This window comes from Acinetobacter sp. YH12094, assembly GCF_013419295.1.
GTDB classification, from domain to species: domain Bacteria; phylum Pseudomonadota; class Gammaproteobacteria; order Pseudomonadales; family Moraxellaceae; genus Acinetobacter; species Acinetobacter amyesii.
In genome coordinates this window covers 1-57,671 of the sequence record NZ_VPAK01000008.1, presented here as the reverse complement: position 1 = coordinate 57,671, position 57,671 = coordinate 1, and the positions used below count along the sequence as shown (strand labels likewise).

Genomic DNA, 57,671 nt, shown 5'->3' with positions numbered 1-57,671 from the left:
ATCAGCGCATACGCTTGCGCAGCTTTCTTTAAGGCTAAAACACCACGCGTAGAAAGACCATGTCTCCCTTTACGTGTTTCAGCAGCAAGATCCAAAATGTAATCCATCAAACGATCACTCAGATATATCTGCTCGACAAAGCCTTGTAGTTGTAAAATTTCTGATTCATTAAAGATATGTGCTAATGCCGCAATCAGATCATGGCGTGAAGTTTGTTGGAGCAATAATTTCTCTGCCTGACGCGATGGATAACCTAAAGACAAACGCATTAAAAACCGGTCCAACTGGGACTCAGGTAAGGCATAAGTACCACTTTGAAATAAAGGGTTTTGTGTCGCAATCACCCAAAATGGTTGAGGCAAAGCATATCGCACACCATCAACCGTCACATACCCCTCTTCCATCGCTTCCAATAAAGCACTTTGGGTCTTTGGACTACAACGGTTGATTTCATCTGCCAATAAAATTTGGGTAAAAATCGGCCCAGATTTAAACTCAAAATGATGTTCTTTTTGATTAAACATATTTACCCCAATCACATCGCTGGCCAGCATGTCATTGGTAAATTGAATCCGTTGAAACTTTAATCCCGCCAAATGTGACAAGGCGCTAGATAATGTCGTTTTTCCTAAACCAGGTAAGTCTTCAAATAGCACATGCCCGCCTGCCAATAGACAAGCTAAAGCCAATTTGGTTTGCTGATTTTTATCCAAAATAATTTGGTTAATTTGTTCGAGGAATATATTTATTTTCGGGTAAAAAGGCGCAAGGCTCTGCTCACTTAAAAGCGTTGATGTATTATTTTGTTGGCTTTTCTCTGATCCCCAAAACACCTTTTATTCCCCAATAAAAAAGTTAAATGAATGACTAACATACAGGGTTTTATTTAAAAATACAGTGTTTATCTCCAAGCCATACCCAGTTCATTACTTTTAATACATACGCTTGATATTTATTGAGTATACAAAAGGGTTGTTTTCGCTTCGACTGATCACAAATCAGCAATAAAAAAAGCGTCCCGAAGAACGCTTTTTTCTTAGATTTTTGGCTCGAGTCACTGCATTAGCAAGGACACTTCTTCATGTCACCACCAGCTGATGGATAACGTGCATCTACACAGTGACGATAAAATGTTTTTGCATCCATCGCTTCCAAATCAGGATGATGTTTTGCCATATGTTCCAAATAATTTTGGTAATCTGGCACACCCACCATCAGGCGGAAGCTTTGCTGTAAACGTTGCCATAACGTCGCAATACGTGACCAATTTTTCGGGTTCAGAATTAAATCCTTCTGCGACAGAATGGTCATTTTAATGATTTTATAAATCACCGTTTTTCCACTTTTTGCAAACTTCAGGTTCATTCATATTCCCCTATTAATGTGCTGAATTTGACGGATTAATTTCAGCTGGGTCACGGTAAATCGCTTCTGCTTCATTCACCGATGGATTTGGATTTGCCAAGGCACGACGCACCACACCAATCGCTGCAAATAACATCACAAATGCCACGATCATAAAGAATGCACAAAGACCGGCATTGATTTGATTCGACAATGCAACCGTATGCATTTCAGCCATGGTTTTCGCAGGTGCCAACAATTCATTTTTCGCAATTGCTGCATTAAAACGATCTGCTTGAGCCAAGAAACCAATTTTTGGATTTTCGTGGAAAATCTTCTGCCAACCAGCGGTCATTGAAGTAATAAACAAGAATAATGTTGGGATAATTGTCACCCAAACATACTTTTGTTTTTTCATCTTGAATAAAATCACTGTACCCAAGATCAATGCCATCGCAGCAAGAATTTGGTTACCAATACCAAATAGCGGCCATAAGCTATTAATACCGCCGAGTGGATCCACCACACCTTGGTAAACGAAGAAGCCCCAACCTGCAACAGCCACCGCTGTACCTAACAGATTTCCGAAGAAGTTATGTGAGTTTTTTACCGCAGGAATCACGATACCCACAGTATCTTGCACCATGAAACGACATGCACGTGTACCCGCATCAACTGCCGTTAAAATGAAGAGTGCTTCGAATAAAATCGCAAAGTGATACCAGAACGCCATCATTGAACGGTTATTGAAAATTTCCGTAATAATGTGAGCCATACCAATCGCAAATGTTGGCGCACCCCCTGTACGAGAAAGAATCGAGTTTTCACCCACTTCTTGTGCAAGTAAGGTCAATGCTTCAGGTGTTACCACGAAGCCTAATGTACGAACTGCTTCTGCAGCGGACTCAACCGTTGTACCAATCACAGCTGCTGGCGCATTAATCGCAAAATACACACCAGGCTCAAGAATCGTTGCACAGACCAAAGCCATGATCGCAACAAAAGATTCCATCAACATGCCGCCATAACCGATCATGCGAATATCTTTTTCATTATTCACAAGTTTCGGTGTCGTTCCTGAAGAAACGAGCGCATGGAAACCTGAAATTGCACCACAGGCAATGGTAATAAACAAGAATGGGAACATTGAGCCTGCAAATACAGGACCTGTACCATCAATAAAATGCGTCACCGCTGGCATTTTCATTTCAGGTAAAGCAAACATAATCCCGATTGCTAAACCTGCAATAACACCAATTTTCAAGAAGGTCGATAGGTAATCACGTGGTGCAAGCAGTAACCATACGGGTAACACAGATGCTACGAAACCATAACCGATCAGCCACCAAGTCAGTTCAGTACCTGAAAGTGTAAAGAATGGCCCCCAGTACGGATGCTGTGCAATGTCACCACCATAGATAATCCCTGCCATCATCAGCACAAAACCAATGATCGACACTTCTGCAATTTTACCCGGACGGATAAATCGCATATAGATACCCATGAAAATCGCAATCGGCACCGTTGCAGCGATACTGAAAACACCCCACGGACTGTTGGTCAACGCTTTTACAACAACCAATGCAAGTACCGCAAGAATGATGATCATCACACCAAGTGCGCCAAGCATCACGATGATTCCGGCAAAAGAACCCAGTTCTTGTTTTGCCATTTCACCGAGTGAACGACCATCACGACGCGTTGAGATGAATAAGACTAAAAAGTCTTGAACCGCACCGGCGAGAACAACACCCACCAAGAGCCAAATTGTTCCCGGCAAATAACCCATTTGCGCAGCAAGGATCGGTCCGACTAAAGGACCTGCACCTGCAATCGCAGCAAAGTGGTGACCAAATAGAACGCTTTTATTGGTCGGCACATAATCCAAACCGTCAGCTAAGCGATGGGCAGGCGTTAAACGTCGCTCATTCAGTTCAAAGACTTTATTGGCAATAAATAAACTATAAAAACGATATGCAATGCTATACACACAGATTGCTGCAAGGATCAGCCAAACTGCATTGACATGCTCGCCTCGACTGAGTGCTAGTATGCCGAATGAAACGGCACCTAGAATGGCTACAAACAGCCAGATAATCTTTGAAGCCATTCCTGACTTCGGTTGAATGGTTTCCATCTCAATCCCTCATAAATGTTGAAATAAATCAGCTTGATTTTTCTTGTTCGAGGTACTGCTGTTTCTTCCCTTGAAACTCTACTCCTGTTATGGGCTTTTTCATCTAATACTTTGGCATAAAAATTTAAACCAATAGGTATAAAAAAAGGGATGAATCACTTCATCCCTTTCGATAATAGTCTATTTTTAAACCATTATGCACGTTCTAAATAGTCACCAGTACGGGTGTCTACACGAACGCTTTCTTCTTGCTGTACGAATAATGGAACACGTACAACTGCACCAGTTTCAAGCTTAGCCGGTTTACCGCCACCGCCTGAAGTATCACCACGTACACCTGGATCAGTTTCGACGATTTTTAATACAACGAAGTTTGGCGCGCTCACAGTTAAAGGAACACCATTCCATAACATGATTGTGCAAAGTTCATTTGAGTCATCTTTCAACCATTTAGCCGCGTCGCCCATAGCAACTTTATCAGCAGCGATTTGTTCGAAAGATTCTGGATCCATGAAGTTCCACATTTCACCGTCGTTATACAAGTAGTTCATTTCAACTTCTTGGATGTCAGCAGCTTCTAGTGAATCACCAGATTTGAAAGTTTTTTCTAAAACTTTACCAGTTTTAAGGTTACGTAATTTTACGCGGTTAAAAGCTTGGCCTTTACCTGGTTTTACGTATTCGTTTTCCATGATTGAACATGGGTTACCGTCAAGCATGACCTTAAGGCCTGACTTGAAATCATTCGTAGAATAATAGGCCATGACTGGCTCACTCCAAACTTACTAACTTTAATCTATAGATGCTATGGGCTGTAACATGTCATTTAGCAAGTACTGACTGTAACATTGGCTGCCACATGCACATTAATGTGATATTGCGTATTCTAAATGACCAATGCACCATGTCGCAACGAAAAAATCCCCATTAAAGGGGTCAAGCTGCTTAACTTACACTCAGACATTAAAGAACTTTGTTTATACAATGCCCACAAACAGGTAAAATTGCTGTTTACTGAAACTTAATAAATGTTTCGTAGGCTTCATCAGGTGTAAGCTTTTTCGGAATTATTTCAGCTTACACTTCAAAGTTCGACGCATTAATTTCAGCAATATTCCCCCACTCACCTTTCTGCATTTTTTAAACAATCGGCATGATAAACTATTTATTTCAAGAGCAAAACTGGCAAACTCAATTGAGTGATTTGATTACAAATCCTCAAGAATTACTCGATGTATTAGAACTTTCGCATGATCAGTTATTATCGGGTGCTCAGTTCGCAGCAGATGAGTTTCGCCTACGCGTGCCGCGCGCTTTTGTCGAAAAAATGCAAAAAGGTAATCCGCTCGATCCGCTTTTACTCCAAGTCCTACCGCATCATTTGGAACTTGAAGAGCACGCCGGTTTTGTTACCGACCCATTAGGTGAAGAGCAGGCTAACCAACAGCCAGGGGTATTACATAAGTACAAGTCTCGTTTTTTACTGACTTTAACCGGTGCCTGCGCGGTCCATTGCCGTTATTGTTTCCGCCGTCATTTTCCATACCAAGAAAACCTGCCTAAAAATGACGACTGGCCAAACATTAAACAATATATTGAACAACAACCCGATATTAATGAAGTGATTTTAAGTGGTGGAGACCCGCTCACACTATCAAATCGTAAACTTCAAGTGTGGATTGAACGTTTATCGACTTTGCCACAAATTAAATTTTTGAGAATTCATTCACGAGTTCCTATCGTAATCCCCAACCGTGTCGATGAAGAGCTGGTTTCTATTTTAAAAAACAGTAGGCTACGCATTATTCTAGTGGTACACTCAAATCATCCATCAGAGCTAGATGACTTCACGTGCAGCCAGCTTCAACAGCTTGTCAAACAAGGAATCACCGTGCTGAACCAAGCAGTCTTATTAAAAGGGGTTAATGATTCTGCAGAAGTATTGGTCGATTTGAGTTACCGCTTATTCGACGCAGGTGTAATGCCATATTATTTGCATGTTCTGGATAAAGTAAAAGGTGCTCATCATTTTGATACACCAGCTCAGGATATTGATTTAATTTATAAAAAAGTTTTAGAGAACCTACCTGGTTATTTGGTTCCTAAACTTGTACGGGAAATAGCGGGCGAAAAAAACAAGACACCGCTTTTTGGGGCTTCAACTTTTTGAGTTAAATAATAAAGATGACCACGCATACTTCAGATACGTTTCAACATCCGACTGAATTAAAGCTGGATAAATTAAGCTTTTGTCCGACCAATGCTAAAGGTCTGCAAGAGTGGTTAAACGGTATTTCAATTTTACAATTAGGTACTTCATCTAAAGCTTTATTCAATGCCTTACTTGAAATCTCCGAGCTGAAATGCCAAGAGATGTTACGTTTTGATTTGGTTCAAATTTTACATCCAACTATGGAAAGTGTGCTCACAAGCTTAGAAAAACACTTTACCAATCAAAGCCTCATTACCACGGATCGTAATGACCAAATCATTGAATTGGCGATGCTTTTACGCAGTCACTTTGCCAAAATCTATATTGATATTGCCAAACGATGTAATCAGCAGCTTAATCAACAAAAGTTTTCGATTTTTTCATTTGGCCATAAAAAAAGCTTACAAACCGCTCGAATTGCATCAATCTACTATGCGTTGCAACAACTGACACTGTTGTTGTATCAACAACATATGTTGTATGCCACCCCGACTACGGGGCAATGGATTGCAGCACATCAACTGATTGAATGCGCCATCGAACACAATTTCTACCAAAGTAATGTCAATCAGTTACTGGGTACTCAACATCAAATTGCAAATATTGCTCAAGCTTATGCACAATTAATCTTATTAGATATTTTCAATAATCATCAGATTCGCCCTGCTGAAATCCAAGGCTTGTATTTATGTAGCTTTGACTGGGCAAAATTGGTTCAAATCCTACCGAAAGAAACCACGCTTTCACGCTATGTTGTAGACACGAAAAAAGATCACCCACCGATTTATAACTCAAAACAAGATCGGTCTTATCAAGCCAATGTATACATTTCAACGCAAAACTTGCTCGATCATTTGACCGAAACGCAAACTAGAAATGCCAATTATTTATCTAAAAATGAAAAGTTATTTTTAACTCCAGCGCTATATTTCCATATTCATAATATTTTGACCAACAACACTGAACGTCGTCATGAACGTTATGAATATTCTGCGCAAATTAATATTTGCTTTAGCTTAATGGTGGCGCATTTCTATCTCTCTAAAGGTAAAAACTTCCACGAAACTTTAGATTTGGAAGGCAATTATCAATTCCACAATGAAGCCTCTTTTGTCAATTCGCATGATTCAAATATGCCAACAGGCATGACTAATGCGAAAGCGCTAGATCGTGAAGCAAAACAGATTCATACCGCTGACGTATTAGATATTAGTGTGAATGGTTATCGCATTAAATGGACTGGCCCTACCCCTGCTAATTTAAAAACCGGCGAATTTATTTTGATCCAAGAAAATGCTCAAAGCCAATGGCGTGGCGGTGTTGTTCGTTGGATCAAACAATCGACTGAAAAAAGTTTGGAATTGGGTCTCGAAGTACTGGCTCAAGATTTGTATCCATGTTCAGCCCATATTCGTACCGACCGCAATACAACAAATCATCAACCTGCTTTATTGGTACAGACCACACAACTTGATCAAGTGTCTACGACCTTAATTTTACCTGGGGCAAATCTCTTCCGAGAGAAACAAACGATCCACCTTCGCTTAGGCAAAGAAGACATCAAAGTCTATCTCACCAAAGCGCAGTTGGTGACGCAAAGCTTTATTCGCTTTGAATATGAATTATTGAATGAAGAGCAAGAAAATGTCGTTAAAGACTATATTGCGAAACAGAGCAATGAGATCAAAAATAACGACTTATGGGAAGCATTAAAGTGAGAAATCCATTACTATCCAAAAAGCTAAAACGTACGGAAACTCGATTACTCATTATTGATGATAATCAAATACGTTTTAACCAGATACGTGATTTATTGACAGACAGCGAACATCAAGTTCATGCCATATTACTTGATGATTTACAAAATTTCGAAAAACAGCTGAATCTCAATTGGGACTTGATCATTTTTGGACGTGCTTATGATTTAAAATATGAACAAGCTTTAAGTTTAGTTCAACTATCGAGCCAACCCAATTTACCGATTATTTTACTTAAACCCGAAGACTATCAAGCAGAAAAATATGCAAGTTTAGTCAAAAAAGGGATTTATGACATTGTCGATATTGCTGAACCTGAGAGTTTCTATTTTGGTTTAATCCGTGCTTTATCCTTTAGTCGCCTACAACAATCGCAGCAACATTTAATGGAAGAGCTCGAAACAGCTCAAATCCAAACCCAGTCTTTAGTTGAAGATAGTCGTAAAGCGGTTGCCGTGATTCAAGAAGGCATTCACATTCAAGCCAATGCTGAATATCTCACTTTGTTTGGTCTAAAAAATGAAGATGATGTAATTGGTCTGCCTTTACTCGATCTATTACAACCTACTGACCTCAACGACTTTAAACAACGCTTTAAAAAAATTAGCCAAGGGCAGCTCGATTTAGGACGTTTTGATCTCGTTTCACAAAATATCGCAGTGGCTGGGCAAAACCCACTAAAACTCGAATTTATTGCCGCAGCTGAAGAAGATGCTTTACAGCTCGCAATTGAAATTGGCAGTCAAAGCAGCAATGCTGTAAGCAATGCTCCAGTTGAAGCTAGCCCACAAAAACCAAAAGCATTTCAACAACTCAACCGTACGATTGCTCAGCAACCTGCTAATGTAAATGCATTAGTTCTATTTACATTGGCTTCTTGTTCTGATGCGATTTTTCAAAAAGATTGGAATACTTATAAGAGCTATTTCACCAATATTAAAGACTTCTTGAAAGATCAGACTCATGCTCCATTATTTAGTTTAGATAATGGTGCAATCGTTGCCTTATTCCAAGCGGATAATCAGCTCAAACTTGAGTCTAAATTGATTGGTCTTAATACCCTGAGCAAACCTCAATTACTCAGTGTAAACAATGAAACTTATCCATTAAATTTACGCATAGGATACAGTGTTTTAGACAGCGATATTCGTGATGAAGCACATTTTGATACCTTTATTGCGAAAGCCTTTAATACTGCGCTACCAACCAACCAACAAGCACCTGAAATCGATTTAACGATTCCATTAGAAATTGATATACCAAGTTTGGATTTCGATACACCAGAAGCACAAATTGCGCCGATTGTCGTTAGTGAAGCTCCTGTTATCAAGGCCCTTCGCAACTGCTTAGAACGCGGTGAAATTCATCTTAAATATCAGCAACTGTATGATAAAGAAGATTCTCATCTTTATACTTATGAAGTAACCAGCGGCTTTATTTTTGAAAATAAATGGAAAGATATCGCCCAACTACGTGAATTGGCTGAAGACTCAGAGCTATCCATTAAATTGGATCGTTGGATCTTGGTTGAATCGTGTAAACAGCTACACAACTTCATCACTCAGTTCCCTGAAGCTAAATTAATCGTTAACCTGAACAAGGAAGTGCTATATAACGACCGCACCTTCCCTGAGTTTATTTCGAAACTGATTACGATTATTCGTAGTAAATTGAAAAATCCACTGATTTTACAATTTGCAGAAGAAGACATTCAGCTCAATATCGATGCCGCTCAAAAAGCATTTGTAGAACTTCGTAAAAATGGTGCCGAACTGGCTTTACGCAATTTTGGTCATTCGATGTTTAGTGAATCATTATTACGTCAAATGGATGTTCACTGCTTAACATTAGATTCAAGTTTAACCAAAATGCTTGCAAACGATAAGTCGTGCCAAGAGCTCCAAGAAAAAATTACCACTTATCATGAAATCAAAACTGTTGAAATCATGCTACGTGAATTAAATGACATGACCCTATTTGCCAATGCTTGGAATGTAGAAGCTCGTTTTATTCAAGGTGATTATTTCCAGAAGAAACTCGACCATCTCATCGATGTTCAGGACCAATAAGGTTCTGAACATCGCCGATTTAAGGTTTATCTTTTTATCGGCACAAAAAAAACGGGCATAAAGCCCGTTTTTTCGTTTTGGATATTAACGTTTGATAGAACGTGACATACCAGCAAAACGTTGTTTGAATTTGTCGATACGACCGCCAGTGTCAACGCTTTTCTGTTTACCAGTGTAGAATGGGTGGCAAGCAGAACATACGTCTAGGTAAATAGTTTCTTTACCAAGAGCTGAACGAGTTTCAATTATGTTACCGCATGAACATGTAGCAACTAAAGTTTCATATTTTGGGTGAATATCGGCGCGCATCGTCGATTACTCCTAAGATTTAAGAAGGTTTAGCTGTCATCGCAATTGATCACTCTTGCATCACTACAAGGAAGGCTTAAAAAAGCAGACCAACACCATAACAGACCATTCTTTTGGCCCACCGAGACGGATACCGTCAGAGCTAAGCACAACAAGTTGAGGCAAATTATAGCTGATTTTTTAATGTTAATAAATAGATATTCAAGGCTGAATCGCTCTACTCTTTAGGTTGAGCTTGGTCTAAATATTTCTGATATTGTAATTCGACTGTACGCTGAAATTGGGCTTGATCAAAATGCTTTAATTTTTCAATAAATGCAGGACAAAACGTCGCTGCATTTACTGACTGTAATGATCTGCTCATGCCCTCTAACACACCTTGAAGCTGCTGTTTAAATTGTGCATCGACGGGCTGATAACATCTTTTGCTTTTAATGGCTCTACACCATTAAAACGGATAGCCTGAACTGCAGCAATTAATTTAAGTTTTGCAGCTTAATAAGCCTGATCTAATTCCTTATTCATCTATGGTTGTCGATCACGACAAAATCCAACATGGGCTGCAGGCTGATGAGGGACATTTTTTCAATGACATCACGGTTACTATTTAGAGATAAATCCTATTGGGCATGAACGACTGTGTTCATACCCAAGAATAAAATGAAGAAGCCTTTTTTAATTTTCATGATTTTTTTCATCTATATAAGCTATTTAAAAAGGACGTACTCATCTCACCCTATTCTTGCCCACGGCTTTGTTTTGCCCAAAGGTTGGCAATCACACCACAGACCATCAACTGAATTTGGTGAAAGATCATAATCGGTAAAACTATCATCCCCATCGGCTGCCCAATAAATAAAATTTGTGCCATGGGCACGCCGCTCGCCAAGGTTTTTTTAGAACCACAAAAGAAAATCGTCTTTTGATCAGCTCGGCTAAAGCCCAACCAACGTGGTACATATAGCGCCAATAACATAATGATCGTTAACAAGACAGAGCACGCCAAAATCAACAGGAATAAGGTCATACCACTCACTTGATGCCATAGCCCTGCCACCACTGCACTACTGAATGCACCATAGACCACCATCAAAATTGAGCCCTGATCAAATACCTTCACGATTTTTGACATTTTCTTCATATAAGGAAACACCCAAGGACGGAGGAGCTGCCCTAAAATGAAGGGAATGAGTAATAACAGGGTAATTTGAATAATAGATGCAGTCGGATCGTAGTTATGTTGTGACTGGCCGAGAATAAAATATGCCACCATCACTGGGGTAATAAACATCCCAATAATATTTGAAAATGATGCACTACAGACTGCGCCAGCAACATTACCCTGTGCTACCGAAGTAAATGCAATAGAAGACTGTACTGTCGAGGGTAAAAAGCACATAAACAAAAAGCCCCAATACAACTCTTGCCCTAACATCGGCACGAGAATTGGTTTCGCCATTAAACCCAATAATGGAAATAATGCAAAGGTAAAACCAAAAACTAAAGCATGTAACTTCCAGTGCATTATGCCTTCAACCACAGCCTCACGAGATAACTTTGCACCATGTAGAAAAAATAAAATGGCAATTGCAGCCGTTGTAATATAGCCAAAGATTTCTGCAGCTTGCCCACTAACAGGCAAAAACGTCGCAAGTATGACCATTACAAAAAGTAGAATGGTAAAACGATCCAAAGCCAACATTTTCAGCATAACAACATCCTGTACAAATTTCCCTTTAAAGCTCATCGGCACAAAAATGCCCAATAAGCTAAATTTACCATTGAGTAAATTTCATCTTACTGGGCCATATAAATAAAGCCAGCTTTTCTCCGATATATTCATTATTTTAAACGTTGATAGTGAGCTCAACGCAAAAAAATTTATAAATAAGAATATTCAGCATTACAGATGACTTTATATTAATGATTGCACATTAATTATTTCGTGCATTTGAGTCTTGTTGGATCAACTCAATTTTATAGCCATCGGGATCTTCAACAAAGGCAATGACGGTCACACCACCTTTCATTGGTCCTGCTTCACGTACCACGTTTCCGCCACGTGCTTTAATTTCTTCACAAGCCTTGTAGGCATCATCTACTGCAATAGCAATATGGCCATAAGCGTTACCCAATTCATAACTCTCCGTATCCCAGTTATGCGTTAACTCGAGTACGGTATGATTTTCTTCATCACCATAGCCCACAAATGCCAAAGTAAAACGACCTTCTTCATAATCACGCTTACGAAGCAAAGTCATACCGAGTACTTCAGTATAGAACGCCAATGAACGCTCTAAATTGCCTACACGTAACATGGTATGCAGCATGCGCATAATCGAGTTTCCTAAATCTATCATTATGTTTGAATACTATAGGGATTTAACATGCAAAGTTCAATTTAAGTCTAGAGCACATATACCGCCTTATTTCAAATATCCTTGTCCAAAACCGTAGACCTGCTTAGGCTATTCAACAGCTTAGAATAAAAAAGCCCACTCAAACTGAATAGGCTTTTTTTAAGTTAAATTGAATTATGAACTGGATTTCTGTTCATGTTCTCTCAATAGTTTGGCGACCCAAACCACTAAAATTAAAATCGGAATACCAATTAGAGTTGTCATCAAGAAAAAGTTTGGATAACCGATATTGGTCACAATCGTACCTGAGTAACCGCCTAAAATTTTAGGGGTTAAGGTCATTAAGGAACTGAAGATAGCATATTGAACAGCTGTGAAAGAAACACTGGTTAAGCTCGATAAAAATGCAATAAATGCCGCACCAGCAAGACCAGAAGCCAAGTTATCAACAATAATCGCAAAATACAGCCACAGCGAACTATAAGGCTTAATGACCTTACCTTCGATGTCCACATTCTGTTCAGCACTTGCTAAGTTAATCGGTTGAATATCAACACCAAGCACACCCGCCATATTGGCCGATGTATTCACTTGATATGCTAAATCGACACTCTTTTTCACCACATCATTTTCTAGTAGTTGAGCCGTTAATGTTTTTTGCTTTGCTGTTTCGAGCGCTTGACCTGGAATTGCAGCACTAAAAACACCAGTTTTATCAAGCTTCGCGTCGAATGGTTTAGCATCCAAAATAATTTGAATTTTTTGACTTTCTTTTAACTCGCCTGCCAAGTATTGTCCACGGACCACGATACTATTTGCAGTCTCTTGAGCTGAAATCGTGTTATCTGAAGTCACTGGCAGCAACATCATTGCTGAGTTTGAAAAAGCATTATTCAAATACGGCAAACTCACCTGTACTGGATGTTGATTCTTAGACTGATAATCCGCACTGACCTGAATATTTTGATCAGCCGCCAAGACTGCTTTTGGAATTTGAACTGCCCAAGCTCCCGTGTCATCCGGCGTCGCTGTATAGTGCTGCCCTGCTACATTTACAGTGACATCGCTCAATGGCTGACCTGATTTGACTAGGCCGATAAAAATCAAGTTTGTTGAACTGGCTAATATCGCACCGACAAACATTAATTTCATAATGTTCATGCGCTGCGCAAGCAAACCACCAAGGAAGCCACCAACCAAGCTAAAAATCACACCATAGACTTTTACAGCTTCGGCAATCTGCTCTTTGGTGAAGTTTAAATCTTGATAAAACACATTAGAAATGACGCCGGCGATAATATCGGAAATACGGTAAAAACCAATAAGTAACAACAGCACTAAAGCCAGTTTTAGACCATAACGCTTAAAGAAATCTGCAACTGGATTAACCCAAGTTTCAAATGCCATCTGCTTATTTACAGCACCTGATTTCACCAAAACTGAACCGATGCCAAAAGCAACCACCGCTGAACAAATAAAGCGCACAGCCTCTAAACAGAACAATGCAAATGAGTCCGAAATTTGCCACTGCTCTTTCAAGCTTTCAACCGCTACACCTGAATAGATATAACTCAAGACAAAGGCAACCACCGCAGCAAAGAATACCGCGACTAAACGATAATAGTCGGTCCGTTTATAATGCTTTTGTACACGGTCAACTTGCGGCTCACGTATCGATAAAGTTGTAATAATACCAATAACCATCACAGCAGCCATTGCAAGATAAGTATATTTCCAAGCTTCATAAATATAGTTACCTTTGGCCGTGCCTAAATATGCCGCCAAAAATAACGCCCCTGCACCTGCCACGATCATGCCGATACGATAACCTGCATTATAAGTCGAAGCTAAAACGGTCTGCATTTCAGTTTCTGCCAACTCAATACGATAAGCATCAATCACAATGTCTTGCGTTGCGGCAGAAAAACCTAGCAATACAGCGCCAGCGGCCATTTGGTAAATATAGCTTTGTCCTAAAGCAGGATCTGAAAATGCCATGATACAAATTGCACAGATAATGAGAACCTGAGCGATCAATAACCATGCACGGCGACGTCCAAGTTGTTTAGTTAAAAATGGCACAGGTAACTCATCAATTAATGGCGCCCAAACAAACTTAAATGAGTAGCCAAGCGCTGCCCAACTAAAAAAAGTCACTGCACTTTTATCAATTCCTGCTTCACCTAACCAAAGCGATAAACTGGAAAAGATCAGTAAAATTGGGATACCGGCCGAAAAGCCAAGAAAAAGCATAATCAGCGCACGTCGGTCTAAAAATGCAGTAAAAGCAGATTTCCATCCTGAAGCTTGTGTTGTCATGACTCAGTTATTTTTGTCAAAATCGAATGTTGCTATTCAAGCGCTTAATGACAACGGTTTCAACAACATTTATGAAATCATTGTTTTATTTTATCGATATTTCGCATGCTGTTGCTTGATCTTTGGCATTAAACCTGTATACCTTAATTACATATCTCTATTCTTTAGTTTTTTGGATTCAACAGTGACCCAGCGACTTGAACAAATTCACTCTTCTTTATCAACCACCATTAATGAAACCAACACAAAAAACTTAGCAGAAACAGTAACGACACTAAAGAGCGCTTTTGATCAACCCGAAATACAGAATACTTTAACTAAAACCCAGTTGCAGCCGCTTCAGCTGACGCATACGCCTGAGCTTAAAAAAATACCGACGTCTACCAAGCGGATTAAACCACTCAATGACTTTTTAGGACAAGATCGTGCCCGAGCTTCGGTTGAAGCTGGCATTGCATTGCCCTATTCAGGCTATAACATTTTTGCTGTAGGTACCGCAGGCTTAGGTAAGCGCACCATGATTAAGCGCTTATTACAACAACACGCTAAAAATATGCCAACGCCTCCAGATTGGGTCTATGTCAATAATTTTAAGTTTCCGCGTGAACCAATTGCGCTAAAACTTCCTTCTGGTCAAGCGACAAAATTCCAAGCGTTATTACATCAAAGTTGGCAAACCATATTAAAACAGCTTGAACGTCGCTTCACCGCAGAAACCTATCACAATCGCATTGAAATGATTCGCCAACATGCTGGTGATGAACAACATCTTGCTTTAGTTGAATTAACCCGAGAAGGTGAAGAGCTCGATCTTAAACTGATTTCTCAGGATGATGATCATTGTTTCGTTCCCGTGCATTTGGTCGATAACAAATACCAAGAAATGTCCAAAGAAGACATCAATGCACTAAGCAGTAAACAACGAGCTGAAATTGCGTCAAACGTCCGTTATATGGATAAAAAACTTGAACGCCTTGGTCTACATCTTGGTGATCTTGAAGATGACGCACGCGATAAAGTTCAGGTTTTAAACCGTGAAATTGCTAAACAAGTTGTAATGCCGCGTCTTGATCTAATTCAAAATAAATTCAGCATGGTTGAAGGCTTGGAAGATTATCTTAAGCAATATGCAGATGACATCATTCAAAATGTTGAGTTTGTGCTTGAGCAAGAAGAAGATGACTTTACACCTGGCCTATTTAACCGCGTGCCATCTCGCTACCAAGCTAACATTATCGCCACACACAAACCAAATGCTGGTGCGCCCGTTATTTTTGAAGATTTCCCAACCCATTACAATTTGCTAGGTCATGTCGAACAACTGACCCAAAATGGCACCATCACCACAGACTTTACATTAATCCGTCCTGGTGCACTGCATAAGGCCAATGGTGGATTCCTTATCTTGGAAGCTGAACAACTTTTAGAGCAGCCTTATGCATGGCAAGGTCTAAAACGTGCATTAAAGTCAGGACATTTAAAGCTGTCTTCACTTGAACATATGCTTACATTGACAGGCAGTATTTCGATTGAGCCTGAAGCTATTGATTTAAATATCAAAGTGATCCTGCTTGCTGAACCTGATATTTATTACGATATTTTAGAACTCGAACCAGAACTGGGCAGTGTCTTTAAAATTCGTGCCGATTTTACCGATACATTACAACGTAATGACATTAATGAGCAGGCATATATGCAGCTGATTGCTGACTATGTGCAAACAGACAAACTTCTGCCATTTGACCGTACAGCACTTGCTGCACTGTTAACTGATTCAAGTCGTCAAGCTGAAGATCAAAGCTCTTTGTCATTACATGCCCTCACCTTAGGTGATTTGATTCGTGAAGCACATCATCATGCAGCACTTGCTGGCGATAAAATGGTGACAGAAACACATATCAACACCGCTCTTGATCATCGTAAATACCGTCTAGGCTACTTACGTGAATTATATTGGCAAGATCTCACTCGCGGTACACAGTTAATCGAAACCAAAGGTCATCGATTCGGGCAGATTAACGCCCTCTCTGTGATTCAATATGCTGATGTTGAATTTGGTTTACCGTCACGTTTAACGGCTTCGGTTTATCAAGGTGGCGGCGATATTTTAGATATCGAGCGTAGTGTAGAACTCGGTGGTTCTCTGCATGCCAAAGGCGTCCTGCTGATGTCGAGTTTCTTAAAGGCACACTTTGGTCGTGAACAAATTTTACATTTTTCTGCTGCCCTTGCCTTTGAGCAAAGCTATGGCCAAGTAGATGGCGACAGCGCAACTGTTGCAGAGCTTTCAGCTCTTATTTCCGCTATTAGCCAATTACCGATCGATCAATCATGGGCAATCACTGGCTCAATGAACCAATTGGGTCAAGTTCAACCGATTGGTGGTGTAAATGCCAAGATTGAAGGCTTCTATGATGCATGTAAATTACAAGGGCTAACAGGCAAGCAAGGTGTGATTATTCCACGCCAAAATATGCAGCACTTAATGTTACGCAAAGATGTGATTGAAGCTGTGCAACAAGGTCAATTCCATATTCACGCCATAGATACCATTGACCAAGCTCTAGAAATTTTGATGGCGCGTCCAGTAGGCACTCTTGATAAAAAAGGTCGTTATAGCAAAGGCTCAATCTATGCTGCTGTCATGGAGCAACTTGAGTACTGGCAAGCGATTGAAGATGGTGCTGAGTTTGAGGAAGAAGAGCCAAAGAAAAAGAAAAAAAAGAAGAAGTCTAAAAAGGACAAAGATAAAAAGGCAAAGAAGTCTGAAGCTCAAGACAGTACTGCTGAAAATGAGCAAGTTGTTGAAGAAAGTCCGACTGAAGACAATCCGTCATAAATCTTCGATGAGTTTATTCATTTGTTGATTTTTCCACCACCCTTTGTGCTTTAAATGCGTATGGGGATGGTGGAAAAACGCATAAACCACGACTTTTTTGATAAATAAGTCATAAAAAAAGCGCCTTAAAGGCGCTATTTTTATCTGTATCCAATGATTAAAATCATCAAATACACATCCAATTAAGCTTCCGGAGCTGGGCTATATTGTTCAACTAAAGGTTGTAATTCACCTTTTTGGAACATATCAAGCATAATGTCACTACCACCGATCAATTCACCATTGATCCATAATTGTGGGAAAGTCGGCCAGTTTGCAATTTGTGGAAGAGTTGCGCGAATATCTTGATTTTCAAGAATATTTACATAAGCAAATGGACGACCAATTTGACTGAGCGCTTCTACTGCACGCGCAGAGAAACCACACTGTGGAAACTGTGGAGTGCCTTTCATGTAAAGTAGAACTGCGTGTTTAGCAATTTGGTCACGAATTAACGCTTCTGTATCGCGTGCTTGTTCAGTCATTGATATATCCTCAATAAATCTGCTTCGCATTATACCCAAAACTGAGTAAAACAATATGACTAAAGCAATATTTCACGTTTTATTTACATTTCAGCTTTTCAAGTGAGTCATATTTTGCTTATATAGACCTCTTGATGCTCATATATATATGGCGTCTCCTCTATATTATTTCAATCACCTGACAAATTAGAGTTAGTCATGAATAACATTACCCTTGCCCCAGTACAAACTGATCAACCATCGCACTTGATGCCAGTATTTGGCCGCCAACCGATCAGCTTTGTCCGAGGTCAAGGTGCTCACCTGTATACCGCAGATGGCACAGAATACTTAGACGCACTGACAGGGATCGCTGTTTGTGGTTTAGGTCACTCACATCCTGCAATTACAGCTGCAATTGCTGAACAGGCAGCGACCCTCATTCATACCAGTAACTTATTTGAAGTGCCTTGGCAAACGGCTGCTGCGCAAAAATTAGCTGAAGTTGCGGGTATGGAAGAAGTTTTCTTCTCAAATAGTGGTGCAGAATCAAATGAAGGTGCAATCAAAATTGCACGTAAATTTGGTCATATGCAAGGTGTTGCAAGCCCTAAAATTATTGTTGCTGATCATTCATTCCATGGTCGTACCATGGCGACATTATCTGCAACAGGTAACAAAAAAGTTCAGGAAGGTTTTGGCCCACTGGTTGAAGGTTTCATTCGTGTGCCTTTCGGTGATATTGAAGCAATTGAAGAAGCTGCAATTCACCACCCAGACATCGTAGCGATTTTGGTTGAGCCGATCCAAGGCGAAGGTGGCGTCAACACTGCTCCTCAAGGTTTTAGCTATTTAGAAGATATTCGTCGTATCTGTAACCAACACAACTGGTTAATGATGCTTGATGAAGTGCAAACAGGTAACGGCCGTACTGGTAAATACTTTGCATATCAACACACCAATATTATTCCTGACGTGCTAACTACAGCAAAAGGTCTAGGTAATGGCTTCCCTATCGGCGCAGTCATGACTCAAGGTCGTGGTGTTGGCGTTTTAACAGCGGGTAACCACGGTTCAACTTATAGCGGTACAGCATTAGGTTCACGTGTGGTTTATACCGTGATTGATACCATTCAAAAAGAAAACCTTGTTGAAAATGCTGCAAATATGGGTGCGTACCTTGTTGAGCAATTCACAGAGCAACTTGCCGATCAAAACGTAACTGTTCGTGGTTTTGGTTTAATGGTCGGCATTGAATTACCAAAAGCATGTGGCGAACTTGTGAATATTGCACGTGATGAGCATCACTTGATTATTAACGTAACAGCAGGCTCTGTGATTCGTTTATTACCTACGCTGAACATCAATAAAAAACAAGCGGATATCTTAATTGAACGCATTGTTAAAATGGTGAAAAACTTTCTAGCGTAATTTGTGCCGAAAGTAAAAAAAGCCGCTGATTGCGGCTTTTTTTATATCTTTTTAAACCTTTTTTGTTTTTATGAGGCTTCTTGGTATACACGTCCGCCTGGTAATTGACTGAAATACAATTTTAATGCATCTAGGCAACGATGAATCTTGGTAGGCTGTTGATCACGTTTAGACATCACCGCATATAGAGTAAATGATGGTAAACGCCATTCTGGTAAAACTTCAACAAGAGAACCGTTTAATAAGTCTTTTTGCGTATCTAGATATAATATTCTTGCAATGCCATGTCCTTGTTGACACATTGCTTTTGCAGCAAATACATTATTTGTTGTAAATCGGGAGTGCACATCCAATGCAACCTGCTCTTTAGTCACTGCATTTTCAAATGCAAAATGCTGAAAGTTTCTAACCAAATTTATTTGAACCATATCATGATTTTGTAAATCTTCTGGTCGTGTAATTAAACTGGTTTGGTTGATATAGCTTGGTGCTGCAACGAGAACTTGTTCAACATGTGCCAATGGCACCACATGAAACTGTTGATCATCAATTTTTGAACTCATTCGTAGCGCAATATCAATGCGGCCATCAATTAAGTCGATATATTGATTATCTGCTTCTAGATGAACGGATAAACCGCGATGTGCCGACATCCAATGTGACAATGCAGGAATCACATGATTCGCACAAAGTTCTGGTGTTGATGCAATACGTAATTCACCGATTAAGTCGTCACGAAGTTCATTGATACGAATTTTGCCGCGCTCTGCGGCAGATAGCATCTCTTGGCAACTATGAAAAAAAGCTTGTCCAGCTTCTGTCAAACTTAACTTACGTGTTGAACGATGTAAAAGAATGACTTCCATATCCTGCTCTAGTGAGCGGATTTGCTGACTCACGGCACTCGTGGTAATACCTAACTCACGAGCAGCACCGCTAAACGAATTTTTTTCCACAACGCAAGCAAAGACACCCATTGCTCGAAGTTGATCTAACATAAATTTCCCTCATAAACTTATGAGAAGCTTCATCTTTCGATAAAAGCAACTCATTGTATTATACGGGGATATTTTGCTTTTGCATTATATATTTAATTATTTGGTAAAACTGAAGTTGGATTGATTGGTTTACCATCTAAACGCACTTGGAACTCAAGCATCGTGCGGTTGGTACCCGATGAACCCATCTCACCAATTTGCTGCCCTGCTTTGACAGTATCGCCACTTTTGACATTCATTTTACTGTTATGTGCATATGCAGTGATATAGCCATTAATATGCTTCACCAAAATTAAATTGCCGTACTCTTTAAGACCATCGGCGGCATAGACCACTTGACCATCAGCTGCTGCAAAAATAGGATCACCTGTATTACCTGCGTAACGTGTTCCTTTCACATTCGATGCTAAGTTATAGCCTTGTAATACCGTAGGACGCGATACTGGACTCACCCAACGTAAACTTGAAGAACTGACCACTGGCGTTGGAACTGTAGTTCGCGTCACTGTCGATGGAGTGGTTGAAGCTTGAGTCACGGGCGCTGTTTGCGTTGGCATTGCAATCGTTTGGCGTTGAATTGGTGCCGCTTGAGTCATGGCTTGTGTAGACGTCGTACGACGAGAGCCACTATTTTTAAGGCGAATGGATTGTCCAACATAGATGCGATAAGGCTGGGCAATATCGTTCATTTCTGCGATGCTGACATAGCTCAAGCCATAGCGAGCTGCAATGCCACTTAAAGTATCTCCCGAACGAACTGTATAATAATCCGGAGCAGTCGCATAACGGGTCGCATTATTAATTTGTGGTTTTGACGCACAGCCAGTCATGACCAAAGTTGTAACCACAGCAGCAGATAAAACAAGGGTCTTAAATAATGCTGCAGGAGCGGTAATAACGCGATATTGTGACACCAGGGACATCATCTTCCTCACTAATAATTCAAATATAGTCATTATGAATGGGCTAAGATTAGCAAAAATCCACTCTAAAAAAGTTGCGGCATAACCATTTTCACAAAGTTATAACACTAATACTTAAATTTTAGATAACTCTGCGTGTAAGTTATTCAAAATCTCATAGTTTGTAGCATCCATTTGTATAGGCGTTACACTGACATAACCATTTGCCACGGCAAAGAAATCTGACTCGATATCGGTTAAGCCTTTCTTAGGCTCTGCCACTGCCTCGCCTGCCAATCCAATCCAATAGACTTGACGACCACGCGGGTCTACATGACTGGTAATCGGTTTGGACTGTAAACGTCTTCCTTGATAGGTCACTTTGGTGCCTTGAAGTTCAGCAACGTCTGGAATATTAATATTAAAAATATGTCGTGCAGGTAGCGCGGGTAGTCCATTGGCAATAAAATCATGCACCCATTGCGCGGCGACTGCATAATCTTCTGGGTTATTATAACTACGCACATTTGGCCCAGCCAAAGAGACGGCTAGCGCAGGTTGTTTCATTAAACGGCCTTCAAATGCCGCACCCACTGTCCCTGAATACAGCACATCATCACCCAGATTTGCGCCACTATTGATTCCACTCACCACCAGATCAAATTCAAAATCAAACAGACCATTCATTGATAAATACACACAGTCCGCAGGTGTACCATTTACCGCCCACATATTCGGTGCAATTTCGACAGGTCGTAATGGTCGATCTAAAGTTAAAGCACTTGAAAAACCGCTGCGTTCGCTTTCAGGCGCCACAATCACCACACGACCGAGAGGACGCAATGCATGTGCTAAAGCTTGGATACCGGGAGCAAAAACGCCATCATCATTGGCAATTAAAATATTCACAACTAAATTTCCATTACTAAAAAATTAAAAATGACTCGCAAGAACATTTTATTGAAATATATGAATAATTATATATATTTACATTTCAACATCCAGCATAAATGTGTGTGTACAAAATGAATAAAAGCGTAGCACTTCGTGGTTTATTGAGCTTTGCTCTAGCAGCTTGCATGACTCAAACTGTGGTCGCAGACAATGACTTCACTCAAGAAGAAGCCAATACCATCGTAAAAGAAGATATTGCATCTGCACAAGTCATGTTAGAAGTATGCCCTGCGATTATTGGTCAAAATGCAAAATTTGATGCCAACATTCAAGCACTCACTAAAACATATCTTGCTGATTATTCTGATAAATCAATGACATTAGAAAAATTACAGTCTGACAGCGAATATAAATCAGTTCTTGAAGAAGCGCGTCAAGCTGCTAAAGAAACTGATAAAGCTGAGCAAAAATCAGTTTGTGATGACGTTTTAAGTTATGAAGGTTAATTGATCATTCAGCTTTGGACGTCCTCTCCATAGGTTAGTCCTTATTGCATCAAACCTGCAAAAAAAAGGATGACGCTTTATAGCCTCATCCTTTTTTCTTTCACAATGTATTGATTTTTAAACAGCTTCAATACAATTTTCTACTGATCTCTACCAGAAATACGATTAAGCTAGGCAAATAAATTTTAGCTATTTGATATCTTTTAGTTTATTTAACAGGTTATTTAAATGAAAAACTCCTTTGTAAAATCTCTTTGTGCCCTTAGCCTTTCTGCTTTTGCTTTCACTACCATATCTGCACATGCCGCAGATGAAAAAATTGAAGTGACTCCCACACCTCAAGTGACCAGTCAAGAACTTGCAGCTATCTATGTACTATCTGAAGTCTGCCCAAAATTGGTGAATGACAAAGATCAACCAAAGTTTGAAGCGGGTTATGCAAAATTAGCTAAAGAATATATGCCGAATGAAAAGAACCCAGTAAATGCTTTACAGCAACTCAGCAAACAAAAAAGTTTTAAAGACGCTTTAAAAGAAGCGCAGTCTGATGCGAAGAAAGCTGGCGATAAGAAAAATGGTGCGATTTGCAAAGAATTGACTGCTTACAGCAAATAATACCAATTGGTTACAATACTTTTAAAATAAGCGCTTGCACCCCATAGCAGTCCGCCTAGCTTTGTCCTAAAATGCTAGGCTCTTTGTGCTTATACCTAAGTTATTGGAACCACCCAGAATGACCCGAAAAACCGCCCTTGCCGCATTACTACTTGCACCTAGTTTTTCATTCGCGGCAACTGTCCTTTCTGCACCACCTGAATTAAATAATAAATCTTATGTGCTGATGGACTATGAGACAGGGCAAATCCTTGCTTCTAAAAATGAAAACGAAAAATTAGCTCCTGCTTCAATGACAAAAATGATGACCAGTTACATCATTGAGCAAAAGTTATTAAGCGGTGAACTAACTGAAAATGAAAAAGTACGTATGAATGAGTCGGCTTGGTGTCGCGGCAGCAGCACTGAGTCATGTATGTACGTTCCGCTCAACGGTACTGCAACTGCATTAGAAATGTTACGTGGCATTATCATTCAGTCGGGTAACGACGCTTCTAAAGCTATGGCAGAACATATTGCTGGCAATGAAGGCACCTTTGCCCACATGATGAACCAAGAAGCGAAACGTATTGGCATGGTGAATACTCAATTCATCAATGCGACAGGTATGCCAGCTGAAGGTCATTTCTCGACTGCCAAAGATATGGCGACTCTAGCGCAACATATCATTCATGACAGTTCAAAATACTATCCGATCTATTCTGAAAAAGAATTTACGTTCAATGGCATTAAGCAAGGAAACCGTAATGCCCTGCTTTATACTGACCCAAGTGTAGATGGTTTAAAAACTGGTCATACTGAAGAAGCGGGCTATTGCTTAACGACTTCAGCTAAACGTGGTCCTTTACGTTTAATTTCAGTGATCTTTGGTGCGCCAAGCATGAACGAGCGTGCATCTCAAACACGTGAAATTTTAGCTTGGGGTTATGCAAACTTTGAAACTGTAAAAGTTCAACCTGCTAAACAAGTGCTTGCAAAAGCAAAAGTTTGGTACGGTAAAGACAATCAAGTTCAAGTAGGTCTAGCTGAAAACTTTAACGTGACGATGCCTAAAGGCGAAGCGAACGCCATTAAAACTCAATTGGTTGTTCAACCAAAATTAACTGCTCCTTTAAAACAAGGTCAAGTGGTCGGTAAATACGTTGCAACGCTTAATGGCAAAGTCATTGCTGAAAAACCACTTGTAGCTCTACAAAATGTTGAAGAAGCTGGTTTCTTTGCAAAAATGATTGATCACATCAAACAATTCTTTAGCAACTTATTCTAAGTTTGATGAAAACTCGATATTAAGACTAAAGTGAAAGCATCTAGATTTCGGTCTAGGTGCTTTTTTATTTTATACTGCCTAAAAACCTGTAGATGACTTTCCTATGAGCCAAAACATTCGCCCTTATTTAGACACTGTTCCACGTATTGCTGACTCTTGCTATATCGATGAAATGTCAGTGGTGATTGGCGATGTTGTATTGGCTGAAAATGTCTCTGTTTGGCCATTTGCTGTGATTCGTGGTGATGTAAACCATATTCGTATTGGTAAAAACTCTAATGTGCAAGACCACTCAATGTTGCATGTGAGTCATAAAAAAGCCGATAAACCTGAAGGTTCTCCACTGATTATTGGTGAAGATGTGACAATTGGTCATCATGTGAAATTACACGGTTGTACCATTGGTAATCGTGTTTTGGTCGGTATAGGTACGATTATTTTAGATGATGTAATTGTTGAAGATGATGTGATGATTGGTGCTGGTTCACTTGTCCCACCCAATAAAGTTCTAGAAAGTGGTTATTTATATGTGGGCAGTCCCGTTAAGAAAGTTCGCCCACTGACCGATAAAGAAAAAGCGTTCTTGCCTTATTCAGCGCAGAATTATGTGAAGGTGTCGAATAATTATCTTGATCAAAATAAATAATATACGCATTCGTTTTTAGTTTTAACAGTTCCAGCTTATGTCTCAATGCTTCATTGACAGACAAATTCAAATACAGAGTAACTCTTTAATGTTGATTAAACCTTATACTTTATTCATTACTAGAATATTTTTTGCAGGCGTAATTTTAACATCTACAACTACTTTTGCGAATTCAATGCAGTGTAAAGATGATTATGAAAAAATCATTGCCAAAGAAATTAAAGATATCGGCACAGCCTTGAATAAGGGTAATTATGCATTAATCACCGAAAAAACAGATTCATCTATTATCAATTATGCAGGTAGTAAAGATAAATATAATGCCATATTAGAACTTGCTGCAAACTCCTTTAAACTAAATAAAATATTTGTCTCTCAAGTTGACACTCATCCTCCAAAACAAAGTTATATCATTGGTAGAAATGAGTTTTGTGCCATACCCAAACAAGTCACGATTTCTATGAATGGCCGAAAAATGACAGGTGATCTTTCCTTCATGCTTGCAGTACGTCCAATTGAAAGTAAGGAGTGGAAATACATTGATGGTGCGGGTCTGCAAAAGAATCCTGATATGATTTACACACTATTCCCAGATTTTCCTCGAGATAGTAAAATTCCCTTCATTGAATAAAAATTAAATATTTAACATTACTACTTTTTAAAGCAAGTATTTTAAAAAGCTGTAATGTTAAATCTATAACAATTCGGTCAGTACTGGACAAAAATATAATTTAACTAAATAATTAAACAATACACTTTTATTTAACAATTTTTCTTACTATAAACAAAAGAAAATAAAACTGTATCATTCATATCATATGTAATTGACTCTACAGAATAATCCCAACCAAATGTTTCCAATAAAGATTTGCAAATAACATTCTTTACAGAATCTGATTTTGCATACTCTTCTAACAAATATATTTTATCTTTTGGAAATGTATAATTATCCATCTGATATATTAATTTAATAGTTGCACCATCTCTGTATATATCTTTCCAAACTGTATATGCATTATTTTTCTTTGGCAGCGTTTGTTTAACGTCGAGAATTGCATCATCTACAAGCAACAAATTTTCATCAGCACCGCTTTTTGCCGTACAACTAACCATTAACATAACAAATACAAATAAACTTAGTATTTTCATCTAATTCTCAAAATAATTTTCAGTGTGAAGATATGTACAATGGATTTATCTTACTAGATTCCTCCACGTTCTTCTTACTTCAATATTGAAACGCATCTCAAGGAAATTAAGAAAAAAATCAATCATAGCCACCGCTCCCTAAATTTTGTAGAATAGCGTTTTTACCCCATGGTGCTTTTCTATGACCGCTTGGACTGCTCATGTCACTGTTGCGACAGTCGTTGAAAAAGACGGAAAATTCCTATTTGTTGAAGAACATACAGAAGGTGTGACCCATACTGTATTTAATCAACCTGCAGGTCATGTTGAAGCTGGCGAAACCATTATTGAAGCCGCCATTCGAGAAACCATGGAAGAAACAGGTCACGATGTAGAAATCACGAACTTTCTAGGCATGTATACTTATACTCCCCCGATGTTCCCTGATCGTACTTATTTCCGTTTCTGTTTCTTAGCTAAAGACATTCAGCACCATGCCGATGCACAGTTAGACACAGGTATTGTCGGTGCAGTATGGATGACGCTTGATGAACTCATTGAGTCTGCCCGTGCGCGCAGTCCATTAGTCATCAAAGCTGTACAAGATGCTCTTTCAGGTCAAAAATTTCCTTTATCGCTCATTTACGAGCACCAAAATTCTCCCTTAATTTCAAATTTGGATGCTTAATCCTATGCAACAACGTGTCATCGTCGGTATGTCTGGTGGTGTAGATTCTTCTGTATCTGCAGCACTGTTACTTCAACAAGGTTATCAAGTTGAAGGTCTTTTCATGAAAAACTGGGAAGAAGATGACGGCACGGAATACTGTACGGCAATGGAAGATCTTGCCGATGCTCAAGCTGTTTGTGACAAAATTGGTATCAAACTTCATACCGCAAACTTTGCGATGGAATATTGGGACCGTGTCTTTGAGCATTTTTTAGAAGAATATGCCGCTGGTCGTACACCAAATCCAGATATTCTCTGCAATAAAGAAATTAAATTCCGTGCATTTCTTGACCATGCTGTGAACTTAGGTGCTGACTTTATTGCGACAGGCCATTATTGCCGCCGTGGTGAAACACTAAAAAATTCACGTGGTGAAGAGTATGCCCCTCTACTGCGTGGCGTAGATCAAAATAAAGACCAAACCTATTTCCTACATGCAGTGCATGGTCGTGAAATTAACAAGACCTTGTTCCCTGTGGGTGAAATTGAAAAACCACAAGTACGTAAAATCGCTGAAGAATTAGGTCTAATCACCGCGAAGAAAAAAGATTCAACAGGAATTTGTTTTATTGGCGAACGTCGATTTAATGACTTCTTAAAGCAATATTTACCTGCTCAACCCGGAAAAATCGTCTTAGACACGGGTAAAGAGGTTGGTGAACATCACGGCTTAATGTACTATACGCTCGGCCAACGTGGTGGCATCGGTCTTGGTGGTCTAAAAGGTGCTGAAGAAGGCGCTTGGTTTGTACTTCACAAAGACATTGAGGGTAACCGCCTAGTCGTTGGTCAAGGTCATGAACATCCACTCATGCAAAGCACCATTTTATGGTCTGAAGCGATTGATTGGGTGGCTGGTGAACAAGAGATTCCTGAATCAGGTTTCCGCTGCACAGCGAAAACTCGTTATCGTCAGCCTGACCAAGACTGTACATTATTTAAAGACTCTACAGCGCCAAATGGTGTGCGTGTCGAATTCGATGAGCCACAACGTGCTGTTACACCGGGTCAAAGTGTGGTGTTCTACACCGGTGAAGTTTGTTTAGGTGGCGGTGTGATTCATCATACCAATGCGCCTAAACCGGATTTTATTGTATAAGGATTGTTTCGGATGACAGAGTTACCGTTTCAACAGCCTCAAACTCTGAATACTCGCCAAAATCGTGCATTGGCGTTAGCTGCTGTATTTCAAGCAACACAGCTGACTCATATGACTGCATTGACTGGGCAACAGAGTATCGGGGAAAGCGGTAACTTTTATTTTGAACATCTCATTAAAGCCAGTTTGAATATCCGTCCTAAATCCAATCAGTCCAATCAAACGCTCGATTTTTTTGATAAATTGGCGGATATTTCTCTCGGTTTAAAAACTTTAGAAAGCAGCATTACCCAGCCATTTAACACTTCCCCAAAATCTAGATTGCCTAAACTTGCAAATACCAAGCTACCAATGACCTATGCAATGACTTTATTGCAATTAGAAAAAAAAGTGTATAGCAATCCGAAGTTCGTTGAAATTATTGAACAATCGCAACAAAAAATTCTTAGACAGCTCTCCTTTTTCGATAATAATTATTTACATCCAAGTATCATTGCAAACCTTGCCCAAACCTATATTGAAACTGCGGGTTCGATCAATCCTCGCATTATGGTTCGAGGCAACGCTGAAGCATTTAAAGATACAGCACATACCAACCGCATTCGCGCGACATTATTCACAGGCTTACAAATGGCTCACTTGTGGCGTCAGCTCGGCGGTAGCTCGTGGGGTATGATTTTCAGCAAGCGTAAGCTGCTCCAAGATATTCAAGATCTCGCTCGTTTACAGTATCAGGTGGTTTAACTGATGCAGTACGGGCTTTTTGTTTTACGTTTAATTCCAAAATTTAAGGAATCGCTATGAACGCTTTAACCGCACTTTCTCCATTAGATGGACGTTACGCAAGCAAATGTGATGCTCTACGTCCCTTCCTCTCTGAGTTTGGTTTAATCCATGCTCGTGTGACTGTTGAAGTGCGTTGGTTACAAGCGCTTGCAAACCGTCCTGAAATCACTGAAGTTCCAGCGTTCAGTGCTGAAACGAATGCTGCGCTTGATGCAATTGTTGCGAACTTCTCTGAAGACAATGCAAACCGCATTAAAGAAATTGAACGTACAACAAACCATGACGTAAAAGCAGTTGAGTACTTCTTAAAAGAGCAAATCGCACATATCGATGAGCTTAAAAATGCAGGCGAATTTATTCACTTTGCATGTACATCAGAAGACATCAACAACTTGTCTCATGCTTTAATGCTTAAAAATGGCCGTGAAGTTTTAGTTGCAGCAATGCAGCAAATCATCGATTCAATCGTTGCTTTGGCTGAACAACACGCTGAACAACCAATGTTGTCTCGTACACATGGTCAAACTGCAAGCCCAACAACTTTGGGTAAAGAAATGGCGAACGTGGCTTACCGCCTTGCACGTCAAATCAAGCAATTCAAACAAGTTGAACTTCTAGGTAAAATTAACGGTGCTGTAGGTAACTACAACGCTCATTACTCTGCTTACCCTGAAATTAACTGGCCTGCTCATTCTCAAGCTTTTGTAGAGTCTTTAGGTTTAACCTTCAACCCGTACACGACTCAGATTGAACCGCATGACTACATGGCGGAACTTTTTGATGCGCTACGTCGTTTCAACACAATCTTAATCGACTTTAACCGTGACGTTTGGGGATACATCTCACTTGGTTTCTTCAAACAACGTTTGAAAGAAGGTGAAGTTGGTTCTTCAACGATGCCGCATAAAGTAAACCCAATTGACTTCGAAAACTCTGAAGGTAACTTGGGTATTGCGAATGCGGTATTGGCTCACCTTGGTGAAAAACTTCCTGTATCTCGCTGGCAGCGTGACTTAACTGACTCTACTGTTCTTCGTAACATGGGCGTTGGTTTCGCACAAAGCTTGATCGCATTTGAAGCTTGCTCTAAAGGTATTGGCAAACTTGAATTGAATGCTCAACGTATTCTTGAAGACCTTGACCATGCTCAAGAAGTTCTTGCTGAACCAATTCAAACTGTTATGCGTCGTTATGCAGTTGAAAAACCATACGAAAAACTTAAAGCCCTCACTCGTGGTCAAGCAATGACTCGCGATATGATGGTTGATTTCGTAAATGGTAATGAGCTTGAAGCTGTTCCTGCTGCTGACCGTGCGCGTCTTGCAGAAATGACACCTGCAACATATACAGGTAATGCATCAACTCAAGCAGCAAACATTAAAGATCTTATTTCTAAAATCTAATTTTAGATAGATCAAAAAAACGAGGCTTCATGCCTCGTTTTTTATTTATAATACTTCTTCTCTCTTTGAGATAAGGAGCATGCTCCGCAAGGAGATAGAAAATTTAGACGTAATTTTATTCTGCAGGGCAATATTTTTCCCAATCATCTTTCATCCGTTGTAATTCACAGCCTGTTAAAACATCTGAATAATAAACATAATATGTGGCATCGGGATATTGAATCTCATGGCGAAACATCATGCCGCGCAAAGACACAGAGAGCTCTTCTGGAAAATCATCTGTTAAATTAAGTTCTTCAAACTCATAGTTAAAATAACAATTTTGAGTCGCAATAAATGCCTCAACAATGGCCATAGTTACTTCCAAATATATAAACTTCGATATACATCTGAGTTTAATACAATCTTTTTGAAAATACTTATCCCTAGTAGCGAACTGATGACATTTGAAAAAATAATGCACAAATTCTAGCGCCGTCTAACTAACACTTTTCATCGCATTATGGCTATACTTGCCGCGAATTATAACCACTGCACACCGATAAAAATTTTGAGCTTTGCCTTTTCATGATTGATTTCAAATTAAAACTTAAGCACATCTTAGCTTTTGCATTATTAACTCTTGCCATTGTGATCGCCAGTATCCAACCTTTAGAAATGGAAGCGTATATCCTCCATCAAATCGGGACAGCGTTTATGCTGATCGTGTTGCTCGCTTTCCTCTATAAAATAGGGCTAACTTTCACAACAGTTTGTCTGTATCTTGGCTTTTTACTGATTCATGTCATTGGTGCCCATTATTTATATTCTTATGTACCTTATTCTGAATGGACACAAGCTCTCCTCGGTTTCAACCTTGACCAAAGCATGGGATGGACCCGGAATATGTATGATCGGCTTGTACATCTTGCCTATGGTTTGCTGCTCTACCCGTTCTTTTATCGCATATTTCAAATCTGGCTACCGCAGTTAAAAGCCGGAACACTCTTTTTATTGGTCGTACAATTCGTCATGGCGACCAGTTTATTTTATGAATGGATCGAATGGCTGATTGCCATTAGTTTATCACCAGAGGAAGCTGAAAATTACAATGGGCAACAAGGTGATATTTGGGATGCGCATAAAGATATGCTGCTGGCAACATTTGGTGCGATGATCACTGGCGGCCTTTTATATTTCAATCAGAAAAAATCTTAAATAAAAAAGCACTCATTAGAGTGCTTTTTTATCGCCATATTCATGAATGGATGTATTAATTATTAATAGAGTGGTAGCGCATTTAAGAATTGATCTAACGGATCTAAAGCGCCCCATGCTGTTTGAAGCTTTGTATTTGAAACTGCTGCGACACCCAATACAGGATTAGTAGAGACATTTAAATAAGATGAATCATCTGATATTACATCAAGAGCAATGTTGGGTGGATTACTCAACAACCCGATCAAATCGATTTGATCATCAGAAATAAAAGAGCTTGTTTCATTTAAGCCAAAGCTCGAAACACTTTGCTGCGCAAGTACATCAAACACAGTATTATCACCTGTTAACAGTGATGCCTGATCATGTAATTCAACCGAAGCCTGTTCTTCTGACATCAAGAATAAACTCACTTTGGCAACTGTCATCGCTTCAACGGTAAAATCAAATGCTGAGCTTTTGGCACTGGTATTTCCTGCCAGATCCGTTTGGGTAAAACTATAGCTATACTTACCTGCTGCTAAATCTGACTCTGGTGTATACAACCATTTCCCACTAGTATCTGCTTTGACGGTTGCCACTGCGACGCCATTTTTATAAATGGTAATCGTGGCATTGGTCTCACATTTGCCTTCAAAACTTGGGGTTGAATCTTGAGTGCTCTCCCCCTGTTTAATGGTGAGCTTTGTAGTATCTCGATCATCATACACCGTCGTCAATGTTGGCGCAGATGGTGCAATGGTGTCCTTTGTACCAATCACTTGCGTGCTCTTTGAGCTATTGCCAGCGGCATCTGTCGCAGTCACTTGGACAACATTATTATCTGTTACTGCGCTGCTTAATTTCACCGTATAGCGACCATCGTCACCTACAGTTGCGGTACCAAGCGTATTTCCTGCACTGTTTTTAATGGTAATTTTGGCACCAATTTCAGCGCTTCCCGACACCTCTGTACCATCAGTATTGATTATTGCTGTTGGTGCAACGGGTGCCGTATTATCCGTTCCAGCAGTGACATTTAAAGGTAACGATTGATTCCCTGCTGCATCAACCACAATAATAGTTGTCTTATTACTATCCGACAGTGCTGGGGACAATGTCAGTTTAAATTGACCATTGGCATCTACCGTAGTGGTAGCAATGACTTGTAAATTTGCATCTAATATTTGAATGGTGCTATTGGCTTCGGCAGTACCAACCAGTTCAGTTCCGGCTTTATTCACTTCAATCTTAGGTTGATCAGGTCGAAGCGTATCTTTGCCCATCTCAACTGACTGCACTTCAGATTTGTTGCCGGCTTTATCTTCTACAATGACTTTAGCCGTCTCACCTGCTTGTAAAGTATTACTTAATGCAATGGAGAAATTGCCATCACTTGCCGCAGTCACAGGCCCACCTAAAAGCGTTGTGCCATCTGCAGCATAAACATAAACTTTTGCACCCGCTTCGGCAAAACCAGAGACAAACTTACCGCTTTCATCCACTTGTGCATTTGCCGCGTCCGGCGAAATTGTATCTTTATTACCCGTCAATATCGTCGATTGTGAACTATTTCCTGCCTTGTCTTTAGCGTACAAAATTACGCGATTGCCGTCTGTAATCGCGTCATCTAAAGTAATTTTATAGTTGCCATCGGCATCTACTTTAGATTGACCAATCGTATTGCCTTTGGCATCTACGATATAAACCGTTGCACCAGCTTCCGCCTTGCCGGACACGACTTTTCCATCACTATCAAAACTTCCAGTTGGCGTACTTGGTGCTGTTTTGTCATTGCTAGAGGATTGTTCATCTTCTTTGTCAAAAGCCAGCAGATATACCGCTTCTGCACCCAAGATCGCCAATCCTGCCTTAAGTAGTGATGGCGAACCATCATCCTCACTTGCAACTTCCGTAGCTTGAGCAGGTGTTGTTGCCTGATTTAACTGTGTCGATGCAGATAAAGGCTGCGCAAATTCATTCACTGAACGATAACTCACCGTTTTGCCATCGACATCCATTTCGACTAGCTCAAATTGCTCTGGCCCACTATGTAAAACCAAAGAATTATCAGAGCTAAAGTCATCTGTATAAAAATGATCAATCACGATTTTTTGACCATTTTTCAGGGTAATCACACATTGATTTCCGACTCGATGGATCGACTGAATATCGGCTGGCCTAAGTTCTAACTGAATAACGGACGGTTGAGATATTTGTATTTTTGTGGCCTGAGTTTCTTTTAAAATCGTTTGATCTTTCTTTGATATCACGACAATTTTTGTCATTTCGCCCTCAGTGTTATTATGTAATAAACATCTAATAAATAATTAGTTAAGTACCTTATCAAATTGGTGCTGAACAGACAAACCCTAATATATAATTATTTATTGAGTAATTTTGGCATAAAAAAGCCAATGTAATATATGAGTTGATTCGTATTACTAAGTATTGGGTGATCTTCTAGAATCATAAAAATATAAAGTTTAAAAAGATAACATATGCTAAAAGTTAAGCTTCTAACTACCTAAAATGCTATTTTTACTAGGAGCACTTTTCCAGTCCCAGAATAATTACTCACACATTATAATTAAACAAAAAAGAACCGTATTATTTATTTCATTCATGAGAATTATCATGTTTCGAACACTGACTAAAATGGCTATTTCTTGAATGATAAAAATTAATATTCCATTCTTCATCCAATTGTCTAATGATATCCCCCTCTTCATTATCTACATTTTTAATTAATATCTTCGGGGGGAATAATCTCTAACTGGCGACGATTTTGACAATAAATATATGACTGGGCCATTTTTTTCAGAAAAACCCATTCGTTTTTCTTCAAAATTTCATCATGATAAATTAAAAAATCAGCGATACTGAAATCTTTATAATGGATACTATAAAGTACATCATGCGAGGAGTAAGAACTATAACTTCCTTCAAATATAAGAATATTGCCAAAAATTTCTTGGGCCTTTTGCTTCAATTCTAAATTTATTGGGTGTTGGCTATCCGTTATTTTAATTTCCTCAGACTGCTGATTATTAGAAATATAGTTAAAAACTAAAACAGAAGTAAGGATAAAAAATAATAATATCAAACGAAAATTAAATACAGATTTCAGTTTTAAAGCCCTTTATTTGAGAAACCCAACCATTAAAAGCCAATCTTTGGATTGGCTTTTAAACTTAAAGAATTAAAGCTTTGGATCACGCAACTGCACGAGACTCGAATTGGCTTTGCTCAATGACTCCATCACTTTAGACATGACTGCAGGAACCAATGAATCCGCAATTTGTGCTGCTTGTAAGCCCAACTTCTCACCAAGTGTTGGCTTTTTGCGGGTTTCAATCATATATACATCATGTTGTGGCATGAGACTTAATAGATATTCATCTGACGTTTGGAGCTTATCGACTAGATTAAGATCAATGGCATCTTGACCATACCAATGCTCACCTGTTGCAACTTTATCGACATTAAGCTGAGGACGATATTTTTCAACAAAGTGTTTAAATAAGTTATGCGTTTGCTGTAACTCTTCTTCAAATTTGGCTTTACCTTCAGCCGTGTTCTCACCAAACATCGTTACGGTACGTTTAAACTGACCCGCCGTATACAGTTCAAAATCGATATGTTTTTCTTTCAATAAACGATTAAAGTTAGGCACTTGTGCAACCACACCAATCGAACCTACTACGGCAAATGGTGCTGAAACAATTTCATTTGCAATGCAGGCCATCATATAGCCACCGCTTGCAGCAACTTTGTCCACACAAATGGTTAAGTTAAATCCAGCATCACGTAAACGTACCAATTGTGCTGCAGCCAGACCATAGCCATGCACCATCCCGCCTGGACTTTCTAAACGTAAAACTACGCGGTCGCGCCCAGCTTTTGCTGTCGCTAAGATTAGGGTAATTTCTTCACGAAGGCTTGTCACCGCCGATGCAGCGGTATCACCATTAAAATCGATCACATAAATTTTTTGGTTATTCTTTTTACGTGCGCGCGCTTCTTTTGATAATTGTTGGCTTAGTTGCAGCAGCTCAAGTTTAGATGCAGTGGTTTGCGCAATTTTTTTTCGTTGTTCATTAATACGTGCATTTAAGTGACTTACACGAATTTCCGCAGGCAACTTGGGATTATGAAATAGCATAAAATTGAAACTCATTTAATTCATATTTATGTTGTATAACATGTGGGTTGCATCACAAAAATTCAATCTATTTTTTGAAAATAATTCTCATTGAGCCAAATTGAGCATTTTATTTTTATCAAGACTTTTTGACCTAATTATTGACTTCATAAAAAAAGAGCCTTTCGGCTCTTTTTTAGACAGACTAGATTAGCCAAAACGCCCGGTAATATACGCTTCAGTCAATTGATGATCCGGTTGAGTAAAGACTTTTTCAGTGGAATTCACTTCAATCAAATCACCCAAATGGAAATATGCGGTACGGTCAGATACACGTGCTGCTTGTTGCATCGAGTGCGTCACAATCGCAATGGTATATTGCGCTGAAAGTTCAGTGATGAGTTCTTCTACTTTTGCAGTTGCAATCGGATCCAGTGCTGAACAGGGTTCATCCATCAAAATAACTTCAGGACTGACTGCAATGGTTCGCGCAATACAAAGACGTTGCTGCTGACCACCTGAAAGCCCCGTACCCGGTTGGCTCAAACGGTCTTTCACTTCATCCCAAAGACCTGCTTTACGCAGACTATTTTCAACAATTTCTTCCATGTCGTATTTGTCACGCGCCAATCCATGCAGTTTTGGACCATAAGCGACATTATCAAAGATTGACTTTGGAAATGGGTTCGGCTTTTGGAAAACCATACCTACTTGGGCACGCAGTAATACCACATCAAGATTTGGATCATAGATGTCTTGATTATCCATGAGCACTTGTCCTGTCACACGACAAGAATCAATCGTGTCATTCATACGGTTGAGCGTACGCAGGAAAGTTGACTTACCACAACCAGACGGTCCAATAAAGGCGATCACTTCATTTTCATAAATGTTCAGATCAATGCCTTTGATCGCTTCAGATTCGCCATAGTACACATGCACATCATTGGTACTGATTTTCACATTGCTCGATTTCGCATCTTTTTTCGCGCTAGATTGCGTATCGAATTGTGACACAAACGCAGTATTGGTTTGTTTTTGGCTGCCCTGAGCAGAGGTAAATTGTGTTTGTTCTGGATTCACGGACTTATCCTGATATAAGGAATTCTTTTCAGTTGTAACGACGCTATTCATATAATGCCCTCAATTACCAGCGTACTTCAAATTTCTTACGTAACCAGATGGCTAAACTGTTTAAGCCGATCATGAGAGCAAGAAGTACAATGATTGCTGCTGCGGTACGTCCTTCAAAGAAGTTACGTAGCTCATTACCTTGCCAAAGGAAAATTTGTACAGGTAATGCAGTGGATTGATCTAAAGGAGTGGCTGGTACACTTGCTACAAAGGCACTCATACCAATCAATAATAATGGAGCAGTTTCACCTAGGGCTTGCGCTACACCAATAATGGCACCGGTTAAGATACCTGGTAATGCCAGTGGCAAGACGTGGTGAAATACAGTTTGTAAACGTGATGCACCCAAACCTAAAGCGGCTTGGCGGATCGATGGAGGAACAGCTTTTAGTGAAGCACGTGTGGTAATAATGACCGTTGGCAAAGTCATCAAACTTAAGACTAAACCACCAACCACAGGAGCCGAAAGCGGCATATGCATCCAACCAATAAAGATCGCTGCACCAAGCAAACCAAAGACAATCGAAGGAACCGCTGCTAGATTGTTAATGTTGACTTCGACAACATCGGTAATCCAGTTTTTAGGTGCAAACTCTTCTAAGTAAATTGCAGATGCTACACCAATTGGAATCGAAATAATGATCACGATCAGCATCATAAATAACGACCCCATAAACGCCCCAGCTAAACCTGAAGTTGCAGGTGAGCTACGAGAGTCTGGATTCTTAAATATTTCAGTATTAAATGAGTTAGTAATAACACCATCAGCTTTAAGTTTATCTGCAAGTTGGCGTACTTCTGGGCTCAATTGTTGCTGTTCATCAGGCAAGCTGCGGTCAATATTACCAGCCAACCAGACATCGACATTAGCATCTGCAAGGATTTTAAAATCTTGTTTTTGACCAATCAATGACGGATCTGCCATAACCATATCACGTAAGCGATAAGCTTCTGAACTGGTATATAAACTGTTGAGATCATCACGTTGAGAGGCAATCGCTGGATCTTTTGCTATGATGCCATTTACGATGAGCGCATCCCAATCCACCATGCCCATTTCAGTTTGCCAAGCAATGTAACGCTCTTGGAACTGTGCAGGTGATTCACCTTCTTTTTGAACCGGTTTCGCTCCTACATTGACTATACTTGGATCAAAAAACACAGGAACCGTCATCGAGCTTTGCCAGAATGCTGGTAAGCCTTTGGCTAAAATACTGCCAAACAATAGCACGACGAAAAATAAACCAGTCACTACTGCACTAAAGCCCAAGACACGGAAGGTCTTTTCTTTACGATGTCTTTTCGCCAAAGAGTTTTCAATGATTTTCTTACGTTTTTCACGAAGCTCAGCGGCTGCATGTGAATCAAATTTTTGATCCATGTTTGATGTATTCGTCGTACTCATTCGTATTGCTCACGGTATTTACGCACAATGTACAGTGCAACAATATTCAGCCCTAAGGTAATCACAAACAGTGTTAAACCGAGTGCAAAAGCAACCAATGCTTGAGGACTCGCAAAGTCTGTATCACCTGTTAATTGGTTTACGATGGTAATGGTGACTGTAGACACTGCTTCGAGCGGATTAATGTGTAGTAAAGGACTGTTCCCTGCTGCAAGTACCACAATCATGGTTTCACCAATTGCACGAGATGCTGCCAATAAGAATGCACCGATAATGCCCGGCAAAGCTGCAGGTATCACTACTTGGCGAATAGTTTCTGATTTTGTTGCACCCAAACCGAGTGAACCGTCACGAAGCGCGCGAGGAACTTGAGTAATGATGTCATCAGATAATGATGAAACGAATGGGATAATCATAATCCCCATCACAAAGCCTGCTGTTAGAGCACTGGTTGCATTAATATCGAGTCCAATATATGCGCCAAGCTGTTTTGCAAAGGGTCCAATAATCATTAAGGCAAATACACCGTAAACGATGGTTGGAATACCTGCGAGAACTTCTATGGCAGGTTTTGCCCAAGCACGGAAACTTGGCTTTGCATATTCAGCCAAATAAATCGCAATCATCAGACCAACCGGAACAGCAACCAGTAGTGCAATACCACTAACCATGAGTGTGCCCCAAAGGAGTGGCAGCAAACCATAACTACCTTCGGCATTCCCTGATGTACTAAAACCTGGGTTCCATTCAGTGCCCAAGAAGAAATCGAGTGGACTGACAAAACTAAAGAAACGCATGGCTTCACTGAACATCGACATCACAATGCCAACTGTTGTCAGGATTGCCACACCGGAACATAGTGCCAATGCGATATTAATAACTTTTTCGACTTGGTTACGTGCACGATATTTTTCTGCGATGCGGCGTTTAGCCATAACTAAACCAATCAATGCCGCACAAATCACAACGGCCAATTTTGCATATGAGCCGATGTTTTCAATTTTCTGTAACTGTTCTGCTGCTGCAAGTTCATATGCAGCTGGCGTATCACTTACTCCAAAACCAGAAGCAATCGCTTGGACGCGGTCAACCATTACGCTTGTGCTTGCAGGATCTAAATCTAAACGAATATTTTCTGGGACATTATTTAAAATAACGTGTTGAAAAATACTCGGTTCAACCAAGTTCCAAACAATCAAGATTAAAAAAGCGGGAATCCCACACCATAAAGCGACCAAAACACCATAATAGCCCGGTCGTGAATGCAACATTGCTGAGTTATTGCCTTTACCTGCAAGTTTGCGACTTTTGGTCAGTCCAACTTGATAAGCGATCGCAATAATTGCGAGCAACACACCAATAAGTAGCAGATTCATGTAATCTCCACTGTTTTTTCAAAAGCCCTTCTTGAAAAAACTGTTTCTTTGCAAAAAGCCAATGGCAGGTCAATCCTGCCATTGGCTGTTTCAATCCAATTATTTAACTGCTTTACCAGCTTTAAAGTTTGCAAGAACTGCAGCGCGCTCTTTGTCAGACATTGAAATTAAGCCTGCTTTTTCTAGCTTCGACCCTTTACCTGATACTTTTTTACTTAGGAAGAATTCTGTGAACTCTTTCAAGCCTTTGATGGATTTAAGATGTTCACCTTTCACGTAGAAGAACAATGGACGTGATACAGGGTAAGAACCATTCAGAATTGTTTTCTCAGATGGCGCTACATTATTCACTGTTGCTACACGTAACTTGTCACGGTTTTGGTCATAGAAACCTAGACCGAATACACCTACAGCGTTAGGTGAAGTTTTTAAGCGTGCCAATGTCTCTGTATAGTCGCCTGCGATTTCAATCACACGACCATCTTTACGGAATGTTGAACATGCTTTTTTCTGAGCATCTTTATCTAATTTTGCGAAAGCTTCATAAGTTTCACAGCCAGCATCGACCATTTTTTCTTGGAACACTTCACGTGTACCATGGTTTGATGCAGGAATAACTAAAGTGATTGCTTCGTTTGGTAAAGTTGGGTCGATTTGATTCCAACGTGTGTATGGGTTTGGAACCAATTTACCTTTTGAAGGTAATTCAGCAGCAAGTGCAGCAAATACGTGCTGTGGGCGAAGTTTGAATGCCGCTTTTTTCGCATTTGAAGCAAATACGATACCGTCATATCCAACTTTAATTTCTAAGATTTGGTTAACGCCTGCTTTTTTACATGCAGCCAATTCAGTACCTTTAATTTTACGAGATGCATTAGCAATATCTATAGTGTTATCACCAACGCCATTACAGAATTGTTTCAAACCACCTGAAGTACCACCAGAACCTACAACAGGTGCTTTAAATTGTGGGAATGTATTACCAAACTCTTCTGCAACAATACTTGCGTAAGGCAAAACTGTAGAAGAACCAGCAATTTGGATCGTGTCACGAGCTGCATTTGCAGTTGTTGCAACAGCTGCCCCTGAAAGTGCCAACGCAATTGCGATATGATTGAAGCGCATTCTCATCTCTCTTTATTGATGCATTTATTGGAGTACGCCACTTTCTAATAAAGTCTTGTACTTTTTCGATATACGCATTTTGATTTTAGAGTATGACAGTTAGGTTACATCTTTATGACGCTTTTATGATAATTGATGATTGGCCTTTGATTTAAATAAATTTCCTTTATTTTCAATATGTAATAAATTTTAGCAAAGTATTAATTGGTTTTTATATTGCTAAGAAATTCGTAAAAATTCACTACATTGTCATATTTTGTATTTCTGAATCGTCTGAAAACATAACCTAGACACTGACTTCTGTCACTATTATAAAAATAAGCTTCATTTTCTTATTCAGTTTTTAAGTACAGCGCATTGCATTAATTGAAATATATCTGAACAGCAGCTTCACCTATATTGAAATTTAAGTCGCCATGCAGATCAAAAAATGAATAGTAAAACCATTTCTACTTTTAATCCTGATTTACCCGTCCATATGACATTTGAAGAACATGATTGGCATCTATTGACTGAATATTGATACCCGATTGCACTTGCACGAGATATGACTGAACAGCCTTATGGCACGATGCTGTTAGACATGCCTTTGGTCATTTATAAAATGGGAGATGAAATCATTGTTGCCAAAGATGCCTGTCCGCATCGTGGCGTGCCACTCAGTTTAGGTCAAAATGATGGTCAAGGTGTTGTGTGTCGTTATCATGGACTGCGCTTTGGTGAAAAAGGTCACTGCAACCGCATTCCTGCCCATCCTGAACATAAAATTTCCCCAAGGTTTAACCTTAAAACTTATGCTGCTGTAGAACGCTATGGTTTAATTTGGTGGTGCCTCACCGCAAGTACAGATGATGAACCAAATATTCCTGTCATGCCTAATTGGGAGAATACCGAATATTAACAATTGGTTTGTCCAACGGTAGATTTTCAATGTTTTACAGGCCGGCAGCTTGAAGGTTTTATTAATGTTGCGCATTTTGCATGGGTACATCCCGATACCTTTGGCGACCCTGCAAATGTAGAAGTACCTGACTACACGACCATCGAAACAGAAACTGGCTTTAATGCAGACTATTGAAGCAGTGTTGGGCGCTATCCAATTGGTTTAGAACAGCGCGGACAAGAGGGTTTCCAATGGCTGCGGCATTTTGAGATTCATCTGCCGTTTACTGCAACGCTGACGATTCATTTTCCAAATAACAGCAAGCAAGTGATTATGAATGCGGCTTCACCGATGACTGCTCGTTCTACCCGTCTATTTGCTTCCATTTGCCGCAATTATGACAAAGACCTGCCTGTAGAAGATGCTTATGACTTTAACCTGAAAATATTTGAGGAAGACCGCCTTGTATCTGAATCGCAAAAGCCTGAATATTTACCCTTAGATTTAAGCATCGAAGCGCATTTTCCAGCGGACCGCAGTTCCAGCATGTACCGCAAATTATTGCGTAAAAAAGGTTTTAGTCCATTATTTGCGGCATAACATTAATATCGTATTGCATTCACCTCACCCTAACCCTCTCCTACAAGGAGAGGGAAACTCCTTTACAAGCTTTATATTGGTTATAAATATTGTGGTATCTTATTCATCAAATGATAAACATCAATGAATATCGCGACTGGCGACAGGGATGTCACTATAAGGTAATGGTCACATGGATGTAACTTTTCCCTGAGAAGGATTTTAGATACTATGATCCCTCAAAGTAACAATCTGCCTACGCAGTAAACTATCATCACTCAATGAAAAATTGTGGTGATGTAATAAATTAAGCACCTTTTCATTTTTTAAAAAAAAGGAGCTCTTACGAGCCCCTTCTTCTACAATCACAAAATGACAATTAGTCAATTGCAGGTGTATATGTACCATCAGCGATTGGGCCTTTGATACGATCCGCTTCCGCTAGCACAAGAGCAAGCAAATTCTTCACGTTGTCTAAAGTCGCTACTGGGCTTAAAGTCGTCATTTTCAATGATTGAACTTGACCTACTTTAGTTACACCAATATTCGCTTCACCACGAGCAAACAATTCGTCAGCAACGTTCTGGTTAAGTGTATCGAGTAATTCTGCTGGGTAACCTTCAGGAATTACACGGAACAATACAGAAGCGAATTGTGGATCAACCAACATTTCTAAACCATCTGTTGCATCAATATATGCTGCAACATCACGGGTTAAAGCAACACCGTGATCGATCATTGAACCATAAAGCTCTTCACCTAGTGCTTCAACAGTCATCCACAATTTCAACGCGTCAAAACGGCGAGTTGTTTGTAATGACTTAGATACTAGGTTAGGTACGCCATGCTCTTCATCATAAGCAGAGTTTAAGTACTCAGCTTCATAATGCATGAAACGATAGTTCGCTTCATCTTTAAGCAAGAATGCGCCACATGAAATCGTTTGGAAGTAATGCTTATGGAAATCAAGCGTTACCGAGTCAGACAGTTCAATACCGTCTAACATTGAACGATAGTCATTTGAAAGTATCAGTGCACCGCCCCATGCTGCATCGATATGCATCCACGCGCCATATTTGTTGGTGATTTCACGAATTTCTTTCAATGGGTCAATTGCGCCTGCATCGGTTGTACCCGCAGTTGCAACTACACATGCGACGATTTTACCTTCAGCTTGAAGGTGAGCCATGGTTTTCTCAAGCGCGTCCATATCCATGCGTGCGTTAGCATCTACAGGAACAGTCACAACAGATTGGAAGCCCATGCCCATCATCGCCATGTTCTTTTGCACAGAGAAGTGCGCATTTTCAGAACAGATCACTTTGACGTTACGCATAGCATCAGATGGTACGCCATCACGCTGAACAGACCACGGATTGCCGTTTTCGTCTTTCCAGTTTTTCGCGATGCACGCATCACGTGCAAGTAAAACGCCCATTAAGTTAGACTGCGTACCGCCAGAGGTGAATACACCTGCTTGACCTGCACCGTAGCCCACTTTTTGGCGAAGCCAATCAATCAATTGAACTTCCATCAATGAACCTGCAGGGCTTTGATCCCATGAGTCCATTGATTGGTTTGTTGCGTTAATTAACACTTCCGCAATTTGGCTAGTGACCATTGTTGGACAGTGTAAATGCGCGAGTGAATGCGGATGATGCACCTTTAAGCTTTTATTTAAGAAAAGCTCAACCATACGGTCTAGTGATTTTTGTACACCCATACCTTCTTTAGAAGGATTGAATGCAATTGCACTACGAAGCTCTTTAATACTACCGCCGGTGTACATTTTGTCATTTTGCAACCATGCAGAAACGGCTTTTACCGCTTCGCCCATTGCTGACTGATAGTCAGCAATGGATTGTGCATCATTGCAGAATAACGCTTTACGATGTTCTGCAAAATCAACCATTATTACGCGCCTCGAGTTGCAACAAGTGCTTCAGCAAGTGCTTTCTTGAAGCGAACGATCACTTCTTCACATTCAGCTTGATTGATGATCAATGGGCAAAGTAAACGAATGACTGTACCGTTACGACCACCTTTTTCTAACAACAATTTGTTGTTGAAACATGCTGCTTGAATGGCTGCTGCCAATTGAGAATCACCTGGTAAAGAACCCATGTGATCTGCTTTTTGACGTTCATCAACAATTTCAACACCAATCATCAAACCACGGCCACGTACGTTACCGATACATGGGAATTCTACCGCTAATTTTTTAATTTCAGCTTGTAAGAAGTCACCACGCTCTTGTGCATTTTGCGCAAGATTTTGCTCTTTGATGGTTTTGATTGTTGCAAGACCAGTACCCATAGCAAGTTGGTTGCCACGGAATGTACCCGTGTGACCCGCTGGTTGCCATGCGTCAAACTTACGTTTAATGCCCAATACTGCAAGTGGTAAGCTACCACCTACCGCTTTAGACATTACAATGACGTCTGGCTCAATACCTGCATGTTCAAAGGCAAACATTTTACCTGAACGTGCAAAGCCCGCTTGTACTTCATCAAGAATCAACACGATGTTGTGCTTTTCAGTCACTTCGCGGATTTTCTTTAACCATTTTACAGGTGCAGTCACTACACCGCCTTCGCCTTGGATTGCTTCCAAGATTACAGCTGCAGGTTTCGTTACACCGCTTTCTACGTCTTCAATGAAGTTTTCGAAATAATACGTTAATGCGTCTACACCCGCTTCACCACCTATGCCTAATGGGCAACGGTATTCATGCGGATACGGCATAAATTGAACACCCGGCATTAAGCCGTTCACAGCATTTTTAGCAGACAAGTTACCTGTCATTGCTAAAGAACCGTGAGTCATACCATGGTAGCCACCTGAGAAGCTGATTACTGAACTACGACCTGTGTAAGTTTTTGCTAATTTAATTGCTGCTTCTGTACCATCTGCACCAGACGGGCCACAGAACTGTAGACAATACTCTTCTTTACCACCAGGTAATTGCTCAAGTAGTGCTTCAGTAAAAGCATCTTTTAAAGGCGTTGTTAAATCCAAAGTATGCAATGGGAGGCCACTTGCAAGTGTGTCTTGGATACTTTGAATTACCGCAGGATGATTATGGCCTAATGCCAATGTTCCTGCCCCAGCTAAACAATCGAGGTACTCTGTACCTTCAACATCAGTAACCCAACAACCTAAAGCTTTTGCTATCGCAAGTGGAAGTTTACGCGGATAGCTACGAACATTGGATTCCATCTGGCTTTGGCGAGTCAAATAGTATTCGTTAGTAGAATTAGTGGCAGGGTTTACAGAAGAAACGCTCATATCGAATTACCATCTCTGATATGGGTTGAAAGAAATAAGTCGGGTGACTTGCGGTCCTTTGACTCGGTGCTTTATGAGTTTCTAGTTAGCTTTAAAAGCTCTTTGAGTATGGGCTAACTAGGAGGCGGATGATACAGACTTTTTCAAGAAAATAAATCACTTTTATGATCAAATAAAAAGATAATTTAGAGAAAAAACAGATCTATTCCATGGATATCTTGAATTATCATCTTACAGTGTGACAAAACAAAGAAAACCTTTTTATTTTATGCTTTTTTACAACTTATGAATGATTATTGTAATCTTCAATTAATTAAACAACTAAGCACTGATTATTTAAATAAATATTCATCAAGCACTACATTTATTTTTCTTGAAAGATTTACAATCCCACCACAGATTTTCCTTTAATCCATCACAATCCCCTTTTAAGATAACAGCATAAGCTAAATTAGTCATTCTGAAAGAAGAATAGGTCATAACAATGCGTAAAATTATCTTATCTACTGTTTTATTAGCATCAGGTTTAGGTTTGGCAGCAGCAACTCAAGCAGCTGACCCACTCAATTACAACATCGTGAACATTCAAGCGGATGCCACTCGCCAAGTGTCGAATGACCAAATGCATGCCGTTTTATATATTGAAAAATCAAATAAACAACCGGCTGAACTTGCTACCCAAATCAACCAATTGATGACCCAAGCGGTGAACACAGCCCGTAAATACCCTGCTGTAAAAATCGAAACGGGATCTCAAAGCACTTACCCGATTTATGACAATGACAGTCGTAAATTGAAAGAATGGCGTGGTCGTGCCGAAGTGCGTTTAGAAAGTACAGACTTTAAAGCAGCTAGCCAATTGGTGAGCGAGTTACAACAAAATTTCCAAACTCAATCGATTAGCTTTAGCGTGTCAGATGCACAGCGTAAAAAAGTAGAAAATGAGTTGATGGTTGAAGCCTCTAAAAACTTCCAACAACGCGCGCAGACATTGTCACAAGCGTGGAATAAATCAGGCTATAACTTAGTGAATATTAACCTTAATACTAGCAATTATGGTGGTCAGCCTGTACCTCGTATGGCGATGATGAAAGCTGCGGCAGCTGATGCTATTCCTGAGCAAGAAATGGCAGGTGGTGAATCTAAAATCACGGTCAGTGCAAATGGCTCTATCCAGTTCAAATAATTAAATTCATTTTAAGAAACCGTGCTTTAGCGCGGTTTTTTTGACTATAAATTCCATCTAATCTTTATTTAAACCAAACAGTATTTCATCCGTTCATCAGATGCAACCGGCGGTAAATATATTGGTCAGCCACGAACCTTCTTCTTACAAACTTCATTCGACTTTTAAACTGGTCTAAATATAAAGATCCCACCAAGTGTGGGATTTTTATTGAACAATACATATGGACATCCATATGTTCACATGTAAAGATATATGAAAATCCATATATACAGATAAACATGGAACAGACTGAATTTTTCAAATTACTTGCAGATGAGACTCGTCTGAACATCATCATGCTGTTGGCTTGTAAAGGTGAACTCTGCGTCTGCGAACTCACTGAGTCCCTTGAATTGAGCCAACCTAAAATTTCGCGTCATTTGGCATTACTGCGTTCATCAGGTGTGCTGAGTGATCAACGTAAAGGTCAATGGGTCTATTACTCCATTCACCCTGCACTGCCTACTTGGTGTACACAAATACTCGATGTCATGCGTCACCAAGAACGATTTAAAGACCTCGATTTAAACTCCCCGAAAGGCACTACCACATTGTGTGAAACGCTATGAATTTTTTATTTCTATGTACTGGCAATAGCTGCCGCAGCATTTTATCCGAAGTACTTTTTAACCAGCGTGCCCCTGAAGGTTTCCGTGCTTATAGCGCAGGCAGTAAACCTTCAGGACAAGTCCACCCATTTACCTTAAAAACCCTACATAACCTCAATCTACCGACTGAGGGCTTGTCGAGTAAAACCATCACAGCATGTGAACAATACCAACCCGATGTGGTAATTACTGTCTGTGGTTCTGCAGCTCAAGAAGCTTGCCCAATTTACTTAGGCTCTGCCATCAAAGCACACTGGGGTTTAGAAGACCCTTCCCATTTAGAGCTTGCAGATGACGTAAAACTTGCAGCTTTTCTTGATACCGTGGCGCATATTAACCGCCGTTTAGATGCTTTATTTGCACTCGATTTTAAGCAATTAAGTCGTGAAGAGCTTAACAAAGAAATCCAAAAAATTTCAGAGATTCAATAATGGCTGCTGCAAAACTGTCATTTCTAGACCGCAATCTAACGCTATGGATTTTTATCGCAATGGGGCTAGGCATTGCGATTGGCGTGTATATTCCAAGTGCTTCAAGGGCTTTAAATCAACTCAATATCGGTGATGTCAATATTGCGATTGCCATTGGTTTAATCCTGATGATGTATCCGCCTTTGGCTAAAGTGGATTACAAAGCCCTGCCTGAAGTGTTTAAAGATAAACGTACCTTATACCTATCACTGGTTCAAAATTGGTTAATTGCGCCTTGCCTGATGTTTATTTTGGCTATCGTGTTTTTACAACACTACCCTGAATACATGACCGGTTTGATTCTGATTGGTTTAGCACGTTGTATTGCAATGGTTCTGGTTTGGAATGATCTCGCTTGTGGGGACAACCAATACGTTACGGCTTTAGTGGCATTTAACAGTATTTTCCAAATTGCATTTTTTAGTACCTACGCATGGTTCTTTTTGAGTTTTTTACCGCCATATTTTGGTATCGAAGCACAAGTGATCCAAGTCAGCTTTTGGACCATCACACATGCAGTATTGGTGTATCTAGGTATTCCCTTCCTGCTCGGTTTCCTGACGCGTGCCATATTGGTAAAACACAAAGGTCTGGATTGGTATAAAAATCAATTTATACCCAAAATCAGCCCCATCAGTTTAATGGCATTACTCTTTACCATTGTGGTGATGTTTAGCCTCAAAGGTGCAGATGTCTTGAGCCTTCCAATGGATGTACTGCGTATTGCCATTCCCCTCACGATCTACTTTGTGGTGATGTTTTTCATTAGCTTTTTGATGAGCAAATGGATGGGCAATAACTACGCCAAAACCACTGCGATATCCTTTACAGCAGCAGGTAATAATTTTGAACTTGCCCTCGCTGTTGCCATCGCCACCTTTGGCATTGCATCTCCGATTGCATTTACCACGATTATTGGCCCATTGGTTGAAGTCCCTGTGCTTATTGCATTAGTGAGTGTATCGCTATGGTTAAAACGCAAATGGTATAAAGAGAACTAAAATGAAGCTCCCCAATATTCAACTAGATCTACTTGAAACACCGAGTTTTGAACATGTTCAAGCAAAAGCACTTGAACATCCGCCACGCATTCTGCTGCTATATGGCTCTAACCGTGAACGCTCATTTAGCCGTTTAACGGTATTGGAGGCGGGTCGAATCCTTGAACATTTTGGTGCAGAAGTCAAAATCTTTCATCCTAAAGGTCTTCCTCTGCCTGAAGATGCTGAAACATCCCATCCTAAAGTTCAGGAATTACATGAATTACTTGCATGGTCTGAAGGCATGGTTTGGTGTTCTCCAGAACGACATGGTGCGATGAGCTCTATATTGAAAGCACAAATTGATTGGATTCCTTTAGCTGCAGGTGCCATTCGTGCTACTCAAGGTAAAACGCTGGCGTTAATGCAAGTCAGTGGTGGTTCGCAATCTTTTAATGCTGTTAACCAAATGCGCATCCTTGGGCGTTGGATGCGGATGATCACGATTCCAAATCAATCTTCCGTTGCGAAAGCATTTTTAGAGTTTGATGATAATGATCGCATGAAACCTTCCTCCTATTACACTCGCATTGTCGATGTGATGGAGGAATTATATAAATTTACCCTACTCACACGTGGTCAATCTGCCTACCTCACAGATCGCTATTCTGAACGAGTTGAAAGTGCGGAAGAACTCTCTAAACGGGTTAATCAAAAGAACCTTTAATGAAAAACTCCTGCATCTGTGCAGGAGTTTTGGTCTAAAATATCCATCCGTTTCAACTTAAACTAATAATTTATAAAATAATGTCGTTGAATCTATTGTACCTGTATGGCTCAATGCAAATTGCGGAATGATCCCAGCTTTTATAAAGTTAAATTTTTCATATAGCTTTTCAGAGACATCGCCTGTACGCGTATCAAGTACAAGTAATTTCAAGTTCAAGTGTTTTGCTTGATCTTCTGCAAGTGTGAATAGTTGGTGAGCAATGCCTTGCTGACGTACCTTTGGATGCACCATAAGTTTTTCAATCTCAGCACGATGCAGTGCATTGGCTTTGGTGGCACGAACCAATTGTACTGTGCCCACAATTTCACCGCTTTGTAGCGCCGCCCACAAAAAGGTTTTATGCTTTTGAATATCCTTTGTCACAGCAGACCAATATTCATCATAGTGCGACTTAGATTCTTTAGCTAAAAAACCCAGTGATGCACCATCTTGCACACATTGTGCCAATAATTCACACAGTTGAGCCTGCTCATCTTTTAGATCTTGAATGTTTAAATATTGAATTTCGCTCATCTTCTTTTCCTCTTATTTCTATTTTTATCGTTATATTCAAATGGCATGCCATAAAAAATCCCGCTCGGAAGCAGGATTTTGATTTTCAATTTAGTAAATCGACATATGATTGCGATGGATCATTTCAAGTGATCGGGCTTCCCCTAAAACTTGATGAACTTTATCTGAGGCCAAACCTTTGACGATTTCTGCCGAACGTGAACTGAAGTTTACACGACCGACGGCAACACGATGACCTTGTGTATCGACACATTCCACCACATCACCACGTTCGAAATGCCCTTCAACAGCTTTCACACCGACAGGTAATAAACTGCGGTGATTATCACGGATGGCTTTGACTGCGCCATCATCAATTACTAAACGACCCGCTGTTTGTAAATGTGCAGCTAACCATTGTTGATGGGCTGTCACACGATCATTGTCCGTAATGAATAAGGTACCGAGTAATTCACCTGCCATCACACGTGACAGCACATTGTCGCTATCACCGCTCGCAATGACTGTTGGACAACCGGACTTGGCTGCCAAACGTGCCGCACGAACTTTGGTCAACATACCACCACGACCGAATTTACCGCCGCCGCCAGCCATATCGAATAATGATTCATCCATTGCACGTACTGTATGGAACAGTTTTGCATCTGGATTGGAACGAGGGTCTGAGTCAAACATGCCTTCTTGGTCAGTTAGAATCACCAATAAGTCTGCATGTACCTGACCCGCCACCATAGCTGCCAAAGTATCATTATCACCAAAGCGAATTTCATCTGTCGAAACAGTGTCGTTCTCATTGATGACTGGAATGACACGCCAGTCTATCAAGTGTTGCAAGGCATCACAAGAGTTCAAATAGCGACGACGGTCTGCCAAGTCATCATGCGTTAACAAAACTTGTGCTGTGCGAATCGAACGTTGTTCTAATACGCTAGACCAAGTATGAATTAAGCCCATCTGACCAATGGCAGCACAAGCCTGTAGACTGGGTAGATCTGTGGGTCGGTTGTCCAAATTCATACGAACCATCCCTTCAGCCACAGCACCGGAAGACACAAGAATGATCTCGTGCCCTGCATTGTGTAGTTCTGCAATTTGTCCCGCCCAATGCGAGATTGCATCCAGATCTAACCCTTTTCCGTTTGCTGTGAGTAGTGATGATCCGATTTTAACAACGATACGTTTACAACCCTTGAGCTGACGTTGCCCATCTACCACTTCTATCATCTTGTCCTCAGACTTGTTTGCTTTGACACTTATTCAGCAATTAACGTACGTAGTACGATTCTGCCTCATCATCACCGTCTTCAAATTCATCATCAAAGTCTTCACCTTGACCTGCCAGACGTTGTTGACGACGCATTTCACGATATGCTTCTTTCGCAGCAAGCGTTTGCTCACGTGTTTCAGCTTCAAGCTGATCACGGAACGCTTTAACTTCTGCTGCATATTCAGGATCTTCAGTTTCGCGTTCGCGCTGTTCTTCAATTTGATCCATCAGGTAGTACACAACGTCTTTAGTACCTTCAAACGTTAAACCTGAAGTTTTGAATACAGGGCCTTTCCACTGCAACTCTTCGAGAATGTGATCACACCATTCATCACGCGTTTCAGCCGCCAATTGGTCTACTTTATTGAGTACCAATACAACAGGTAATTTTGAAAGTGTTGGGGAGAATTTTTTCAACTCTTCCAAAATTGCTTTTGCATTATACGCAGGGTCAGAACCATCAATCGGTTGAACATCTACAATGTGCAATAAAATACGTGTACGCGCCAAGTGTTTCAGGAATCGAATACCTAGACCTGCACCTTCTGCAGCCCCTTCGATTAGACCTGGAATATCCGCCATTACAAATGAGCGGTGACTATCGGCATCAACCACACCTAGATTTGGCACCATAGTGGTAAATGGATAATCTGCAACTTTTGGTTTCGCTGCTGAAACTGCACGGATAAAGGTTGATTTACCCGCATTTGGCATACCCAACAAACCAACGTCTGCGAGTACTTTTAATTCAAGACGAATTTCACGAAATTCGCCTTTTGAGCCGTGTGTACATTTACGTGGAGAACGGTTGGTTGAAGATTTGAAGTGAGTATTACCCAAACCACCTTCACCACCTGCTGCCACTAACACACGCTGACCGTCAGCCACTAAGTCGCCGATGATATCGCCAGATTCTGTATCTACAATTGTTGTGCCCACTGGAACGAGCAATACGGTATCTTCACCGCCACGGCCTGAGCAGTTCGCTCCACGACCATTTTTAGCACGTTCTGCACGGAATTTACGTGTATAACGATAATCTACTAGGGTACTTGTGTCGTTGTCGGCTTGAACGTATACGTTACCGCCACGACCACCATCACCACCATCTGGACCACCAAATGGTACGAATTTTTCACGGCGAAAACTGGCTACGCCATTGCCACCGTCGCCAGCCTCTACGGTAATGACTGCTTCATCAACAAAGCGCATGTTTGCCAATCCTCTAAAAACTTTAAAACCGCTTATTCTGCCATATTTTAAAGAATTTCTCGAACAATATTATTCAGCAATACTATAAATTTCATTCATCTTGGTGCTGATGCAAATTTTTAGGAAAATCCGCACATCGCTCGAAAATCTTTAGCTCATCATCAAAATACCTTTGATAAATGGCAAACGAATTTCACTCCCTATTTCTGAAAGCTATTTACGTGCATTTTCCTTGGCTTCAATAATTTCAGGCAATGTTCGTTCAACCCAACCAATCAAATGCATTAACTTTTCTGCAGCCTGCGAGCCCATTAAAGTCAGTTGATATTCAACTTTGGGTGGCACGACTGGATAGACTGTCCTTAAGATAAAACCATCTTGCTCGAGCATTTTCAGCGTTTGAGCCAGCATCTTTTCGCTTACCCCTTCGATACGCTGCTTAAGTTCACTAAAACGGTGTACCCCTTCAGTCAAACAACGTAAAACTAATACTGACCATTTATTGGTGAGATGTTCCAATATTTCTCGAGATGGACAATCTGTGGATAAAACTTGACCTAATAATTTACTTGTAGCGTATGTGTTCATTAAATCTTTCCTCAAAGTCACTAACTTACTTTTTGGTACGTACTTACACTTAGTAAGTTAACAGATTAAGATTCAACCATCAAGATCATTTATTCAACAATCAGAGGGTTTAAATATGAAAATCGCAATTACAGGTGCAACAGGTCAACTAGGCCAATTGGTCCTTCAATTCTTATTGAAAGAAACCGCGGCCGAAAACATCATCGCTTTAGTTCGCTCACCAGAAAAAGCAACGTCCCTACAAGCTCAAGGCATCGAACTTCGTCATTTTGACTATGATCAACCAGATACACTGGTTCCTGCACTACAAGGTGTCGATAAATTATTACTCATTTCTGCCAATGAAATTGGTCGTCGTACTCCACAACACAAAGCCGTAATTGATGCTGCAGTAGAAGCGAAAGTTCCATATCTTGCTTATACCAGCCTGTTACGTGCAGATACGTCACCATTGGGTTTATCTCAAGAACATCGTGAAACAGAAAGTCTGATTCAAGCTAGTGGTTTAACCTATACCTTCTTACGAAATAACTGGTATGTCGAAAACTATCTTGCTGCTGCAGGACATGTGGTTGAAACAGGTACCTTATTTGGTGCAGCAAAGGATGGAAAAATTAATGCAGCATCCCGTGCTGACTATGCCGAAGCTGCTGCAAAAGTGCTTACAAGCGCTGGTCATGAGAATAAAACCTATGAACTTGCAAGCTCAGACAGTTTCACCTTGGCACAGCTTGCTGAAACCCTACAGCAAGTTTCAGGTCAAAATGTTCACTATCAAAATCTTACAGCAGAAGAATACACACAAGGTCTATTACAAGCTGGATTACCTGCTGGTCTTGTAGATGTGATCGTCGATGCCGATATCAACAGCATTGACGGTGCGATGCAAAGTGATCGCAAGGACTTGGAACAGCTACTCGGTCACCCAACCACTACTCTACACAGTGCTGTTGAAGCTGCTTTAAAATAAGATCAAACCAACAAAAAGCCCGAATTGATTCGGGCTTTTTTGTTGGTTTTAATCTGAGTTATGGATGTACATTTTTTATCGGCAAATCCATATTCATATCTAAATTTGCCTTGGTATTACGCTCTGCGTTGTACATCGTGGCATTAAAGGTTGCGATTTTTCGCATGGTCATCGGGTCATTGAGTTTTAGTTGTGGTGCAAACTGATGTACCACGTGCAAATCAACTTTTTCATTAAACTCAAAATACACAGGACCATTAAAATTAATTCGAATCGGAATGTTATAGGTTCGTTTTAAGTGAAATGGGACATCCAGTTTTATTGGTATATCCATTTTTAGCGGAAACTTCGGCACAAGTTTATTTTTAATCACCAAATCTGTGGTCGCCTCAAGCGGCATCGTCTGGTTAATTTGAATATTGGTGGAATAATCAATATCCACAGAGATCGGAACCTCTACACTAAACTGCAAATCTGCCAAATATTTTCCCTTTAAGGGTAGTTGCAGCTTTCGATCTAAACCAATCTGCGTATCCAGAGTCCCAATAGACTGCGTTTGCAAATAATTACCAACGGAAATTTTGGTGGGTAGTGAATGCGACAATTGAATATCAGCATTTTTTGCACGTACTTGCATCGACGCATAAATATTTAAATACAACCAAAATAGTACCGCAACCAATAACGCAACTGCAATAAAACTCAAAATGATGCGCTTCGCCGATTGAAATATCCACATGGCTTACTCCTGAGCTTTCACTTCAGTTTTGGCATGCTCTCTGTTGAGTCGCATTGTTTTTAGTGGAATTACCAATTCACCCTTTTTAATTTGAACCGGCAACGTATTTTGCACATCCACTGTCGCTTTTAATGCCGTTTTAATTGGAACATTTAAATTACCTTCAATAGGAATGTTGGTTTTTAAATTTGCATTCAGTGGAATATGTAGGTTTTCTTTCAGCACTGTTTTGACTGGTGCATCAAACTTTAAATGTACTTTTTGCTCCAAAGGCACATTCATATTCACTGGAATATCCAATTGTATCGGGATATCACCTTTGAGTGGCAAAGTCACATCCTGCCCCATGACTTTAACTTTCACTTTGGTATTCACAGGAAGGTTTTGATTCACTTTCAAAGTTTCACGTACTGGAATCGTGGTCTTGATTGGGACTTGATTATCAAAATACACCCGTGGCGTCAGCGTTTGAGTTAAGGGAATATTTAAATTTTCATGTATCGGAATTTCAGCATTCACCCGTCCTGTCACGTCCACATCCAAGGCATCATGAATTTTGACTTCGGCTTGTAACGGCTCTTGCAGGTCAATATTGACGTTCTGATTTTCTAGCGGGATATAAATATTAAAGTGCTTAAACACCCAAATGGCGATAAGTACACCACAGAGCGCAGCAAACACAATAAATGCCAATCCACTGAGCATGTGCTTTGCTTGCAAACTAAATTCCTTTTGCTTTTTATTTTTTACAGTCTCATTTTGAACACATTATACAAACCAGTTTGCAATTTTTTGTATTTAATTCTTTAATAATTTCATTAACTTAAAACTTGAATATTTTAGTCAGCTTTTCATTATAAATGACTCACACTCATCTAACAGTGGCAGAAAAAACAAGAACTTTTGATGCTTTTGATCAATCCATTCGTCATCTATGCCTTAAGTTTTTAACCCATACTCTTTAGATAAAAAAAGAGCCTCAAATGAGGCCCTTTTTTTACAGCGTGAACTAATTAAGCATTAGTTTCAGCAGGAACTTTTGGATAGCTTACGCCGCCCATTTGCTCAGCAATACGCAATACTTGGCAGCTATAACCCACTTCATTATCGTACCAAACATAAGCAGTTAAACGGTTACCAGAAGCGATTGTCGCTTGAGCGTCAAACACACCTGCAGTACGTGAACCGATAAAGTCAGACGATACAACTTCAGTTGAGTTTGTATAACCGATTTGACCTTGAAGGTTAGAGTTGATTGAAATTTGGCGAATGTATTCATTCACTTCTTCACGATCAACATCTTGACCTAAAGTAAGGTTCAAAATAGCAAGAGATACGTTTGGAGTAGGTACACGTACTGAGTTACCAGTCAATTTACCTTGAAGAGCAGGAAGCGCTTTAGCAACAGCTTTAGCAGCACCTGTTTCAGTAATAACCATGTTCAATGTTGCAGCACGGCCACGACGGTCAGCTTTATGGTAGTTGTCGATTAAGTTCTGGTCGTTTGTGAACGAGTGAACTGTTTCAACGTGACCATTGATTACTGTGTACTTGTCATTTAACACTTTAAGTGTTGGTGTGATCGCGTTTGTTGTACAGCTTGCAGCAGAGATGATTGTATCTTCATCAAGGATGTCAGCTTGGTTCACACCGTATACAACGTTCTTCATGTCACCTTTACCAGGTGCAGTTAGAATTACACGTGCAGCGCCAGCGCATTTAAGGTGCTGTGCAAGACCTTCAGAATCACGCCATTTACCTGTGTTATCGATTACAAGTGCATTGTTAATACCGTAAGCAGTGTAATCAACTTCAGATGGGTTAGACGCATAGATCACTTTGATGAAGTTACCGTTAGCAATGATTGCTTCGTTTTCTTCATCAACAGAAATCGTACCTGCGAATGGACCATGAATAGAGTCACGACGTAACAAAGACGCACGTTTTTCTAAGTCACCGTCAGATGATTTACGAACAACGATTGCTTTAAGGTTAAGACCACGACCTAGACCAGATTGGCTGATCATCAAACGTGCAAGGATACGACCGATACGACCGAAACCGTAAAGTACAACATCACGGTTTTCAACGTTAGTTGCATTGCCTTCAAGTGATTTAACAGCGTCAGCAACGAATGCGTCAACATCACCGCCTTTTTCTTTGAACTCAACAGCAAGTTTGCCAAGATCAATTTCAGCAGTACCGATGTTTTCGATTTTCGCCAAAGCTTCAAGAATTGGGAAAGTGTTCACAACTGAAAGTTCAACGTCAAGTACACGAGTACGACGATGCGCTTTAAGAATTTGGATAACCGAACGGTTAATTAAAGAACGACCGTATACTGTAGCTACGATGTTTTTTTCACGATATAACTGACCCACTAGGGCAATCATACGTTCCGCGATTTCTTCACGGTTTTTCCAGCGACCTTGGTGCTCTGCATGTAGGGCAACGATAGTGTCTTTGCTCACAGATACGTCCTCTAATTAATTGTAAATCTAAGCATAAATTTCAAAACCCCACAATTGTAATGGAAAACTGAAAATTAATGAATCTAAAAGCAGATTTCGACAAGGTTATTTTGTTATATATTCACTATCAATTTTCAAAATAATCATGATTAGTATTATGATTTTATAGCCGAAAGTTGAAAAACAGGCTTTTTCGCAGATTTTTGTCACAAAATTTCAAATGTAGTTTTATCAACCAGATCTCTGCATATTTAGCTCAAAGATGCACAAATATTTATATTTTTCAAATTGTGGTGTTTTTTTATTTTGCTCAATTTATAGTATTTTTACTGATGTAAAGCTCGTAGAGACCTTTGCACAAACCAGCGACCTACTCTCGACACCAATCTCAAACTCAACTAAAAACTGGAATTGGTGTTAAAAGATAGAAAAAGTCACCGAATTGGCATAACACTCTCCTAAATTGCAGTT

The 57,671-nt window shown here is 40.1% G+C and carries 52 protein-coding genes and 2 pseudogenes (1 of these 54 running past the window's edge); 23 read left to right on the top strand and 31 right to left on the bottom strand.

The window, feature by feature from the left end:
• The 4 genes from FTU34_RS08115 to efp form a co-directional block, all read right to left on the bottom strand.
• Nucleotides 1-833, bottom strand: partial view of an AAA family ATPase gene (locus FTU34_RS08115; protein ID WP_180035312.1) — the 5' portion only. It extends 124 nt beyond the left edge of the window; 833 of the gene's 957 nt are visible here — the first part of the coding sequence; it begins with the start codon at nt 831-833; its stop codon lies off the left edge, out of view.
• Nucleotides 834-1,062: 229 nt separating this feature from the next.
• On the bottom strand, nt 1,063-1,365 hold the full coding sequence (locus FTU34_RS08110; protein ID WP_111884233.1) for a YbdD/YjiX family protein: 303 nt from the start codon (nt 1,363-1,365) through the stop codon (nt 1,063-1,065).
• A 13-nt stretch (nt 1,366-1,378) separates the two neighbouring features.
• The gene (locus FTU34_RS08105) at nt 1,379-3,481 is read right to left on the bottom strand and encodes a carbon starvation CstA family protein (protein ID WP_180026451.1); all 2,103 of its coding nucleotides are present in this window, start codon (nt 3,479-3,481) and stop codon (nt 1,379-1,381) included.
• 194 nt (nt 3,482-3,675) lie between these two features.
• Nucleotides 3,676-4,245 carry an elongation factor P gene (efp, locus tag FTU34_RS08100; protein WP_067762759.1) on the bottom strand — a complete coding sequence of 190 codons (570 nt, stop codon included), beginning with the start codon at nt 4,243-4,245 and terminating at the stop codon, nt 3,676-3,678.
• Between the two features lie 389 nt (nt 4,246-4,634).
• On the opposite strand from efp, the gene epmB reads away from it, so the two are divergent.
• From epmB to FTU34_RS08085, 3 genes are read left to right on the top strand one after another with little or no spacing between them, the layout of a single operon-like run.
• Nucleotides 4,635-5,651 carry an EF-P beta-lysylation protein EpmB gene (epmB, locus tag FTU34_RS08095; protein WP_078191830.1) on the top strand — a complete coding sequence of 339 codons (1,017 nt, stop codon included), beginning with the start codon at nt 4,635-4,637 and terminating at the stop codon, nt 5,649-5,651.
• Between the two features lie 14 nt (nt 5,652-5,665).
• Entirely contained in the window at nt 5,666-7,411 is a 1,746-nt protein-coding gene (locus FTU34_RS08090) for a GTPase (protein ID WP_180035313.1), read from the top strand.
• Nucleotides 7,393-9,519: an EAL domain-containing protein gene (locus FTU34_RS08085; RefSeq protein WP_180035314.1), complete on the top strand. Its 2,127-nt coding sequence runs from the start codon at nt 7,393-7,395 to the stop codon at nt 9,517-9,519. The genes FTU34_RS08090 and FTU34_RS08085 overlap by 19 nt, the downstream gene beginning before the upstream one ends.
• An 84-nt stretch (nt 9,520-9,603) precedes the next feature.
• Here FTU34_RS08085 and rpmE read toward each other — a convergent pair whose 3' ends face one another.
• The 5 genes from rpmE to FTU34_RS08060 form a co-directional block, all read right to left on the bottom strand.
• Nucleotides 9,604-9,828, bottom strand: coding sequence for a 50S ribosomal protein L31 (rpmE, locus tag FTU34_RS08080; protein ID WP_180035315.1), 225 nt, complete (start codon nt 9,826-9,828; stop codon nt 9,604-9,606).
• 217 nt (nt 9,829-10,045) lie between these two features.
• A complete protein-coding gene (locus FTU34_RS08075; RefSeq protein WP_180035316.1) occupies nt 10,046-10,192 on the bottom strand; it encodes a hypothetical protein in 147 nt (48 codons plus the stop codon).
• 372 nt (nt 10,193-10,564) lie between these two features.
• The gene (locus FTU34_RS08070) at nt 10,565-11,539 is read right to left on the bottom strand and encodes a bile acid:sodium symporter family protein (protein WP_180035317.1); all 975 of its coding nucleotides are present in this window, start codon (nt 11,537-11,539) and stop codon (nt 10,565-10,567) included.
• A 223-nt stretch (nt 11,540-11,762) separates the two neighbouring features.
• On the bottom strand, nt 11,763-12,164 hold the full coding sequence (gene gloA, locus FTU34_RS08065; protein WP_078191833.1) for a lactoylglutathione lyase: 402 nt from the start codon (nt 12,162-12,164) through the stop codon (nt 11,763-11,765).
• Between the two features lie 198 nt (nt 12,165-12,362).
• Entirely contained in the window at nt 12,363-14,507 is a 2,145-nt protein-coding gene (locus FTU34_RS08060; RefSeq protein WP_180035318.1) for an MFS transporter, read from the bottom strand.
• 205 nt (nt 14,508-14,712) lie between these two features.
• On the opposite strand from FTU34_RS08060, the gene FTU34_RS08055 reads away from it, so the two are divergent.
• A complete protein-coding gene (locus FTU34_RS08055) occupies nt 14,713-17,346 on the top strand; it encodes a Lon protease family protein (protein WP_373686489.1) in 2,634 nt (877 codons plus the stop codon).
• A 182-nt stretch (nt 17,347-17,528) separates the two neighbouring features.
• On the opposite strand, the gene grxD is transcribed toward FTU34_RS08055, so the two are convergent.
• Entirely contained in the window at nt 17,529-17,870 is a 342-nt protein-coding gene (gene grxD, locus FTU34_RS08050) for a Grx4 family monothiol glutaredoxin (protein WP_067762767.1), read from the bottom strand.
• Between the two features lie 198 nt (nt 17,871-18,068).
• On the opposite strand from grxD, the gene FTU34_RS08045 reads away from it, so the two are divergent.
• Nucleotides 18,069-19,280 carry an aspartate aminotransferase family protein gene (locus FTU34_RS08045; protein ID WP_180035320.1) on the top strand — a complete coding sequence of 404 codons (1,212 nt, stop codon included), beginning with the start codon at nt 18,069-18,071 and terminating at the stop codon, nt 19,278-19,280.
• Nucleotides 19,281-19,348: 68 nt separating this feature from the next.
• Here FTU34_RS08045 and FTU34_RS08040 read toward each other — a convergent pair whose 3' ends face one another.
• The 3 genes from FTU34_RS08040 to surE all read right to left on the bottom strand — a co-directional run bounded on the left by FTU34_RS08040 (nt 19,349) and on the right by surE (nt 22,089).
• On the bottom strand, nt 19,349-20,278 hold the full coding sequence (locus tag FTU34_RS08040; protein WP_180035321.1) for a LysR family transcriptional regulator: 930 nt from the start codon (nt 20,276-20,278) through the stop codon (nt 19,349-19,351).
• 92 nt (nt 20,279-20,370) lie between these two features.
• On the bottom strand, nt 20,371-21,201 hold the full coding sequence (locus tag FTU34_RS08035) for a peptidoglycan DD-metalloendopeptidase family protein (protein WP_078191836.1): 831 nt from the start codon (nt 21,199-21,201) through the stop codon (nt 20,371-20,373).
• 114 nt (nt 21,202-21,315) lie between these two features.
• Nucleotides 21,316-22,089, bottom strand: coding sequence for a 5'/3'-nucleotidase SurE (gene surE, locus FTU34_RS08030; RefSeq protein WP_111884223.1), 774 nt, complete (start codon nt 22,087-22,089; stop codon nt 21,316-21,318).
• A 116-nt stretch (nt 22,090-22,205) separates the two neighbouring features.
• Between surE and FTU34_RS08025 the strand changes: the two genes are divergently transcribed.
• From FTU34_RS08025 to FTU34_RS08005, 5 genes are all read left to right on the top strand, one after another.
• Nucleotides 22,206-22,580: an MCR_0457 family protein gene (locus FTU34_RS08025; RefSeq protein WP_180035322.1), complete on the top strand. Its 375-nt coding sequence runs from the start codon at nt 22,206-22,208 to the stop codon at nt 22,578-22,580.
• Between the two features lie 228 nt (nt 22,581-22,808).
• The gene (locus tag FTU34_RS08020) at nt 22,809-23,195 is read left to right on the top strand and encodes an MCR_0457 family protein (protein WP_180035323.1); all 387 of its coding nucleotides are present in this window, start codon (nt 22,809-22,811) and stop codon (nt 23,193-23,195) included.
• Nucleotides 23,196-23,313: 118 nt separating this feature from the next.
• Entirely contained in the window at nt 23,314-24,462 is a 1,149-nt protein-coding gene (gene dacC / locus FTU34_RS08015) for a D-alanyl-D-alanine carboxypeptidase PBP5/6 (protein ID WP_111884220.1), read from the top strand.
• A gap of 103 nt (nt 24,463-24,565) precedes the next feature.
• Nucleotides 24,566-25,108, top strand: coding sequence for a gamma carbonic anhydrase family protein (locus tag FTU34_RS08010; RefSeq protein WP_180035324.1), 543 nt, complete (start codon nt 24,566-24,568; stop codon nt 25,106-25,108).
• Between the two features lie 88 nt (nt 25,109-25,196).
• Entirely contained in the window at nt 25,197-25,739 is a 543-nt protein-coding gene (locus tag FTU34_RS08005) for a hypothetical protein (protein ID WP_180035325.1), read from the top strand.
• A gap of 131 nt (nt 25,740-25,870) precedes the next feature.
• Here the strand turns inward: FTU34_RS08005 and FTU34_RS08000 are convergent, their stop codons facing one another.
• Nucleotides 25,871-26,257 (bottom strand): hypothetical protein, encoded by a 387-nt coding sequence (locus tag FTU34_RS08000; protein ID WP_180035326.1) that lies wholly within the window; start codon nt 26,255-26,257, stop codon nt 25,871-25,873.
• A gap of 181 nt (nt 26,258-26,438) precedes the next feature.
• Here FTU34_RS08000 and FTU34_RS07995 point away from each other — a divergent pair, with 181 nt between their 5' ends.
• The 4 genes from FTU34_RS07995 to purB are packed head-to-tail and all read left to right on the top strand — an operon-like array spanning nt 26,439 to nt 30,254.
• A complete protein-coding gene (locus FTU34_RS07995) occupies nt 26,439-26,924 on the top strand; it encodes an NUDIX hydrolase (RefSeq protein ID WP_180035327.1) in 486 nt (161 codons plus the stop codon).
• Nucleotides 26,925-26,928: 4 nt separating this feature from the next.
• Entirely contained in the window at nt 26,929-28,065 is a 1,137-nt protein-coding gene (gene mnmA / locus FTU34_RS07990; RefSeq protein WP_180035328.1) for a tRNA 2-thiouridine(34) synthase MnmA, read from the top strand.
• Nucleotides 28,066-28,077: 12 nt separating this feature from the next.
• Nucleotides 28,078-28,809, top strand: coding sequence for a high frequency lysogenization protein HflD (gene hflD / locus FTU34_RS07985; protein ID WP_218950055.1), 732 nt, complete (start codon nt 28,078-28,080; stop codon nt 28,807-28,809).
• Nucleotides 28,810-28,865: 56 nt separating this feature from the next.
• The gene (purB, locus tag FTU34_RS07980) at nt 28,866-30,254 is read left to right on the top strand and encodes an adenylosuccinate lyase (RefSeq protein ID WP_180035330.1); all 1,389 of its coding nucleotides are present in this window, start codon (nt 28,866-28,868) and stop codon (nt 30,252-30,254) included.
• A gap of 115 nt (nt 30,255-30,369) precedes the next feature.
• Here the strand turns inward: purB and FTU34_RS07975 are convergent, their stop codons facing one another.
• Nucleotides 30,370-30,609, bottom strand: coding sequence for a hypothetical protein (locus tag FTU34_RS07975; protein ID WP_180035331.1), 240 nt, complete (start codon nt 30,607-30,609; stop codon nt 30,370-30,372).
• Nucleotides 30,610-30,821: 212 nt separating this feature from the next.
• Here FTU34_RS07975 and FTU34_RS07970 point away from each other — a divergent pair, with 212 nt between their 5' ends.
• On the top strand, nt 30,822-31,451 hold the full coding sequence (locus FTU34_RS07970; RefSeq protein ID WP_180035332.1) for a DUF2238 domain-containing protein: 630 nt from the start codon (nt 30,822-30,824) through the stop codon (nt 31,449-31,451).
• Between the two features lie 62 nt (nt 31,452-31,513).
• Here the strand turns inward: FTU34_RS07970 and FTU34_RS07965 are convergent, their stop codons facing one another.
• From FTU34_RS07965 to FTU34_RS07935, 7 genes are all read right to left on the bottom strand, one after another.
• Nucleotides 31,514-33,718 (bottom strand): Ig-like domain-containing protein, encoded by a 2,205-nt coding sequence (locus tag FTU34_RS07965; protein ID WP_180035333.1) that lies wholly within the window; start codon nt 33,716-33,718, stop codon nt 31,514-31,516.
• 455 nt (nt 33,719-34,173) lie between these two features.
• On the bottom strand, nt 34,174-34,536 hold the full coding sequence (locus FTU34_RS07960; RefSeq protein ID WP_180035334.1) for a hypothetical protein: 363 nt from the start codon (nt 34,534-34,536) through the stop codon (nt 34,174-34,176).
• 96 nt (nt 34,537-34,632) lie between these two features.
• Nucleotides 34,633-35,595 carry a protease SohB gene (sohB, locus tag FTU34_RS07955; protein WP_078190186.1) on the bottom strand — a complete coding sequence of 321 codons (963 nt, stop codon included), beginning with the start codon at nt 35,593-35,595 and terminating at the stop codon, nt 34,633-34,635.
• Between the two features lie 189 nt (nt 35,596-35,784).
• Entirely contained in the window at nt 35,785-36,708 is a 924-nt protein-coding gene (gene pstB, locus FTU34_RS07950; RefSeq protein ID WP_218950056.1) for a phosphate ABC transporter ATP-binding protein PstB, read from the bottom strand.
• A gap of 13 nt (nt 36,709-36,721) precedes the next feature.
• Nucleotides 36,722-38,113 carry a phosphate ABC transporter permease PstA gene (pstA, locus tag FTU34_RS07945; RefSeq protein ID WP_180035335.1) on the bottom strand — a complete coding sequence of 464 codons (1,392 nt, stop codon included), beginning with the start codon at nt 38,111-38,113 and terminating at the stop codon, nt 36,722-36,724.
• The gene (gene pstC / locus FTU34_RS07940; protein WP_180035336.1) at nt 38,110-39,489 is read right to left on the bottom strand and encodes a phosphate ABC transporter permease subunit PstC; all 1,380 of its coding nucleotides are present in this window, start codon (nt 39,487-39,489) and stop codon (nt 38,110-38,112) included. The genes pstA and pstC overlap by 4 nt, the downstream gene beginning before the upstream one ends.
• Nucleotides 39,490-39,588: 99 nt before the next feature.
• On the bottom strand, nt 39,589-40,614 hold the full coding sequence (locus tag FTU34_RS07935; protein ID WP_180035337.1) for a substrate-binding domain-containing protein: 1,026 nt from the start codon (nt 40,612-40,614) through the stop codon (nt 39,589-39,591).
• Nucleotides 40,615-41,044: 430 nt separating this feature from the next.
• On the opposite strand from FTU34_RS07935, the pseudogene FTU34_RS07930 reads away from it, so the two are divergent.
• Nucleotides 41,045-42,097: pseudogene (locus tag FTU34_RS07930) on the top strand (Rieske 2Fe-2S domain-containing protein).
• Nucleotides 42,098-42,455: 358 nt separating this feature from the next.
• Here the strand turns inward: FTU34_RS07930 and FTU34_RS07925 are convergent.
• Both FTU34_RS07925 and FTU34_RS07920 read right to left on the bottom strand, forming a co-directional pair.
• Nucleotides 42,456-43,988 carry an aspartate aminotransferase family protein gene (locus tag FTU34_RS07925; protein WP_180035338.1) on the bottom strand — a complete coding sequence of 511 codons (1,533 nt, stop codon included), beginning with the start codon at nt 43,986-43,988 and terminating at the stop codon, nt 42,456-42,458.
• A gap of 2 nt (nt 43,989-43,990) precedes the next feature.
• Complete coding sequence (locus tag FTU34_RS07920) at nt 43,991-45,364, bottom strand: diaminobutyrate--2-oxoglutarate transaminase (RefSeq protein WP_180035339.1); 1,374 nt, start codon at nt 45,362-45,364, stop codon at nt 43,991-43,993.
• Between the two features lie 484 nt (nt 45,365-45,848).
• Between FTU34_RS07920 and FTU34_RS07915 the strand changes: the two genes are divergently transcribed.
• The 6 genes and pseudogenes from FTU34_RS07915 to arsH all read left to right on the top strand — a co-directional run bounded on the left by FTU34_RS07915 (nt 45,849) and on the right by arsH (nt 49,377).
• On the top strand, nt 45,849-46,550 hold the full coding sequence (locus FTU34_RS07915) for an SIMPL domain-containing protein (RefSeq protein ID WP_180035340.1): 702 nt from the start codon (nt 45,849-45,851) through the stop codon (nt 46,548-46,550).
• A gap of 75 nt (nt 46,551-46,625) precedes the next feature.
• A pseudogene (locus FTU34_RS18120) lies at nt 46,626-46,718 on the top strand (hypothetical protein); the annotation flags it as partial.
• Between the two features lie 113 nt (nt 46,719-46,831).
• Entirely contained in the window at nt 46,832-47,161 is a 330-nt protein-coding gene (locus tag FTU34_RS07910; RefSeq protein ID WP_078191857.1) for a metalloregulator ArsR/SmtB family transcription factor, read from the top strand.
• A complete protein-coding gene (locus FTU34_RS07905) occupies nt 47,158-47,631 on the top strand; it encodes an arsenate reductase ArsC (RefSeq protein WP_078191858.1) in 474 nt (157 codons plus the stop codon). The genes FTU34_RS07910 and FTU34_RS07905 overlap by 4 nt, the downstream gene beginning before the upstream one ends.
• Nucleotides 47,631-48,671, top strand: coding sequence for an ACR3 family arsenite efflux transporter (gene arsB, locus FTU34_RS07900; RefSeq protein ID WP_180035341.1), 1,041 nt, complete (start codon nt 47,631-47,633; stop codon nt 48,669-48,671). The genes FTU34_RS07905 and arsB overlap by 1 nt, the downstream gene beginning before the upstream one ends.
• Nucleotide 48,672: 1 nt before the next feature.
• A complete protein-coding gene (arsH, locus tag FTU34_RS07895; RefSeq protein WP_180035342.1) occupies nt 48,673-49,377 on the top strand; it encodes an arsenical resistance protein ArsH in 705 nt (234 codons plus the stop codon).
• Nucleotides 49,378-49,434: 57 nt separating this feature from the next.
• Here arsH and FTU34_RS07890 read toward each other — a convergent pair whose 3' ends face one another.
• From FTU34_RS07890 to FTU34_RS07875, 4 genes are all read right to left on the bottom strand, one after another.
• Nucleotides 49,435-49,953 (bottom strand): GNAT family N-acetyltransferase, encoded by a 519-nt coding sequence (locus FTU34_RS07890; protein WP_180035343.1) that lies wholly within the window; start codon nt 49,951-49,953, stop codon nt 49,435-49,437.
• A gap of 90 nt (nt 49,954-50,043) precedes the next feature.
• Nucleotides 50,044-51,177: a glutamate 5-kinase gene (gene proB / locus FTU34_RS07885; RefSeq protein ID WP_078190202.1), complete on the bottom strand. Its 1,134-nt coding sequence runs from the start codon at nt 51,175-51,177 to the stop codon at nt 50,044-50,046.
• A gap of 40 nt (nt 51,178-51,217) precedes the next feature.
• Nucleotides 51,218-52,432: an Obg family GTPase CgtA gene (gene cgtA, locus FTU34_RS07880; protein ID WP_180022810.1), complete on the bottom strand. Its 1,215-nt coding sequence runs from the start codon at nt 52,430-52,432 to the stop codon at nt 51,218-51,220.
• A 213-nt stretch (nt 52,433-52,645) separates the two neighbouring features.
• Nucleotides 52,646-53,020, bottom strand: a complete 375-nt coding sequence (locus tag FTU34_RS07875; protein ID WP_078191873.1) for a helix-turn-helix domain-containing protein — start codon at nt 53,018-53,020, stop codon at nt 52,646-52,648.
• A gap of 115 nt (nt 53,021-53,135) precedes the next feature.
• On the opposite strand from FTU34_RS07875, the gene FTU34_RS07870 reads away from it, so the two are divergent.
• Nucleotides 53,136-53,990, top strand: coding sequence for an SDR family oxidoreductase (locus FTU34_RS07870; RefSeq protein ID WP_180035344.1), 855 nt, complete (start codon nt 53,136-53,138; stop codon nt 53,988-53,990).
• A gap of 58 nt (nt 53,991-54,048) precedes the next feature.
• Here FTU34_RS07870 and FTU34_RS07865 read toward each other — a convergent pair whose 3' ends face one another.
• The 3 genes from FTU34_RS07865 to FTU34_RS07855 all read right to left on the bottom strand — a co-directional run bounded on the left by FTU34_RS07865 (nt 54,049) and on the right by FTU34_RS07855 (nt 57,200).
• Nucleotides 54,049-54,729 (bottom strand): hypothetical protein, encoded by a 681-nt coding sequence (locus FTU34_RS07865; protein WP_180035345.1) that lies wholly within the window; start codon nt 54,727-54,729, stop codon nt 54,049-54,051.
• A 3-nt stretch (nt 54,730-54,732) separates the two neighbouring features.
• Complete coding sequence (locus FTU34_RS07860; RefSeq protein ID WP_218950059.1) at nt 54,733-55,434, bottom strand: MFS transporter; 702 nt, start codon at nt 55,432-55,434, stop codon at nt 54,733-54,735.
• Nucleotides 55,435-55,742: 308 nt separating this feature from the next.
• The gene (locus tag FTU34_RS07855) at nt 55,743-57,200 is read right to left on the bottom strand and encodes a glyceraldehyde-3-phosphate dehydrogenase (RefSeq protein WP_111885541.1); all 1,458 of its coding nucleotides are present in this window, start codon (nt 57,198-57,200) and stop codon (nt 55,743-55,745) included.
• Between the last annotated feature and the right edge of the window lie 471 nt (nt 57,201-57,671).

Excerpts from the sequence above, each read along its gene's own strand:
- FTU34_RS08085 (WP_180035314.1), top strand. The coding sequence starts at position 7,393 with ATGGGAAGCATTAAAGTGAGAAATCCATTACTATCCAAAAAGCTAAAA.
- pstB (WP_218950056.1), bottom strand. The coding sequence starts at position 36,708 with ATGAATAGCGTCGTTACAACTGAAAAGAATTCCTTATATCAGGATAAG.
- FTU34_RS07865 (WP_180035345.1), bottom strand. The coding sequence starts at position 54,729 with ATGTGGATATTTCAATCGGCGAAGCGCATCATTTTGAGTTTTATTGCA.
- FTU34_RS08010 (WP_180035324.1), top strand. The coding sequence starts at position 24,566 with ATGAGCCAAAACATTCGCCCTTATTTAGACACTGTTCCACGTATTGCT.
- FTU34_RS08070 (WP_180035317.1), bottom strand. The coding sequence starts at position 11,539 with ATGCTGAAAATGTTGGCTTTGGATCGTTTTACCATTCTACTTTTTGTA.
- FTU34_RS08005 (WP_180035325.1), top strand. The coding sequence starts at position 25,197 with ATGTTGATTAAACCTTATACTTTATTCATTACTAGAATATTTTTTGCA.
- FTU34_RS08105 (WP_180026451.1), bottom strand. The coding sequence starts at position 3,481 with ATGGAAACCATTCAACCGAAGTCAGGAATGGCTTCAAAGATTATCTGG.
- FTU34_RS08075 (WP_180035316.1), bottom strand. The coding sequence starts at position 10,192 with ATGAGCAGATCATTACAGTCAGTAAATGCAGCGACGTTTTGTCCTGCA.
- FTU34_RS07925 (WP_180035338.1), bottom strand. The coding sequence starts at position 43,988 with ATGGTTGATTTTGCAGAACATCGTAAAGCGTTATTCTGCAATGATGCA.
- dacC (WP_111884220.1), top strand. The coding sequence starts at position 23,314 with ATGACCCGAAAAACCGCCCTTGCCGCATTACTACTTGCACCTAGTTTT.
- FTU34_RS07875 (WP_078191873.1), bottom strand. The coding sequence starts at position 53,020 with ATGAACACATACGCTACAAGTAAATTATTAGGTCAAGTTTTATCCACA.
- hflD (WP_218950055.1), top strand. The coding sequence starts at position 28,078 with ATGACAGAGTTACCGTTTCAACAGCCTCAAACTCTGAATACTCGCCAA.
- FTU34_RS08025 (WP_180035322.1), top strand. The coding sequence starts at position 22,206 with ATGAATAAAAGCGTAGCACTTCGTGGTTTATTGAGCTTTGCTCTAGCA.
- FTU34_RS07935 (WP_180035337.1), bottom strand. The coding sequence starts at position 40,614 with ATGCGCTTCAATCATATCGCAATTGCGTTGGCACTTTCAGGGGCAGCT.
- FTU34_RS07870 (WP_180035344.1), top strand. The coding sequence starts at position 53,136 with ATGAAAATCGCAATTACAGGTGCAACAGGTCAACTAGGCCAATTGGTC.
- FTU34_RS08040 (WP_180035321.1), bottom strand. The coding sequence starts at position 20,278 with ATGTTAGATCAACTTCGAGCAATGGGTGTCTTTGCTTGCGTTGTGGAA.
- pstC (WP_180035336.1), bottom strand. The coding sequence starts at position 39,489 with ATGAATCTGCTACTTATTGGTGTGTTGCTCGCAATTATTGCGATCGCT.
- efp (WP_067762759.1), bottom strand. The coding sequence starts at position 4,245 with ATGGCCTATTATTCTACGAATGATTTCAAGTCAGGCCTTAAGGTCATG.
- grxD (WP_067762767.1), bottom strand. The coding sequence starts at position 17,870 with ATGACTGAACAAGCACGCGATACAGAAGCGTTAATTCGTGACCAAATT.
- arsH (WP_180035342.1), top strand. The coding sequence starts at position 48,673 with ATGAAGCTCCCCAATATTCAACTAGATCTACTTGAAACACCGAGTTTT.
- FTU34_RS07910 (WP_078191857.1), top strand. The coding sequence starts at position 46,832 with ATGGAACAGACTGAATTTTTCAAATTACTTGCAGATGAGACTCGTCTG.
- pstA (WP_180035335.1), bottom strand. The coding sequence starts at position 38,113 with ATGAGTACGACGAATACATCAAACATGGATCAAAAATTTGATTCACAT.
- purB (WP_180035330.1), top strand. The coding sequence starts at position 28,866 with ATGAACGCTTTAACCGCACTTTCTCCATTAGATGGACGTTACGCAAGC.
- FTU34_RS07860 (WP_218950059.1), bottom strand. The coding sequence starts at position 55,434 with ATGCTCAGTGGATTGGCATTTATTGTGTTTGCTGCGCTCTGTGGTGTA.
- rpmE (WP_180035315.1), bottom strand. The coding sequence starts at position 9,828 with ATGCGCGCCGATATTCACCCAAAATATGAAACTTTAGTTGCTACATGT.
- FTU34_RS08020 (WP_180035323.1), top strand. The coding sequence starts at position 22,809 with ATGAAAAACTCCTTTGTAAAATCTCTTTGTGCCCTTAGCCTTTCTGCT.
- arsB (WP_180035341.1), top strand. The coding sequence starts at position 47,631 with ATGGCTGCTGCAAAACTGTCATTTCTAGACCGCAATCTAACGCTATGG.
- FTU34_RS08035 (WP_078191836.1), bottom strand. The coding sequence starts at position 21,201 with ATGTCCCTGGTGTCACAATATCGCGTTATTACCGCTCCTGCAGCATTA.
- FTU34_RS07965 (WP_180035333.1), bottom strand. The coding sequence starts at position 33,718 with ATGACAAAAATTGTCGTGATATCAAAGAAAGATCAAACGATTTTAAAA.
- gloA (WP_078191833.1), bottom strand. The coding sequence starts at position 12,164 with ATGCGCATGCTGCATACCATGTTACGTGTAGGCAATTTAGAGCGTTCA.
- FTU34_RS08110 (WP_111884233.1), bottom strand. The coding sequence starts at position 1,365 with ATGAACCTGAAGTTTGCAAAAAGTGGAAAAACGGTGATTTATAAAATC.
- cgtA (WP_180022810.1), bottom strand. The coding sequence starts at position 52,432 with ATGCGCTTTGTTGATGAAGCAGTCATTACCGTAGAGGCTGGCGACGGT.
- mnmA (WP_180035328.1), top strand. The coding sequence starts at position 26,929 with ATGCAACAACGTGTCATCGTCGGTATGTCTGGTGGTGTAGATTCTTCT.
- FTU34_RS07975 (WP_180035331.1), bottom strand. The coding sequence starts at position 30,609 with ATGGCCATTGTTGAGGCATTTATTGCGACTCAAAATTGTTATTTTAAC.
- FTU34_RS08060 (WP_180035318.1), bottom strand. The coding sequence starts at position 14,507 with ATGACAACACAAGCTTCAGGATGGAAATCTGCTTTTACTGCATTTTTA.
- FTU34_RS08045 (WP_180035320.1), top strand. The coding sequence starts at position 18,069 with ATGAATAACATTACCCTTGCCCCAGTACAAACTGATCAACCATCGCAC.
- FTU34_RS07970 (WP_180035332.1), top strand. The coding sequence starts at position 30,822 with ATGATTGATTTCAAATTAAAACTTAAGCACATCTTAGCTTTTGCATTA.
- FTU34_RS07995 (WP_180035327.1), top strand. The coding sequence starts at position 26,439 with ATGACCGCTTGGACTGCTCATGTCACTGTTGCGACAGTCGTTGAAAAA.
- FTU34_RS07920 (WP_180035339.1), bottom strand. The coding sequence starts at position 45,364 with ATGAGCGTTTCTTCTGTAAACCCTGCCACTAATTCTACTAACGAATAC.
- proB (WP_078190202.1), bottom strand. The coding sequence starts at position 51,177 with ATGATAGAAGTGGTAGATGGGCAACGTCAGCTCAAGGGTTGTAAACGT.
- FTU34_RS08090 (WP_180035313.1), top strand. The coding sequence starts at position 5,666 with ATGACCACGCATACTTCAGATACGTTTCAACATCCGACTGAATTAAAG.
- sohB (WP_078190186.1), bottom strand. The coding sequence starts at position 35,595 with ATGCTATTTCATAATCCCAAGTTGCCTGCGGAAATTCGTGTAAGTCAC.
- FTU34_RS07890 (WP_180035343.1), bottom strand. The coding sequence starts at position 49,953 with ATGAGCGAAATTCAATATTTAAACATTCAAGATCTAAAAGATGAGCAG.
- epmB (WP_078191830.1), top strand. The coding sequence starts at position 4,635 with ATGATAAACTATTTATTTCAAGAGCAAAACTGGCAAACTCAATTGAGT.
- FTU34_RS07915 (WP_180035340.1), top strand. The coding sequence starts at position 45,849 with ATGCGTAAAATTATCTTATCTACTGTTTTATTAGCATCAGGTTTAGGT.
- FTU34_RS08000 (WP_180035326.1), bottom strand. The coding sequence starts at position 26,257 with ATGAAAATACTAAGTTTATTTGTATTTGTTATGTTAATGGTTAGTTGT.
- FTU34_RS07905 (WP_078191858.1), top strand. The coding sequence starts at position 47,158 with ATGAATTTTTTATTTCTATGTACTGGCAATAGCTGCCGCAGCATTTTA.